This is a genomic window from Streptomyces daghestanicus (genome assembly GCF_020521275.1).
GTDB classification, from domain to species: Bacteria; Actinomycetota; Actinomycetes; order Streptomycetales; family Streptomycetaceae; genus Streptomyces; species Streptomyces griseoviridis.
In genome coordinates this window covers 1712501-1769150 of record NZ_BNDX01000008.1, presented here as the reverse complement: position 1 = coordinate 1769150, position 56650 = coordinate 1712501, and the positions used below count along the sequence as shown (strand labels likewise).

Genomic DNA, 56650 nt, shown 5'->3' with positions numbered 1-56650 from the left:
GAGAAAGCCCTCGGCAAGGGCGTCGTCGAGGCGCTGGCCCGCACCGCCCAGCTCTCCCGCGACGACGCCGACGCCCTCGACGGCTGGGCCCGGCAGGCCGAGGCCGGCGTCCGGGACGCGACGGGACTGCTGGACTGCAGCAAGCTCTTCGCCCTGCCGCCCGCCGTCCGCCGCCGCATCCTGCGCAGGGCCGCCATCGAGGCGGGCGCCCCGGCCGGTTCGCTCTTCGCCCGGCACATCGAGGAGATGGACAAGCTGATCACCGGCTGGCGCGGCCAGGGAGCCATCAACCTGCCCGGCAAGGTGGTCGCCCAGCGGCAGGGTGGCAGACTGGTCATCCGGCGGGGCTGAACCCCGACCGCCCCGAGCCCGGCTCGGGCGGCCGAACGGCTGTCAGCCGGACGCCGTAACTGCGGGACGACCGAAAGTGATGCGGGTGGACGCGAACGACATGGGTGCCGATCTCCAGCGGGTGCTCATCACCAAGGAAGAGATCGACGCGAAGCTGGCCGAGCTGGCCGCGAAGATCGACGCTGAGTACGCGGGCAAGGACCTGCTCATCGTCGGAGTCCTCAAGGGCGCGGTGATGGTCATGGCCGACCTCGCCAGGGCACTGTCCACCCCGGTCACCATGGACTGGATGGCCGTGTCCTCCTACGGCGCGGGCACCCAGTCCTCCGGGGTCGTGCGCATCCTCAAGGACCTCGACACCGACATCAAGGGCAAGCACGTCCTGATCGTCGAGGACATCATCGACTCCGGCCTCACCCTCTCCTGGCTGCTGTCCAACCTCGGCTCGCGCGAGCCCGCCTCCCTGAAGGTGTGCACGCTGCTGCGCAAGCCCGACGCCGCCAAGGTCGCCATCGACGTGCAGTGGGTCGGCTTCGACATCCCCAACGAGTTCGTCGTCGGGTACGGCCTGGACTACGCCGAGAAGTACCGGAACCTGCCGTTCGTGGGTACGCTCGCGCCCCACGTCTACGGCGGCTGACACGCCTGTACGGGACGGACGGGAACCCCGGCGGCCCTCGCACCGTTGGAGCATGCAGACGGTGGAGCCGGACATCCCGTGCGGCTGCGGGCCACCAAGCTGGGGTACCGTCAGAAGAACTGTCTTATCAAACTCACTATGGCAGGAGGGACGGGGCGGCACCGCTCCGTGTGGATGGACGTGAAGCGATACTTCCGTGGGCCGGTCATGTGGATCGTGCTGGCCGTCCTTGCCGTGGTCGTGTTGATGCAGGTCGTCGGCTCGTCCGGCGGCTACAAGACGGTGGACACGGGCCAGGTCGTCCAGGCGATCAATCAGAACAAGGTCGAATCGGCCAAGCTCACCACCGGTGACGAGCAGACCGTCAAGGTCCAGCTCAAGGATGGCGAAAAGGTCGAAGGCAGCTCGAAGATCCAGGCGAGCTACATCGGCGATCAGGGCGTGGACATCGCCAACACGCTGCAGAACAAGTACCAGGACAAGCAGATCCCGGACGGCTACACCGTCTCGCCGTCCAAGCAGAACCCGTTCGTCGGCATTCTGCTCTCCCTGCTGCCCTTCGTCCTCATCGTGGTCGTCTTCCTGTTCCTGATGAACCAGATGCAGGGCGGCGGCTCCCGGGTGATGAACTTCGGGAAGTCCAAGGCGAAACTGATCACCAAGGACACCCCCAAGACGACGTTCTCCGACGTCGCCGGGTCGGACGAGGCCGTCGAGGAACTCCACGAGATCAAGGAGTTCCTCCAGGAACCGGCCAAGTTCCAGGCCGTCGGCGCCAAGATTCCCAAGGGCGTCCTGCTCTACGGGCCTCCCGGCACCGGCAAGACGCTGCTCGCGCGAGCCGTCGCGGGCGAGGCGGGCGTCCCGTTCTACTCGATCTCCGGTTCCGACTTCGTCGAGATGTTCGTCGGCGTCGGCGCCTCCCGGGTCCGCGACCTGTTCGAGCAGGCCAAGGCGAACGCCCCGGCGATCGTCTTCGTCGACGAGATCGACGCGGTCGGCCGCCATCGCGGCGCCGGCCTCGGCGGCGGTCACGACGAGCGCGAGCAGACCCTCAACCAGCTCCTCGTCGAGATGGACGGCTTCGACGTCAAGGGCGGCGTGATCCTCATCGCCGCGACGAACCGGCCCGACATCCTCGACCCGGCACTGCTGCGCCCCGGCCGCTTCGACCGGCAGATCGCCGTCGACCGGCCCGACATGCAGGGCCGTCTGGAGATCCTCAAGGTCCACCAGAAGGGCAAGCCGGTCGCCCCGGACGTCGACCTGTCGGCCGTCGCCCGGCGCACCCCCGGCATGACCGGTGCCGATCTGGCCAACGTGCTCAACGAGGCCGCGCTCCTGACCGCCCGCAGCGACCAGAAGCTGATCGACAACCACATGCTGGACGAGGCGATCGACCGCGTCGTGGCGGGCCCGCAGAAGCGGACCCGGATCATGTCCGACAAGGAGAAGAAGATCACCGCGTACCACGAGGGCGGACACGCCCTGGTCGCGGCGGCCTCACCCAACTCCGACCCGGTCCACAAGATCACCATCCTGTCCCGGGGCCGCGCCCTGGGCTACACGATGGTCCTCCCGGACGAGGACAAGTACTCGACCACGCGCAACGAGATGCTCGACCAGCTCGCCTACATGCTGGGCGGCCGGGCGGCCGAGGAACTGGTCTTCCACGACCCGACCACGGGCGCCGCGAACGACATCGAGAAGGCCACCGGCCTGGCCCGCGCGATGGTCACCCAGTACGGCATGACCGAACGGCTCGGCGCGATCAAGTTCGGTGGCGACAACACCGAACCGTTCCTCGGGCGGGAGATGTCCCACCAGCGCGACTACTCGGAAGAGGTCGCCGCGCTGGTCGACGAAGAGGTCAAGAAGCTCATCGAGACCGCGCACAACGAGGCGTGGGAGATCCTGGTCGAGAACCGCGACGTCCTCGACAACCTGGTCCTGGCCCTCCTGGAGAAGGAGACCCTGGGCAAGGAGGAGATCGCCGAGATCTTCGCGCCGATCGTCAAGCGCCCGCCGCGTCCCGCGTGGACCGGCTCCTCGCGGCGTACGCCGTCCACCCGTCCGCCGGTGCTCTCCCCCAAGGAGCTGGCCCTGACGAACGGAGCCAACGGCGCCACGGCGGCGATCAGCACCGCCAAGAGCACGGCGGCGGACCCCGCCCCGGCTCCGGAGCGCGCCCCGGAGGACCGCCCCGAGAGCTGACGGCCCCGCGAGGCCCGGAATGACTGCCGCGCCCCCCAGGTTCTAGCCTGGGGGGCGCGGCAGTCCCATATGCCGACAAGCAGGACAGTGACAGGAACGAGGCACCACATGACCGACCCCGTGACGCTGGACGGCGAGGGCTTCGTCGGCGAGTTCGACGAGAAGCGGGCCGAGAACGCCGTACGCGAACTGCTGATCGCGGTCGGCGAGGACCCGGACCGCGAGGGTTTGAAGGAGACGCCGGCGCGGGTGGCGCGGGCGTACAGGGAACTCCTGGCGGGGTTGCGCCAGGAGCCGGAGGATGTCCTGACGACCACGTTCGATCTGGGGCACGACGAGATGGTCTTGGTCAAGGACATCGAAATCGTTAGCCTCTGTGAACATCATTTGCTGCCATTTCATGGCGTAGCTCACATTGGGTATATTCCGGCTGAAACGGGCAAGATAACGGGGCTCTCCAAGCTGGCGCGGCTGGTGGAGGTGTTCGCCCGGCGTCCACAGGTGCAGGAGCGGCTGACCACGCAGGTCGCCGACTCGCTGATGAAGATCCTCGAAGCCCGTGGCGCGATCGTCGTCATCGAGGCCGAGCACATGTGCATGTCGGTGCGGGGGGTGCGCAAGCCCGGCGCCAAGACCACCACGTCCGCGGTGCGGGGCCAGCTCAGGGACTCGACGACCCGGGCCGAGGCGATGAGCCTCATATTGGCGCGCTGACCTGATTGTCAGAGGTGCCCGGTACCTTCCTCGATCGGTGAGTTGTTCACTGATCAAGGGGGACACCGATGAGTCACGGGGTGCCGAGCAAGCAACTGGTGAGCGTGGTCGGAGGTACCCGGCAGGCCAGGAACGTGGAGGTGGGGGACAAGCTCTGGAGTCTGGACGGGACGCGCACGGTGCCCACGACCGTCGTCGAGGTGACGGCGGCTAAGGCCCGTGAGGTCGTGGACGTGGTGACCGACCGGATCACCTTCACGGTGGCCCCGGGACAGGAACTGGCGACACCTGATGGCCGGGTGCTCGCCTCTCGTGTGGCGGACGCCCCGGTGGTCTGGACCCCGGCTCGTAAGCTGTGCCGGGAGCGTCTGGTGATCAAGCCGGGATATGAACTCGGGTATGTCGTCGGAGCCACGTGCGCGGACGCCACCGTCGGACGGAACTGCGTGTCGCTCGTGGTCGACGACGAGGCGTTCGCCGGCCGTCACGCGACCTGTTTGACGGGTGCCACGGGACTGGGCGCCCGCCTTGAGCCGGTGACCCGTCCCTCGGACTTTCCGGCGGGACGTCCCCGGGTTTCGGGTGAGGGTGGTTTCGTCCTACTTGGCGGATCTCATGCGGCAGTATGTCGGGGGAGACGCGCACCATCTGAGGCAGCGGTTCCCGCGCGTGGTGCTCCGGGACATCGACACGTTCTGCGGTTTCCTGGACGGTTATGTCGATGGAGACGGGTTCCGGCACAAGCGATGGGCTGGTCGCACGGTCGTCAGTGCCAATGTTCCCTTCCTCGCGGAGCTGGCCACGGTCATCGGCGCGAGGTTCACGCCGTCTCGACCCCTACCCGGGTTTCCTGGTCAACGGGTATCTGACGAGACAGCCGTAGAGAGGGAGGGTCAGGCCGTCGAAGGGGTGCCCGGGGTGTTGTCGTCCTCGTCGTCGGGGAGGCGGCAGACGCGCTCCAGGAAGAGGGCGGACGCTATGACGGCGATGGCGGCGAGGACCGAGAAGCCGGCGTAGACGGCCTGGTCGCGGCGGGCGGGGATGTCGAGCTGCTCCAGCAGGAAAACGCCCGTGCCGCCGTACATCCCGGCGACCAGGGCGGCGACCAGGGCGCTGGCCTGGCCGAAGACGACCGCGCGGGCCGCCATCAGCGGGTCGACGCCCTTGGCGCCGGGGACGCGATCGCGCTGGGCCTTCAGACGGGCGCGCAGGGAGAGGGCCGTGGCCAGCAGGACCACGGCGATCAAGGCCAGCACGATGGGGGCGGCGAGGGGGACGCTGGGGAGGGTCCCCACCGAGTTCCACAGGCGGGCGCCCGCCCAGGACAGGATGCCGGCCACGGCGAAGACGCCGGCCAGCACCCTGATGCGCAGCTGTTTCACGGTGTCCCTTCGGTTCCCCGCACGATGGTCGTGTCGACCTTAACGACTATTCCGGCAGCCGGAGTTCCAGGTCGGCGCGGGGAGCGACGCCTTCGCGGCCGACAGCGCCCAGCAGGTCGGCGACCGGGCCGCGGCCGGGCAGTGCCGCCTCGGGGTCCACGTCGTGCCAGGGGGCGAGGACGAAGGCCCGCTCGTGGGCGCGCGGGTGGGGCAGGGTGAGGTGCGGGTCGTCGGAGACGACGTCGGCGTACGCGATGATGTCGACGTCCAGGGTGCGCGGGCCCCAGCGCTCCTCGCGGACCCGGTGGAAGGCTTCCTCCACGGCGTGCGCCCGCTCCAGCAGGGAGGTCGGGGGGAGGGTGGTCTTGAGGATCACGACCGCGTTGAAGTACGACGGCTGGGTGCCCGGGTCGACGCCCCAGGGCTCGGTCTCGTAGACCGGGGAGACGCCCTTGACGCGGATGCCGGGGGTGTCCTCCAGGGCGTCGATGGCGCCCTGGAGCGTCTCCAGCCGGTTGCCGAGGTTGGCGCCGAGGGCGATGACGGCGCGTTTGGGGTTGGACAGTGTGGTGTCCGCGGCGTCGACCTGGTCGACCACGGCGGCGGGCACGGGCTGGACGGTGGGGTCGGTGGGGCCTTTGAGGAAGGGGGCGCTCATACACGGCTCCGGGTGATGGTGACGGTGACGTCGTCGAAGGGCACCGTGATCGGGGCGTCCGGCTTGTGGACGCAGACCTCGACCTCCTGGACCGCCTCGTGCTTGAGGCACACCTGGGCGATGCGCTCGGCGAGCGTCTCGACGAGGTTGACGGGCTCGCCCTCGACGACGGCGACGACCTCCTCGGCGACGATGCCGTAGTGCACGGTCCTGGTCAGGTCGTCCTCGGCCGCGGCGGGCCGGGTGTCCAGGCCGAGGACGAGGTCCACGAGGAAGGTCTGGCCCTCCTCGCGCTCCTTGGGGAAGACACCGTGGTGCCCGCGGGCCTTCAGGCCGCGCAGCGCGACACGATCCACGCGATCACTCCTGCAGTCGTCGGTTCCGGCCGGTCCGCCCGCGGGGTGCGGACGGCACCCGGGCCGCTTTCGAATCTACCCGCGCGCACTGACGGTGCCGGGCCGCGGGGGGCTTCCGGCCGCTCGGCCGGCGGGAGGCGTCCCCGTGCGCCGTGGCGGGCGGGCCCGGTGGCTCACCGGGTGGTAGCCGTCCATACCCGCCGGTCGGTGATTCCAACCACTTTTCCGCGAGGACGCCGGAAGGGGTGTCCCGGGAGGTGTCAGGAAGGTGTCTCCTCGTCGTCGTCCTCGTCGGTCTCCGCGAGGACCGGGGAGCCGTGGTGGGACCAGAGTTTCCAGCCGGCGTCGGTGCGCCGGAAGACGTTGGTGGCGACCACGAGCTGGCCGACCAGGGGGCCGAGTTCGTCACCCTCCTCGGGGGCGGGGCCGCCGCTGAGGATGTTCTCCGTGCAGGTGACGACGGCCGTGTCGCCGGTGACGGAGACGTGGGTGTCGGTGAGGAAGAACTGGATGTAGTCGGTGTTCGCCATGATCAGGGCGTACGACCGCAGGACCTCCCCGCGGCCGGTGAGGACCGGCCAGCCGGGGTGGACGCAGGAGACCACGCCGGTGTCCGCCGGGTCGTGGTAGGTCTCGTCGACGCCGAGGTCGGACGGCGAGAGCCACATCTCGCTCAGCCGTTCGAAGGCGCCTTGTTCCAGTGCCTCGTAGTAGGCGGTGTTGGCCGCCTCGACCTGCTCGACGTCGAGGTGCGAGGCGCTCACCGGGCTCCTTCCGTGCCGCGGGCGGCGGCTCGTTCGACGGCGCGGACGACGCGTACGGCGTCGGCGGTCGCGCGGACCTCGTGCACCCGTACCGCCCAGGCACCGGCCCGGGCGGCGAGCGCGGAGACGGCGGCGGTGGCGGCGTCGCGCTCCCGCGCGGGCGGCACGGCGCCGTCCGGGCCGGCCAGGACCCGGCCGAGGAACCGTTTGCGGGAGGCGGCGACGAGGAGGGGGTGGCCCAGGCCCAGCAGGCGCTCCAGGTGGGCCAGCAGGACCAGGTCGTGCTCGGCGTCCTTGGAGAAGCCGAGGCCGGGGTCGACGACGACGCGGTCCGGGGCGATGCCGCCCTCCAGGACGGCCGTCACGCGCGCGTGCAGCTCGTCGGCGACCTCGGTGACGACGTCGTGGTAGCTGCCGCGCACGTTGCCGCCCGCCAGCAGGCCGCGCCAGTGCATGACGACGAAGGGGGCGCCGGCGTCCGCGACCACCGGGATCATCCGCGGGTCGGCGAGGCCCCCGGAGACGTCGTTGACCAGGGCGGCGCCTGCCCGGAGGGCCTGCTCGGCCACCGAGGCGCGCATGGTGTCGACGGAGATGGTGACGCCCTCGGAGGCGAGGCCGCGGACGACGGGGACGACCCGTTTCAGCTCCTCGGCCTCGTCGACGCGGGTGGCGCCGGGCCGGGTGGACTCGCCGCCGACGTCGATCAGGTCCGCGCCCTGGGCGACCAGGTCGAGGCCGTGTTTGATGGCGGCCGTCGTGTCGAACCAGCGACCACCGTCGGAGAAGGAGTCGGGGGTCACATTGACGACTCCCATGACCGCACAGCGGTCCCATGCGGTGAGTCCCGCCACGTGGCGGCGGCCGGTCTGCGTGCTCATGTGTTCAGCCTAGGCCCCCGGGGTGCCGGCCCTCTTCCCGGCGGTGATCTCCCCGTTCCGGGGAAAGCGGTGGTCGGGAGGGCAATGCCGGCGGGGCCGGTATTACCCGTCCGGATAAATGATCTTGGTCAATTGAGGCATCGATTCCTGATGCCTCGTGAACACTTACGGGACAGCGCTCTTTTTACGGGGTCGAGGCGTCAAGAAACGCCTACGCGCGGTAAGTTTCTGGCCATGCCACGTGGACGTCACCGCCATTCCCCGCCCTTGCACAGGCTGCTGCCGCCCTCGGCGCTCGCCGGCGTCTCCGTCGTCTGTGCCGCGGGTCCCTGGGTGTTCAGCGAAACGACGGTGCTCCGCGCGCTGGCCGGGGCCGCGGCGGTGACCGCGGTGCTCGGCGCGGTCGTCATGCGGCACTGGGACACCCAGGCGGGCAAACAGGTCGCCGACCTCACGCGCGCGCGGGCGGGCGACGAGTGGCGTTTCGAGGAACGCGTCGCGGAACTGGAGTCCGACCTGGAGGAGTCGCGCGAACTGCGCGCCAGACTGGAGCAGCGGCTGCGGGCCAAGCGCGCGGAACTGACGGGCCTGCGCGGCGAGCACGCCGCCCTGCTGCGCCGGTACGCCACGGCGGAGACCGAGCGCGCCAGCGCGCTGGAGGGCCGCCGGCGTCTGGAGCTGGAGGCGGTGGTGCCGACGCCCGCGCTGCCCGCGGCGCGCACGGCACCGGGCGCCGTACCGGAGACGGCGGCCCCGGATGCCGGGACCGAGGCGGTCCCCGGCCCGCCCGGGGTGTTCTCCCCGGAGGGCTCCCGGCTGTTCCTGCGGGCCCGGACGGCGCTCGCGCGGCTGGCCGCCGGCGGTGACGCCGAGGCCGGCCGGGCCGGGGACGGCGACGGCGACGGTGACAACGGCGGCGGTGGCGGCGTCCGGGCGACCGCAGCGCCGGCCGTGCCCGACCAGCGCGGCGAGCAGCGCGGCGCGCGCCACGCGGACCGGCGGGAGAGCGCCGCTCCGGAGCGCCCCGGCCCGCCCGCCCGCCCGGGTACGCCGGAGCGCCCCGGCGCGGCCGACGGGCACGGGCACGCGGCCGGTCCCGACCGGCTCGCCCAGCCCTCCGCGCCCACCCGGCGGACCACCGGGCACTTCACCGTGCCGACCGCGGTGGCCGTCGCCCCGCCCGCTCCGTCCGCGCGGCGCCCGATGGCCGAGGGCGGTTTCGACTTCTTCGGCAACAAGAAGGCGCAGCCCTCCGGCGCGGACGCCGGCGCCGCCGCCCCGGCCCTGGAGGCCGTGCAGAACGCCGTGCAGAACGAGGACCTCGCCGACGTCGTGGGCCAGGAGGCGCTCGCCCTGCACAAGGCCGAGGCGGAGGCCGGGTTCAAGCCGGCCGGCGAGGAGTCGCGCGGGGTCGGCCAGGTGATCGACCTGACGGCGCACGACGAGACCGAGCAGATCGACGTGGAGACCCTGCGCAGCGCGGTCTCCTGACCGCGGTCTCCTGACGACGCCGGCGGGCCGGATCACCCGCCCGCCAGCCACCGGTCCGGCTCCGCGTCGCGGCGCCCCGTGCGGGATCGTTCCGCCTGGTCCCGCAGGAGCCGGGCCGCCTCACCGGCGTCGCGCTGCCGCGCCGTCACCGTCCTGTTCGCGCCCGTGTCCACCCGTACGTCCGCCAGGCCCAGCGCCCGCTGCCACGGCCCCCGGGTCAGCCGGACGCTCTGCACCTTGGCGTGCGGGACCAGGGCGAGGCTGCGCCGCAGCAGGCCGTGCCGGGCGGCGAAGACCTCGGGGGTGACGGCGAGGCCGTAGCCGCGCCACCACAGCGGGACGCGGCGGCCGGCCCGGCGCGGCGGGCGGGACAGCGCCGCGTGCGGGGGCACCGCCGCCCCGGGCAGCACCCGGGCGACGACCGACTCGGCGATCGCCCGCGGCGCGACCGGCAGCAGCACGGAGTTGGCGGAGCCGGCCACGTCGAGTTCGACCCGCACCCAGCCCCGGCGCCGCCACAGCAGCGGCTCCACGATCCGTACGGTCTGCACCCGGCCCGGCGGCACGGTCTCGTGTGTGCGGTCCAGCAGTCCGCGGTCGATGCGCAGCCCGTCCGGGGACTCGGCCAGCGTCCAGTCGTACTCGCCGACGAACCGCCCCACGCTGCGCGCGCCCGCGGCGCCCGCCACGGGCACGGCCGTCGCCAGCACCGTCCACAGGCTGTGGGTGGCCGGCCACAGCAGCGCCGGTACGGCCACGGCGGCCAGCAGGGTGCCCCAGGTCGCCCCGGTCAGCAGCAGGGAGACGGCGAGGACGCCGGGCGGCACGCGCAGCAGGTGCCGGGCGGGGGCCTCGCCGACCCCGGCGGCGGCCTCGGGCGCGATCCCGGCCGCCCGCGCGAGCAGTTCGGCGCGCAGGGAGCGGGCCTCGCCGGCGCCGAGGAAGGCCAGCTCGTCCTTCTTGTCGGTGCCCACGACGTCCAGCCGGAGCTTGGCGACGCCCGCGACCCGGGCGAGCAGCGGCTGGGTGACGTCGACGGCCTGGATGCGTTCGAGGCGGAGGTGCGCGGTGCGCCGGAAGAACAGGCCGGTACGGATGCGCAGTTCCGTGTCGGTCACCGAATAGTGGGTGAACCACCAGGTCAGGAAGCCGTAGAGGGCGGCGGCGGGGATGAGTACGGCGAGACCGAGCAACAGGGTGGTGGTGGTCAGTCGGGCCAGTTGGCGCTGGGCCTGGTCGAGGTCGTGCACCGCCCAGCCGGCCAGCACCGCGACCGGCGCCCAGGCGCGGCGGAACGGCGTGACCGGGTGCAGCCGCCGCTCGGTCACTGCCTTCGGTGCCTCCGGCGGCGCCGTCACAGCCCCGCCGATCGGGCCTCGCCCAGCTCGGTGAGCCGGTCGCGGAGCCGTTCCGCCTCGGCCGGGTCCAGGCCGGGGATGGTGGCGTCGGTCGCGGCGGCGGCCGTGTGCAGCTGGACCCCGGCCAGCCCGAAGTACCGCTCGACGGGTCCGGAGGTCACCTCGACCAGTTGCATCCGTCCGTACGGGACGACCGTCTCCTCCCGCCACAGCACGCCCCGGGTGAGCAGCAGGTCGTCGGCGCGCTCGGCGTACCGCCAGGACCGCCAGTTGCGCTCCAGCATCACCCAGCCCCAGGCCAGCCCGGCCGGCGGCAGCAGGGCGAACGCGGCCCAGGCGGGGCCGGCGAACAGGCCGGGCAGGACGCCGGCCGCGATCGTCGCGAGCCCCGTCCACACCACCAGCAGCATCCGTCGCATCCGCAGCAGCCCCCGCGGCAGCCCGGTCCACACCGGCTCCGCCCCGCCCGCCGGTGTTCCCGTCGTCCCCGTGTCGTGCGGGCTCCCCGTCTCCATGGGGCCAGCGTACGTAGGGGAGACTGGGTTCATGACTCCTACGACGGAGACCATGGTCGGGATCGGCGGCGCGGCCGAGAGCACCGACATGGTGCTGAACATCGGTCCGCAGCACCCTTCGACCCACGGCGTGCTGCGGTTGAGGCTGGTGCTGGACGGTGAGCGGATCACCAGTGCGGAGCCGGTGATCGGGTACATGCACCGCGGCGCGGAGAAGCTGTTCGAGGCGCGGGACTACCGGCAGATCATCATGCTGGCCAACCGCCACGACTGGCTCTCGGCGTTCTCCAACGAGCTGGGCGTGGTCCTCGCCGTGGAGCGGATGCTCGGCATGGAGGTGCCGGAGCGGGCGGTGTGGCTGCGCACGCTGCTGGCGGAGCTGAACCGGGTCCTCAACCACCTGATGTTCCTCGGCTCCTATCCGCTGGAGCTGGGCGGCATCACGCCCATGTTCTACGCGTTCCGGGAGCGCGAGGCGCTGCAGAACGTGATGGAGGAGGTCTCCGGCGGGCGCATGCACTACATGTTCAACCGCGTCGGCGGCCTCAAGGAGGACCTGCCGGCCGGCTGGACGGCACGCGCGCGCGGCGCCGTGTCCGCGGTGCGTTCGCGGATGGACGTGTACGACGACCTGGTCCTCGGCAACGAGATCTTCCGGGGGCGCACGCGCGGGGTGGGCGTGCTGAGCGCCGAGGCGGTGCACGCGTACGGCGTGAGCGGGCCGATCGCGCGGGCCTCGGGCGTCGACTTCGACCTGCGCCGCGACGAGCCCTACCTGGCCTACGGCGACCTCGGGGACACCCTGCGGGTGGTCACCCGGACCGAGGGCGACTGCCTCGCCCGGTTCGAGTGCCTGCTGGAGCAGACGCACAACGCCCTCGCCCTCGCCGACGCCTGTCTGGACCGGCTCGCCGGGCTGCCGCCCGGCCCGGTCAACCAGCGGCTCCCCAAGGTCCTGAAGGCGCCCGAGGGGCACACCTACGCCTGGACCGAGAACCCGCTCGGCATCAACGGCTACTACCTGGTGAGCAAGGGCGAGAAGACGCCGTACCGGCTGAAGCTGCGCTCGGCGTCGTACAACAACATCCAGGCGCTGGCCGAGCTGCTGCCCGGGACGCTGGTCGCGGACATGGTGGCGATCCTGGGGTCACTGTTCTTCGTGGTCGGGGACATCGACAAGTAGGGCGTCCACGGCGTCCTCCGGGAGGCCGGCCGGCTGGAGCAGCCAGCCGAAGCCGCCGAGGCCGTCCGGCGCGGTGAGTTCGGCGGCCTCCCCGGCGCGCGCCAGGGCGCGGACGTATCCGGCGGGATCGGTGGAGGCGAGCGCGAGCGGGGGGCGCGCGCCGGTCAGGCCCAGGGCGCGCAGGGCGGCGCGCTGGGTCAGCAGGCGGGCGCCGGGCCGCGCGCACGCGTCCAGCGCGACATGGGCGGTCAGGTCGCGGGTCCCGTCGGGCACGGGCCGGACCTCGCGGCCGTCCCGGAAGCCCGTCAGCGTCCCGTGGGGCGGGCGGGCGTCCGCCGTGTGCGCGTAGTCGACGGCGACGGCGAGGCCCTGCTCCAGGGTCGACACGGCCGCCGCCCAGGCGGTGTCCCGGGGGAGCCCGATCTCGGCCCGCCGCCCCTCCTCGGGCGGCAGCGGCCACCAGCGCGCCAGCCAAGCCCGCTCGGCCCCGGCCCCGAGCCGCTCCCCGAGCCGCTCCGTGCCGTCGTCCCGCACCAGGACCCGGCGGGGCACGCCCTCGGCGTCCACCTCCACGACGTCCACGGGTACGTTGTCCAGCCACTCGTTGGCGAACAGCAGCCCCGTGCTCCCGTGCGGGGGCGTGTCCCGCCAGGCGATCCGGTCGTCGAGGCCCGGCGGCCGGTCCGCGATCTCGACGGCGGTGATCCGCGTCCGGGCGGCCAGCCCGGCGGGGAGCGCGGCGAGGACCCCGGCGGCGAGTTCGCCCCGCCCGGCCGCCATGTCCGTGAAGTCCAGCCGGGCGGGCCGGCCCAGCGCCGCGTCGACCCGGCCCAGCAGCCGTACGACGGCGGCGGCGAACAGCGGCGAGGCGTGCACGGACGTACGGAAGTGGGCGGCCGGGCCCTCGGGGCGGCGGTAGAAGCCGCCCGGCCCGTACAGCGCGTCGCGCGCGGCGTCCCGCCAGCTCCGCCAGGCGCCCGGCGCCTCCCCCGTCCCTGCCGTCCCTGCTGTCCCCTCGGTCACGGCCCCAGGCTACGGACCGGGGCGTGCGGGCGCGTACGGCCTCCACCTTGCGGAGTACACGCGCCCGCCGGGGATCGGCCCTCCGGTTGACCCATGCACCTATCGCGCTTCCCTACGCTGGGTCGTGTGCAGCGCCTCTACGACTTCCTCCGCAGGCACCCGACCGGTGTGGACCTCTTCTGGGCCCTCGTCCTGCTCGGGATGTCCCTGGTGTCCGCGGCGGCGGGCCAGGTGGAGCACGGCACGGACGCCCCGGCGCTGATCGTCCCGTTCGCCGTGCTGCTCTGCCTGGTGCTGGCGCTGCGCCGGCGGATGCCGGAGAAGATGCTGCTGCTCTCCCTCGTCCTGGGTGTCGGGCAGCTCGCGCTGGACGTCACCACGATGATCGCCGACTTCGCCATGCTGGTGATCGTCTACACGGTGGCCGCGACCGGTGCCCGCTGGGCGTCCCGGCTGGCGCTGGCGACCGGCCTGTGCGCGGCGCCGGTGGCGCAACTGCGCTGGCCCAGCGACCAGGCGGGGGTGGCGGGCAACATCGCGCTGACGGTCTTCATGACGGTGCCGTTCGCGCTCGCCTGGGTGCTCGGCGACTCCATCCGCACCCGCCGCGCGTACTTCGCCCAGCTGGAGGAGCGGGCCGCCCGGCTGGAGAAGGAGCGCGAGGCGCAGGCCAAGGTCGCGGTCGCCGCCGAGCGGGCCCGGATCGCCCGCGAGCTGCACGACGTGGTCGCGCACAACGTCTCCGTGATGGTGGTGCAGGCCGACGGCGCCGCCTACGTCCTGGACGCGGCGCCCGACCAGGCGAAGAAGGCGCTGGAGACCATCTCCTCCACCGGCCGCCAGGCCCTCGCCGAGATGCGCCGCCTGCTGGGCGTGCTGCGCACCGGCGAGCACCAGGAGGCCGGGGAGTACGTGCCGCAGCCCGACGTCCGGCAGATCGAGGACCTGGTCGAGCAGTGCCGCGGCTCCGGGCTGCCCGTGGACTTCGAGGTCGAGGGCACCCCGCGCCCGCTGCCCAGCGGCGTGGAGCTGACCGCGTACCGGATCGTGCAGGAGGCGCTCACCAACACCCGCAAGCACGGTGGTGAGGGCGCGGGGGCGAGCGTACGGCTGGTCTACTTCGACGACGGGCTCGGCCTGCTCGTCGAGGACGACGGCAAGGGCGCCCCGCGCGAGAAGTACGAGGACGGCGGCGTGGACGGACAGGGCCACGGCCTGATCGGCATGCGGGAACGGGTCGGCATGGTCGGCGGCACACTGGACGCCGGCCCGCGCCCCGGCGGAGGCTTCCGCATCAGCGCCCTGCTCCCCCTCAAACCCGCCCACTGACACACCCCCGACCCGCCCCGAGGCAAGGAAAGAGACCCGATGGCCATCCGCGTCATGCTCGTCGACGACCAGGCGCTGCTGCGCACGGGGTTCCGGATGGTGCTCGCCGCCCAGCCGGACATGGAGGTCGTGGCGGAGGCGGGCGACGGCGTCGAGGCCCTCCAGGTGCTGCGCGCCACCGCCGTGGACGTCGTCCTGATGGACGTCCGCATGCCCAAGCTCGACGGCGTGGAGGCCACCCGGCGGATCTGCGGGGAGCCCGGCGCCCCCAAGGTGCTCATCCTGACCACCTTCGACCTCGACGAGTACGCCTTCTCGGCGCTGAAGGCGGGCGCCTCCGGCTTCCTGCTCAAGGACGTGCCGCCGGCCGAACTCCTCGCCGCGATCCGGTCCGTGCACAGCGGTGACGCGGTGGTCGCCCCCTCCACCACCCGGCGCCTGCTGGACCGGTTCGCGCCGATGCTGCCGAGCGGTGCCGCGGAGCCGTCGCACGCGGGGCTCCAGCGGCTCACCGACCGCGAGCGCGAGGTGATGGTGCTGGTGGCGCAGGGCCTGTCCAACGGGGAGATCGCGGCCCGGCTGGTGCTGTCGGAGGCGACGGTGAAGACACACGTGGGCCGCATCCTGACCAAGCTCGGCCTCCGGGACCGGGTACAGGTGGTGGTCCTGGCCTACGAGACCGGCCTGGTACGGGCCGGCGGCCGTGGCTGAGGGCCCGCCGCCGGGCAGGGTGTTGTGGGTCAACGGCCCCTTCGGCGGCGGCAAGACGCAGACGGCGTACGAGCTGCGGCGCCGGCTGCCCGGCAGCGTCGTCTGCGACCCCGAGCACCCCGGCTTCGGGCTGCACCGCATGCTGCCGCCCGAACTGCGCGGCGACTTCCGGGACCTGGCCGCCTGGCGGCAGGGTGTGGTCGAGGTCCTCGACCTGGTCCTCACCCGGCGCGGCGGGGTGGTCATCGCGCCGATGACGGTCACCGATCCCGGCCACTTCGCGCAGACGGTCGGCCGGCTGCGCGAACGGGGCCACGACGTACGCCACTTCGCGCTCCTCGCCGATCGCGCGACCGTCCTGCGCCGGCTGCGCGAGCGCGGCGTGCCCGAGGCGCTGCGGAACATCACCGCACGGCGTCCCGGGCCGCGCCGGGAGAGCTGGGCCGTCGGCCGGCTCGACCACTGCCTGGAGCGGCTGCGCGAGCCGGAGTTCGCCGAGCACCTGTGGACGGACCGCCTGACCGTCCCGGAGACCGCCGACCGCATCGCCGCGGCCGCCGGCCTCCGCCTCCGCCCGAACACCGACGGCCCGCTGCGCACGCGGCTGCGGCAGGCGGGGGTGGGGCTGCGGCACCTCCGGTTCGACTGAACGGCGCGGGCGTCAGGAGGGGGGGCGGTGCGGGCCCCACGGCCGTCCGCCGGCCGCTACGAGCCCACCGCAGCCGCCCCCAGCCTCGCCGTGAACTCCGCCGCCGCCGCCCGTACGTCGTCGGCCGACCACTCCAGGCCCGCCGCCCCGACCTGGACCTCGGTCAGCGCCAGACCCGGGCCGGGGGAGTCCCAGGGGCGGGTGAAGAGGAGGGTGCCCGTCTCCTCGCCCTGGCGGATCGCCGCCTCCGTGACGGTGTCGGCGTCGTACGGCAGCCAGACCTGGAACTCATGGGTGTGCGGCACCTCCGGGTGGACCCGTGCCCAGGGCACGCCCGCCGCCGCGAGGCCCTCCCGGAGTGCTTCGGCCACCACGCGCGCGTGGGCCACGTACGACGGCAGCCGGGGCAGCTCCCGCTCCAGGCCGGCCAGCGCCGCCAGCGCGGCCGGGAACTGCTGGAAGACCATGCCGCCGTACCGGTGCCGCCAGCTCCGCGCCTCCTCCACCAGCGCCCGGGGTCCGGCCAGCGCGGCGCCGCCGAAGCCGTCCAGCGACTTGTAGAAGGACACGTAGACGCTGTCGGCCAGCTCCGCGATCTCGTCGAGCGGCCTGCCGAAGTGCGTCGTCGTCTCCCACAGGCGGGCCCCGTCGAAGTGGACCACCGCGTCCCGTTCCCGCGCGGCGGCGACGACCCCGGTCAGCTCCTCCCAGGCGGGCAGCAGGTACCCGGCGTCGCGCAGCGGCAGCTCCAGCATCAGCGTCCCGAACGGCTCCTCCAGGTCGCGCACCTCCTCGGCCGTGGGCTGCCGGGGCGCGCTCGTCACCCGCACCGGACGCAATCCGCTGACCTGGCTGAAGGCGTCCCGCTCGTGCACCTCGGGGTGGGCGAGGCCGTGCAGCGCGACCACGGGGCTGCCGGTGCGGCCCGCCCAGCAGCGCAGGGCCACCTGCTGGGCCATCGTGCCGGTGGGGAAGAACGCGGCGGCCTCCTTGCCGAGCAGCGCCGCGACCCGCTCCTCCAGCGCCGCGACGACGCCGTTGCCGTACATGTCGGCCGGCTCGTCCAGGTCGTACAGCTCCCCGGCGCCGTCCAGCACGGCCAGCCGCTCGCGGAGGGAGGCGACGAAGGCGGGGCGGGCCAGCACCCGCCGGGCGCCCCGGTGGGCGGCCGTCCGCCGCGCCCGGAGCCGTCGGCGCCGTTCCTCCTCGGTCACCCGTCCGGTCCCGCCGCCGTCGTTCCGTCCGGTCTCGTCATCGCTCATGGAACCGATCATGCAGGGTGGCGCCCGGCGTACGACAGTGAAACAGGGGCGTACGTCGATCGGCGCGAGCCCGGTCACCGGCTCCGGGGCACCGGCCCCCGGTCACCGGCTGCCGGCCGCCGTCCCGGCCGCCGTCCCGGTCGTCGGAACACCCACAGCCTGTGGACGGACGGCCGCTCCGGGAACCGATCGCGTTAACATGACGAAAAATCGTCCGGTACCCAGCGCGGACTGGAACGGGAAGGCCACCCTCGCGTGAACACAACCCCACACCCCGATCCCCGGGACCGCCCCGCGCGGCTCACCGTCGGCGTCGTCGGCGCCGGCCGGGTGGGCCCCGCGCTGGCCGCATCCCTCCAGCTCGCCGGGCACCGCCCGGTCGCCGCCTCGGGGGTCTCCGACGCCTCCCGCCGCCGTGCCGCCGCCCTGCTGCCCGACGTGCCCCTGGTGGAGCCCGCCGAGGTCCTGCGGCGGGCCGAGCTGGTGCTGCTCACCGTCCCCGACGACGCCCTGCCCGGCCTGGTCGCCGGGCTCGCCGAGACCGGCGCGGTCCGGCCGGGGCAACTGCTCGTGCACACCTCGGGACGGTTCGGCGCACGGGTCCTCGATCCCGCCCTGCGGGCCGGCGCCCTGCCGCTCGCCCTGCACCCGGCGATGACCTTCACCGGCACCCCCGTCGACGTCCAGCGGCTGGCCGGCTGCTCGTTCGGGGTGACCGCCCCCGAGGAGCTGCGGCTCGCCGCCGAGGCGCTGGTCATCGAGATGGGCGGCGAACCGGAGTGGATCGACGAGGACAAGCGGCCCCTGTACCACGCGGCGCTCGCCCTGGGCGCCAACCACCTGGTCACCCTGGTCGCCCAGTCCCTGGAGCTGCTGCGCACGGCCGGCGTCGGCGCCCCCGACCGGATGCTCGGCCCGCTGCTGGGCGCCGCCCTCGACAACGCCCTGCGCTCCGGCGACGCCGCCCTCACCGGCCCCGTCGCGCGCGGCGACGCGGGCACGGTCGCCGCGCACATCGAGGAGCTGCGCGCGCACGCCCCGGCGACCGTCGCCGGGTACCTGGCGATGGCCCGCGCGACCGCCGACCGGGCGCTCGCCCACGGACTGCTCCAGCCGCGCCTCGCCGAGGACCTCCTCGGCGTCCTCGCCGCGACCGCCGGGGGCGGCGAGGGAACCGGCCCGCACGAGGGCCCGCACGAGTGCCCGCACGAGGGCCCGCACGAAGGCCCCGGCGGAACCGGTGGCCATGACGGAACCGACGGCCCCGAGGGCCCCGAGGGCACGGAAGGGACCGCCCGATGACCGCCGCCTTGCTGAGCACCGCCACCGAACTCCACGCGCGCGAGCGCCGAGGCCGCCGGGCCGTCGTGATGACCATGGGCGCCCTGCACGAGGGCCACGCCACCCTGATCCGGGCCGCCCGCGAGATCGCCGGGCCGCACGGCGAGGTCGTCGTCACCGTCTTCGTCAACCCCCTCCAGTTCGGCGCCGGCGAGGACCTCGACCGCTACCCGCGCACCCTGGACGCCGACGTCCGGCTGGCCGGCCGCGCCGGCGCCGACGCCGTCTTCGCGCCGTCCGTCGACGAGGTCTACCCCGGCGGCGACCCCCAGGTCCGGATCAGCGCCGGGCCCATGGGCGAACGCCTGGAGGGCGCCTCCCGCCCCGGCCACTTCGACGGCGTGCTCACGGTCGTCGCCAAGCTCCTGCACCTGACCCGCCCCGACGCCGCGCTGTTCGGCCAGAAGGACGCCCAGCAGCTCGCACTGGTCCGCCGTATGGTCCGCGACCTGAACTTCGGCATCGAGATCGTCGCCGTGCCCACCGCCCGCGAGGCGGACGGCCTCGCGCTGTCCAGCCGCAACCGCTACCTCTCCGCGGCGGAACGCCGTACGGCCCTCGCGCTCTCCGGCGCGCTCTTCGCCGGGCGCGACCGGCACGCCGCCCAGCAGGCGCTGGCCGCCCGCGCCCGCGAGGTGCCCGCCACGCACGCGCGGGCCGAGGCGCTGGACCGGCTCGGCGAGTCCCGCGCGGCGGCCGACGCGCACGCCGTCGCGCAGGCCCCGGACCCCCGGGGCGGCGGCCCGGCGGCCGTCCGCGCCGCCGCCCGCCTGGTCCTGGACGACGCGGCCCGCGCCGTCCCGCCCCTGGAGCTGGACTACCTGGCGCTGGTCGACCCGTCCGACTTCACCGAGATCGGTGAGGACTTCACCGGTGAGGCGGTCCTCGCCGTCGCCGCCCGCGTCGGCACCACCCGCCTCATCGACAACCTCCCCCTCACCTTCGGACCCCTCGGAGCCGCCTCGTGACCGGCACAGGCATACGACTGCACGCTCCCGCCCCCGGCTGGGCCATCGACGCGGACGTGGTCGTCGTCGGCTCCGGCGTGGCCGGTCTCACCGCCGCCCTGCGCTGCGAGGCGGCCGGACTGCGGACCGTCGTCGTCACCAAGGCCCGGCTCGACGCCGGCTCCACCCGCTGGGCCCAGGGCGGCGTCGCCGCGGCCCTCGGCGAGGGCGACACCCCCGAGCAGCACCTCGCCGACACCCTGGTCGCCGGCGCCGGGCTCTGCGACGAGGAGGCGGTGCGCATCCTCGTCACCGAGGGCCCCGACGCCGTACGCCGCCTCATCGCCACCGGCGCGCACTTCGACGAGGCGGCCGACGGCGCCCTCCAGCTGACCCGCGAGGGCGGCCACCACCGGCGCCGCATCGCCCACGCGGGAGGGGACGCGACCGGCGCGGAGATCTCCCGCGCGCTGGTCGAGGCGGTCCGCGCGCGTGCCCTGCGCACCATCGAGAACGCCCTCGTCCTCGACCTCCTCACCGACGCCGAGGGCCGCGCCGCCGGCGTCACCCTGCACGTCATGGGCGAGGGCCAGCACGACGGCGTCGGCGCGGTGCACGCCCCGGCGGTCGTCCTCGCCACCGGCGGCATGGGCCAGGTCTTCTCGGCGACCACCAACCCGTCCGTCTCCACCGGGGACGGCGTGGCGCTGGCGCTGCGCGCGGGCGCCGAGGTGAGCGACCTGGAGTTCGTCCAGTTCCACCCCACCGTGCTCTTCCTCGGCCCGGACGCCGAGGGCCAGCAGCCGCTGGTCTCGGAGGCGGTCCGCGGCGAGGGCGCCCACCTGGTCGACGCCGACGGCGTCCGCTTCATGCTCGGACAGCACGAACTGGCGGAACTGGCCCCCCGGGACATCGTCGCCAAGGCGATCACGCGCCGGATGCTGGAACAGGGCGCCGAGCACATGTACCTGGACGCCCGGCACTTCGGCGCGGAGATGTGGCGGACGCGCTTCCCGACCATCCTCGCCGCCTGCCGCGCCCACGGCATCGACCCGGTCACCGAGCCGATCCCGGTCGCCCCGGCCGCCCACTACGCCTCCGGCGGCGTGCGCACCGACCCCCGCGGCCGCACCACGGTCCCCGGTCTCTACGCGTGCGGCGAGGTCGCCTGCACCGGCGTGCACGGCGCGAACCGCCTCGCCTCCAACAGCCTCCTCGAAGGGCTGGTCTACGCCGAGCGCATCGCCGCCGACCTCACGGCCGCGCCCCTGCCCGCGCGCGTCCCGCACCTGCCCCCGCACCCGGAACGCCCGGCGCACCCCCTGCTCCCCCCGGAGTCCCGCCTCGCCCTCCAGCGGACCATGACCGAGGGTGCCGGCGTGCTGCGCTCCGCCGACTCCCTGCGTCGCGCGGGCGACCGCCTCCAGGCCCTCCACGACGAGGCCCGCGAGACCCTCCACGAACACGGCAAGACCGCCGAGCCCGGCGTCGACACCTGGGAGGCCACCAACCTCCTGTGCGTGGCCCGCGTCCTGCTCGCCGCCGCCGCGCTGCGCGAGGAGACCCGGGGCTGCCACTGGCGCGAGGACCGCCCCGACCGCGACGACGGCGCGTGGCGGCGGCACATCGTCGTCACGCTGAACCCGGACCGTACCCTCGCGGTGCGCACCACCGAGGCAGCAGACTTTCCCCCTACCTCAGCCCAGCCCCAGGAGCAGTGACCCAGTGACACATCCCGACCTCCCCCTCGCCTCCGCCGGAGGCTGCGGCGACGGCTGCGCCTGCGGAGCCGGTCACCCCGAAGACGAGGAGTACCTGGAGTGCGGGCTCGACCCCGCGCTCGCCCAGCTGCTGACCGACGCCGGTCTCGACCCGGTCGAGGTCGAGGACATCGCCAACGTCGCCATCCAGGAGGACCTGGCCCACGGCGTCGACGTGACGACGGTCGCCACGATCCCCGAGGACGCGGTGGCCACCGGCGACTTCACGGCCCGCGAGGCGGGCGTCGCGGCGGGCCTGCGGGTCGCCGAGGCGGTCCTCTCCGTCGTCTGCGCCGACGAGTTCGAGGTCGAACGGCACGTGGAGGACGGCGACCGGGTCGAACCCGGCCAGAAGCTCCTCTCCGTCACCTCCCGCACCCGCGACCTGCTCACCGCCGAGCGCAGCGCGCTGAACATCCTCTGCCGCCTCTCCGGCATCGCGACGGCCACGCGCGCGTGGGCGGACGCCCTGGACGGCACGCGGACCAAGGTCCGCGACACCCGCAAGACCACCCCCGGCCTGCGCAGCCTGGAGAAGTACGCCGTGCGCTGCGGCGGCGGCGTCAACCACCGCATGTCCCTCTCCGACGCGGCCCTGGTCAAGGACAACCACGTGGTCGCCGCCGGCGGGGTCGCCGAGGCGTTCCAGGCGGTCCGCGAGCGCTTCCCCGAGCTGCCCATCGAGGTCGAGGTGGACACCCTGCACCAGCTCCGCGAGGTCCTGGACGCGGGTGCCGACCTGATCCTGCTGGACAACTTCACCCCCGGCGAGTGCGAGGAGGCCGTCGCCCTCACCGCCGGCCGCGCCGCCCTGGAGGCCTCCGGCCGGCTCACCCTGGGCAACGCCAAGGCGTACGCCGCGACCGGCGTCGACTACCTCGCCGTAGGGGCCCTCACCCATTCCTCCCCGATCCTCGACATCGGCCTGGACCTGCGAGCGGCGGAGTAGGGGAGCGGACGCATGCTGCTGACGATCGACGTAGGCAACACCCACACCGTCCTCGGCCTCTTCGACGGCGACGAGATCGTCGAACACTGGCGCATCTCCACCGACGCCCGCCGCACCGCCGACGAGCTGGCGGTCCTCCTCCAGGGCCTGATGGGCACGCACCCGCTGCTCGGCGACGAACTGGGCGACGGCATCGACGGCATCGCCATCTGCGCGACCGTTCCCTCCGTCCTCCACGAACTGCGCGAGGTCACCCGCCGCTACTACGGCGACGTCCCGGCCGTGCTGGTCGAACCGGGCGTGAAGACCGGCGTGCCGATCCTCATGGACAACCCCAAGGAGGTCGGCGCCGACCGCATCATCAACGCGGTCGCCGCGGTCGAGCTGTACGGCGGCCCGGCGGTCGTCGTCGACTTCGGCACGGCGACGACGTTCGACGCGGTCAGCGCGCGCGGGGAGTACGTCGGCGGGGTCATCGCCCCCGGCATCGAGATCTCGGTCGAGGCGCTCGGCGTCAAGGGCGCCCAGCTGCGCAAGATCGAGCTGGCCCGCCCGCGGAGCGTGATCGGCAAGAACACGGTCGAGGCCATGCAGGCGGGCATCGTGTACGGCTTCGCCGGCCAGGTCGACGGCGTGGTCGGCCGCATGGCCCGCGAGCTGGCCGACGACCCGGACGACGTGACGGTCATCGCGACCGGCGGACTCGCCCCCATGGTCCTCGGCGAGTCCTCGGCCATCGACGAACACGAACCCTGGCTGACCCTGATCGGCCTCCGCCTGGTCTACGAACGGAACGTGTCCCGCCTCTGACCGCCACCCCGTACGACAGCCCGGCCGCCGCGCGCATCCGAGTGGGACCGGTACGCCACACCTGACAAGCTCTGCCGGGTTTGTCTGATTAGCGCGTATCGTCGCCGCATGCCCACGCCCTACGGAATCCGCGGCGGCCTGGCGTTCGGTGTGGAGGAGCTGTGTGTGCTCCGCCGCGCCCTCGCCCTCGCCCTCACCCCCCGTCCCGCCCCGGCCGAGGACGTCCGGGACTGCCTCCGCCTGGCCGAGTCGCTCGACGAGGCGGCACGGGAGAGCGCCCGGCAGCGCGCCTTCCTCCTGGCCGACCTCGCCCGGTACCGCGCCGCCCTCCCCGGCACCGCCACGGGCTATCTGAGGCTCCTGGGCGAGGCGCTGGACGCCGGGCACCGGCCCACCGGCGACGACCTCGCCGCGCTCGGGGCCCTGCGCGGCACCCCCGCCGCCGCCGTCCTCCGGGAGCGCTGCCGGGCCCTCACGGCGGCCACGGTCCCCGCCGCCCGGAGCCGCACCCGCCTGCGCGTCCTGCCGGCCCCGCCCGAGGCCGCGGACCGGCCCGGCGGGAAGCCCGCCCCGGCCCCCCGGCCCGCCCCGGCCACCCCCAAGCGCCCCGTGCCCACCCCCGGCGAGGTCTTCCCCCGGCGCAAGCCCGCCCCGGAGCCCGCCCCGCGGCCGGCCCCGCCCCCCGGCGCACCCGGACAGCACCTCGCGGTGGGCTGAGCGGGGCCGGTGGCTACTCTGGGGGTCATGGACTACGTCTCCGCGCTCCTGCCCCCGGTCGTCATGGCCGTGCTCTTCATCGCCGTGATCCGGGTGATCGTGAAGACCCAGGGCGGTGCCAACAAGGCCAAGGAGGACGCGGCCGTGGACGCCGCCCTCGCCCGGGTGGAGGCGGACCGGCGCGCCGACTCCTGAGCGGCCGGACCCCGCCCCACGTTCCGGCCCCCGTCCGCCGGCGAACCGCACGTCCAGCACGCCATGGGTGAAATCTCCCACTAGTGTGCTGAATGTGCCTCGCCCATTGGGAGAACTCGAAGACGCGGTCATGACGCGGGTGTGGAAGTGGAACCGCCCGGTGACCGTTCGGGAAGTCCTGGAAGATCTCCAGCGGGAACGGTCGATCGCCTACACCACGGTGATGACCGTTCTGGACAATCTCCATCAGAAGGGCTGGGTCCGCCGCGAGGCCGAAGGCCGCGCCTATCGATATGAGGCGGTCTCCACCCGCGCCGCCTACGCCGCCGCCCTCATGAACGACGCGTGGTCCCAGAGCGACAACCCCACCGCCGCCCTCATCGCCTTCTTCGGCATGATGAGCGAGGAACAACGGCAGGCCCTCGGAGACGCCATCCGCATCGTCCGGGGCCCCGAAACGACCGAGCCCCAGAACCCCGGCTCCGCGTCCCCGGCCGATGAGCGATAGCGTCCGCTCATGTCAGCAGTGAGCCCCGAAGTCACCGCGAAAGCCATCACCGTACGCCGGGCCCGTACCAGCGATGTCCCCTCCGTCCGCAGACTCCTCGACGCGTACGTGCGCGGCCGCATCCTGCTCGACAAAGCGACGGTCACGCTTTACGAGGACATCCAGGAGTTCTGGGTCGCGGAGCGCGACGACAACGCCGAGGTCGTCGGCTGCGGAGCCCTGCACGTGATGTGGGAAGACCTCGCGGAAGTGCGGACTCTCGCGGTGAAGCCGGGCCTGAAGGGCGCCGGTGTCGGCCATCAGTTGCTGGAGAAGTTGCTGGAGACCGCGCGCTGGCTGGGCGTCCGCCGGGTTTTCTGTCTGACCTTCGAAGTCGACTTCTTCGGCAAGCACGGCTTCGTGGAGATCGGCGAGACGCCGGTCGACACCGATGTCTACGCCGAGCTGCTCCGTTCCTATGACGAGGGCGTCGCGGAGTTCCTCGGGCTCGAACGAGTGAAACCGAACACCTTGGGCAACAGCCGGATGCTTCTGCATCTGTGATCGTCACCGCCCGCCGGACCTGAACCGGCCCCGGCCGCCCCCCGCGAATCCGCGCTCCTTCCGCCGGGTTTATTCCACCCGCACCCCCCCGCGCGGGTGCCCCTTTGTCCGAAACGCGCATCTTCCGGTCCGGGGCGGGGCTACCGGCCTCCCCCGGGGGTTTGTGTTTTTCCGGCAAAAGCGGTTTGCTTTCCGACGTACTGCAGTACTGCATATAACAAGGGGCGGCGATACGGCGGGGACGCCGGCGGACCCCGACCCTCACGTTATCGATGAAAGGAAATCCGGTGGCACAGAAGGTTCAGGTCCTTCTTGTCGATGACCTCGACGGCGGCGAGGCGGACGAGACCGTGACGTTCGCGCTGGACGGCAAGACGTACGAGATCGATCTCACCACCGCCAATGCGGACAAGCTCCGTGGCCTTCTCGAGCCTTACGTGAAGGGCGGCCGGCGCACCGGTGGCCGTGCTTCCGGCGGACGCGGAAAGGCCCGCGCGGCGTCCGGCGGCAACCAGGACACCGCGGCCATCCGCGCCTGGGCCAAGGAGAACGGCTACGAGGTCAACGACCGCGGCCGCGTTCCGGCCACCATCCGCGAGGCCTACGAGAAGGCCAACGGCTGACCCCCGGGTCCGCCGCCCGGCCCCGCACCGGACCCTCCGCGACCCGACGGGCGGCGCGCTCACGGTCACCGCTGCGAGCGCGGCACGGCCGCGCCCCGCAGCCGGAGGCGATGGCAGTGCGTCGCCACCGTGTCGACCAGTCGCGCGAGATCGGGTGCGCGACCGGGGGTGCTCCCGGCGCCCCCCGGGGCCGCGACGGCCGACAGCGCCGGCAGCGAGTCCTCGACCTCGCGTCCCGGCTCGGGGGGCCGCAGCCACACGGCGGCCCCCTGCTGATCGCCCCGCACCCCTCCGGCCGCGGCCCCCGGCGGCTCCCGCTCGCCGGACGCCTCGCCCTCCGGGCCGAGCCCGTACGGCAGCGGCGCCTCCACGAGGCCGCCCGCGCCGATCGCCGACAGATCCAGCGGCAGTGACCCCCACTCCAGCCACTCCAGCAGCCCCGGCAGCTCCTCCGCGCTGCCCGCGGCCACGAGCAGCAGCATCCGGTCACCCCGCAGCGCCACCGGGCCACCGGTCCCGGCGCCCGCGTCGAGCCGCCGCAGGGCCGCGCGTCCTGCCTCCGCCGGGACGTCCAGGACGTCGAAGCGGACCCCGGTCCGCAGCCGTACCGGAATGCCCGGCGCCGTCTCCCAGCCCAGCCGGTCCTCGTACCACCACCGCGTCCTCCGGACCCCCGCCATGTCCGGAGCAACCGCCGGGCCGGGCCGGGAGTTACGCTGAGTGGCACGGCGGGTGCGCAGGGTGCCGGATGCGGGGGCGTGCGGGGGTGCGGCGGGGCACAAGGTTGTTCGCCCGTAGCGGAGGGAAAGGGGCCGCGCGGCATGGACTGTCCGTCCGGGCGGGTAAGACATCCCTAGTGGGAGGGGGCGACACGCAGAAAAGGCGGTCTCACGTTCGCCATCGGCGTACTGGCGACTGGGGTAAGTGCCTGGCCTGCGGGAACATCGTCTCGCACCATCGGGTTGAGGCAGATGTCGGCGTTGCGGGTCAGGAGGCCATCGACGGTGTCGGCAGTTGGAATGAGCGGTCCCCGCTTGCGGGACTAAGCTGCGGAAGGACAGGGAGGGGAAGTTCCCCTTACTGCCTGACCGCTCTGAGGAGCGATTAACGATGTTCGAGAGGTTCACCGACCGCGCGCGGCGGGTTGTCGTCCTGGCTCAGGAAGAAGCCCGGATGCTCAACCACAACTACATCGGCACCGAGCACATCCTCCTGGGCCTGATCCACGAGGGTGAGGGTGTCGCCGCCAAGGCCCTTGAGAGCCTCGGGATTTCGCTCGAGGCGGTCCGCCAGCAGGTGGAGGAGATCATCGGCCAGGGCCAGCAGGCCCCGTCGGGTCACATCCCCTTCACCCCCCGTGCCAAGAAGGTCCTGGAGCTGTCGCTCCGCGAGGCCCTTCAGCTGGGTCACAACTACATCGGCACGGAGCACATCCTGCTCGGCCTGATCCGTGAGGGCGAGGGCGTCGCCGCCCAGGTCCTGGTCAAGCTGGGCGCAGACCTCAACCGGGTGCGGCAGCAGGTGATCCAGCTGCTCTCCGGTTACCAGGGCAAGGAGACCGCCACCGCCGGCGGCCCTGCCGAGGGCACCCCCTCGACGTCCCTGGTCCTCGACCAGTTCGGCCGGAACCTCACCCAGGCCGCCCGTGAGTCCAAGCTCGACCCGGTCATCGGGCGCGAGAAGGAGATCGAGCGGGTCATGCAGGTGCTGTCCCGCCGTACCAAGAACAACCCGGTCCTGATCGGTGAGCCCGGCGTCGGCAAGACCGCCGTCGTCGAGGGCCTCGCCCAGGCCATCGTCAAGGGCGAGGTGCCCGAGACCCTCAAGGACAAGCACCTCTACACCCTGGACCTCGGCGCGCTGGTCGCCGGCTCCCGCTACCGCGGTGACTTCGAGGAGCGCCTGAAGAAGGTGCTCAAGGAGATCCGCACCCGCGGCGACATCATCCTGTTCATCGACGAGCTGCACACGCTGGTCGGTGCGGGTGCCGCCGAGGGCGCCATCGACGCCGCTTCGATCCTGAAGCCGATGCTGGCCCGCGGCGAGCTGCAGACCATCGGCGCCACCACGCTGGACGAGTACCGCAAGCACCTGGAGAAGGACGCGGCCCTGGAGCGCCGCTTCCAGCCCATCCAGGTCGCCGAGCCCTCGCTCCCGCACACCATCGAGATCCTCAAGGGTCTCCGTGACCGCTACGAGGCCCACCACCGTGTCTCGATCACGGACGAGGCCCTGGTCCAGGCTGCCACCCTGGCCGACCGGTACATCTCGGACCGCTTCCTGCCGGACAAGGCGATCGACCTGATCGACGAGGCCGGTTCCCGGATGCGCATCCGCCGGATGACCGCGCCGCCGGACCTCCGCGAGTTCGACGAGAAGATCGCCGGTGTCCGCCGGGACAAGGAGTCCGCGATCGACTCGCAGGACTTCGAGAAGGCCGCCTCCCTCCGCGACAAGGAGAAGCAGCTCCTCGCCGCGAAGGCCAAGCGGGAGAAGGAGTGGAAGGCCGGCGACATGGACGTCGTCGCCGAGGTCGACGGCGAGCTGATCGCCGAGGTCCTCGCGACCGCCACCGGCATCCCGGTCTTTAAGCTCACCGAGGAGGAGTCCTCGCGGCTCCTGCGCATGGAGGACGAGCTGCACAAGCGGGTCATCGGCCAGAAGGACGCCGTCAAGGCGCTCTCGAAGGCGATCCGCCGCACCCGGGCCGGTCTGAAGGACCCGAAGCGCCCCGGTGGCTCGTTCATCTTCGCGGGCCCCTCCGGTGTCGGTAAGACCGAGCTGTCCAAGGCGCTCGCCGAGTTCCTCTTCGGTGACGAGGACGCGCTGATCTCCCTCGACATGTCGGAGTTCAGCGAGAAGCACACGGTGTCGCGGCTCTTCGGTTCGCCCCCCGGTTACGTGGGCTACGAAGAGGGCGGCCAGCTCACCGAGAAGGTGCGCCGCAAGCCGTTCTCCGTCGTCCTCTTCGACGAGGTCGAGAAGGCCCACCCGGACATCTTCAACTCGCTGCTGCAGATCCTGGAGGACGGTCGCCTGACCGACTCCCAGGGCCGGGTCGTGGACTTCAAGAACACGGTCATCATCATGACGACCAACCTCGGCACCCGGGACATCTCCAAGGGCTTCAACCTCGGCTTCGCCGCCGCGGGCGACACGAAGACCAACTACGAGCGCATGAAGAACAAGGTCTCGGACGAGCTGAAGCAGCACTTCCGGCCCGAGTTCCTCAACCGCGTCGACGACGTGGTGGTCTTCCCGCAGCTGACCCAGGAGGACATCCTCGCGATCGTCGACCTGATGATCGGCAAGGTGGACGAGCGCCTCAAGGACCGGGACATGGGCATCGAGCTCTCCCAGTCCGCCAAGGAGCTGCTGTCCAGGAAGGGCTACGACCCGGTGCTGGGCGCGCGTCCGCTGCGTCGCACGATCCAGCGCGAGATCGAGGACACGCTGTCGGAGAAGATCCTCTTCGGCGAGCTGCGCCCCGGTCACATCGTGGTCGTGGACACCGAGGGCGAGGGCGAGACCCAGACCTTCACCTTCCGCGGCGAGGAGAAGGCGGCCCTGCCCGACGCCCCGCCGATCGAGCAGGCGGCCGGCGGCGCCGGTCCGAACCTGAGCAAGGAGGCGTAAGCCTCGACGGAAGGGGCCGGTACTCAGTCGAGTACCGGCCCCTTCCGCTGTCCCGGCACGGTCACTCCTCGGGGAGCGGGGTGTGTGGGGGTTCAGCTCGACGGCCGGGGGCAGCGCGCCGGCAGGGGGGACACGGCAGCCGGGCGGGGTGGTGACCTGTCGCAACCGGGCACGGGCCGCCGGCGGGGCCAGGCCGACCTCGTCCGCCGCGGCTGTGCGGCTCGGCGGCGTTCAGCTCAGGACCGGAGTGGTTCCAGGCCGGCGAGGGCCCGCCAGTCGTCCGGTGCGGGCGGTTCGTCGAGGTCCGGGCCGGGCTGGTAACAGCGCGGGGGAACCGGTGAGCGCGCGCAGTCCCGGCGCGTGCCGCGGCGTGAAAGAGGCACTCCAGCGGTGCCCTGCCGCGGCAACGCGTCCGCTCCCGGCCACGGTGTGGCACCACGCATGCTGAGCGAGGTCAGGCCGGTGAACGCGTCCAGGGCCGGATCGGTCATGCCCGGGAGGTCGGAACCCCAGCAGGCCCAGCTTCTCCAGGGCAGGCCGGTCAGCGGCTCCAGGGACCGGACGCCCTGGGCAGTCGTCGAGGAACACGGAGCACAGGGTTCCGGCACCCGGCGAGCGGGGACAGGTCGCGGAGAGGGTTCCGGCGCGGGGACAGGCTCTCCAACCGGTCCCCGCCCAGGGCCGCCAGGGTCCGTTCGGGAGCGAAGTCTCCGTCGAGGCCGACCCGCGGATGCCCGCCCAGCCTGCCCAGGGCGGCCAGTTCCTCCGGGGACCGGACCACGAGGGTGGTCTCGGGGGTGTCCAGCAAGGGGCGGGCGATCTCTTCCGCGTAGCTCTCCGTGTCGAAGTCGCTCCAGTGGCCCCGAGCTGACTGCGGACCCCGGGGCTGCGGAGACGGCGGAAACGCGTGCGGAACGCAAGCGCCGCGTCCCCGCCCAGCAGACCGGCCGTGTGGACCACCGCGCCGGCCGCCTGTCCGTGCTGGACCGCCTCCGGGCCCAGCAGAGGGGATCAGAGGGGCGAGCGCACCGGTCAGCCGTTCCTGACGGGCGGTGGTGACCGGAGCGCCACTGGACGAGCGTGGTCTTCCCGGAACCGGCGTCCCCGCGCAGCGGGACCCGGTCGTGCCCGGCCAGGGCACGGTCGACGGGCCGCGGGGCGCGGGCGGCGCCGGAGTGCCGCCGGGGAGGCCGGACGCGGACGGCGACGCGTGTTCACCGCGGTGGGTCCCGGCCAGGCCGGGACAGGCGGTGCCGAGGGGCCGGTCGCCGCCGTGGTGCAGGTCGATGCCGTGGACGGTCAGCCGGCCGTGCTTCGCCTCCAGGTAATCGGCGTAGCGCTGCTCGAACGCCGCGTCCTCGGCCGCGCGGGAGGCCGGGCGGGCGGCCAGGAGGTCGGTGCGCCTGATCAGCTCGTCGAACTGACGCTGCTGCTCGAAGAAGGCGCGGGCGACGAAGGACGAACGCCGGGTGAAGAAGTCCGGGACGTGCAGGCAGGCGCTGTCCAGCAGGTGTACAGCGCCTCGGCCTCCGTGCTGGGGAACCGTGCCTCCCGCGCGTCGCCGGCCCGGTGCGCAGGGCCGCGGCCGGCTCCTGTGGCCCCGGCCGGGCGGCCTGGACATCGTCCAGGTGCAGGTCGCCCAGGGAGCGGAGGCTGCGGGCCAGGGCGACGACGACGGCGCCCGGCTCCGCCTCGGCCGGCCGGATGCCTCCCGCCTCCCGGGCGGCCCGCCGCACCAGTTCCTCGACCAGGCTCCGCAGCTCGCCCAGGGTCCGTATCCCGCCCCGGAAGGACACCAGGGCCGACAGGCACACGGGGCGGTCGACCAGCTCCGCCCCCGGCCCGTCCCGTACGAACAGCCCCCTCACCAGCGGCCCGGCCGGGCTCGACGCGAACGTGGCGCCCGGCGCCGTCGGTTCCACGTCCAGCCACCCCCGTGCGCCGCCGAGAGCCCACGCCCGAGTAGCCCCCGTCACATTCGGGAGTCTCCGCGCCGAGCCCCGTGGTGACATGCCGCACAGGCGATCCGAGGGGTACTACAGGGAATAGGAGACCGGACGAGAGCCGGCAAAACGGGCACGTCCCCGCACGGGGATTGGGTGTACGCGGGGCTCTGACCTGCTTTGTCCTGAATGAGACTTCTGTCGGTTGAAGGGAAGTTTCAGGGTCAATTACTAGATAAGGTCGTAGGTCACACCTTTGTGCGGGTACGGCCGGGTGGGTTACCAAGGTGGAGCCCGCCCGGTGAGCGTCCGTCTCCCGGAGGGCGTTCCCTTGATCCCGTCCCCATGAGGTTCGTATGTCCCCGCGTGTCACGTCCCGTTCTTCCCGTACGACCGCCCTCCGCACCCGCGCCGCAGTCCTGGCCGCCGGCCTGGGAGCCTCGGTCGCGCTGGGAGCCGGGGTCGCGGCCGCCGCCGACACCACGGCGGCCTCCACGACCGCCGGCGCCGTCCACGCGCAGGCCGAGGCTCAGGCCAAGGCCGCGCAGACCGCCACCGCCAAGAAGACCGAGGCGAAGCAGGCCGCCGCCAAGAAGGCCGCCTCCTGGGTCGACCCGGTGAAGAAGTACACCCTGAGCGCCAAGTTCAACCAGGCCGGCGGCATGTGGTCGCACAAGCACAGCGGCCAGGACTTCGCCGTCCCGACCGGCACCGACGTGCTGGCCGCCCACGGCGGCACCGTCGTCAAGGCCGGCGGCAACGGCGCCGGCGACGGCCCCGCCTACGGCAACGCCATCGTCATCAAGCACGGCAACGGCACGTACTCCCAGTACGCCCACCTGTCGCGGATCGACGTGAAGATCGGCCAGGTCGTCAAGACCGGCCAGCACATCGCCCTGTCCGGTTCCACCGGCAACTCCAGCGGCCCGCACCTGCACTTCGAGATCCGTACGACCCCGAACTACGGCTCGGCCGTCGACCCGGTCGCCTTCCTGCGGGCGCAGGGCGTGTCCGTCTGACGGGCGTGCCCCGACAAGAGCCTCAGCCGCCCTGATGGGCCTGGGTGATCAGATCGATGGCGACCTCGAGAATGGCCTTGCGCTTGGTCTCGGGGTCGCCTTCGAGGTCCTGGAGGACGATCATCCCGGCGTGCAGCGTGAAGAGCGCGCTGACGCAGCGCACCTGGTCGGTCATCTCCGCCTCGGGGTCGACCAGGATGTCCTTCAGGCTCAGCGTGCGGTTCTTGAGCATCTCGCCGATGCGCAGCTCCCGTACCGTCGCCTGGTTCTCCTGCATGAAGCGGAACAGCGGGGCGGCGCCCGACAGGGCCGCGCTGTACCGGCGCACTATCTCCTGCTTCGTCTCCAGGGACCGGGGCTGTTCCAGCCCCCACTCGATCAGCTCCCCCATGGGCTGCGTGAGGTCCTCGAAGAGGCTGACCAGGATCTCTTCCTTGGTCTTGAAGTGGTAGTAGAGGGCCGCCTTCGTGACCTCCAGGCGCTCGGCGATCTCGCGCAGGGAGGTCTTCTCGTAACCCTGCTCGGCGAAGAGTTCGAGGGCCACGTCCTGGATGCGCTGGCGGGTGTCCCCGCGGCGTCGGTGCTGCTTGGTGCCGTCCATCGTGTCGCCCATCCTCCTACGTCACCTCCGTTCCGCGCACGTTCCGAGAAACTTACTTGACGCCCGGCTAGTTACGCGGCTACCTTCCGAGTGTAGTCACTAGCCGGGCGGCAAGTAAGTCCCGGATGCCTGGGGGAGACGGAGCGATGGCGGAGACAGCGACGGCCGGGACGACCGGCGAGAAACAACCGAGGAGCGTGCGGGTCGTCCTGCTGGCGCTCATGATCGCGATGATGCTCGCGATGCTGGACAACATGATCATCGGCACCGCGATGCCGACGATCGTCGGTGAGCTGGGCGGGCTGGAGCACCTTTCCTGGGTGGTCACCGCGTACACCCTCGCCACCGCCGCCGCCACCCCGCTGTGGGGCAAGCTCGGCGACATGTACGGCCGCAAGGGCACGTTCATGACGTCGATCGTGCTCTTCCTGATCGGTTCGGCGCTCAGCGGCATGGCCCAGGACATGGGCCAGCTCATCGCCTTCCGCGCCGTCCAGGGCCTGGGCGCCGGCGGTCTGATGGTCGGCGTCATGGCGATCATCGGCGATCTGATACCGCCGCGCGAGCGCGGCAAGTACCAGGGCATGATGGCCGCCGTGATGGCGCTCGCGATGATAGGCGGGCCGCTGGTCGGCGGCACCATCACCGATCACTGGGGCTGGCGCTGGTCCTTCTACATCAACCTGCCGCTCGGCGTCGTCGCGCTGGCCCTGATCAGCGTCGTACTGCACCTGCCCAGGAAGCGGGCGCAGGCGAGCATCGACTATCTCGGGGCCGCGCTGCTGACCATCGGCATCACCGCGATCGTCCTCGTCACCACCTGGGGCGGCACGGAGTACGCCTGGACCTCCGCGCGGATCATGGAGCTGATCGGCATCGGGGTCGCCGCACTGGTCGGCTTCGTGTTCTGGCAGACCAGGGCCGCCGAGCCGGTCGTGCCGCTGCACATCTTCCGCAGCCGCAACTTCACGCTGATGTCCCTGATCGGTTTCATCACCGGCTTCGTGATGTTCGGCGCGACGCTCTTCCTGCCGCTGTACCAGCAGTCGGTGCAGGGCGCGTCCGCGACCAACTCCGGGCTGCTGCTCCTGCCGATGCTGGGCGCCATGCTGGTGACGTCGATGGTGGCGGGCCGGGTGACCACCAACACCGGCCGGTACAAGATCTTCCCCATCGCCGGCGGCGCGCTGATGACGGTCGGTCTCTATCTGCTGTCGCTGATGGACACCGACACCTCGCGGCTCACCTCGGGGCTGTACATGGCCGTGGTCGGCCTCGGCATGGGCTGCCTGATGCAGATCACCATGCTGGTCGCGCAGAACAGCGTGGAGATGAAGGACATGGGCGTGGCCTCCTCGTCCACCACCCTGTTCCGTACGCTCGGCTCCTCCTTCGGGGTGGCGATCATGGGTGCCCTGTTCAACCACCGCGTCCAGGACGTGATGGCCGAGCGGGCCGGCGCGCTGGGTTCCAAGGTGACCGAGCAGTCCGCACAGCTCGACGCGGCGAGCCTCGCCAAGCTGCCGGCGGCGGCCCGGGAGGCGTACCAGCACGCGGTCTCGGCCGGCACTCACGGGGCGTTCCTGCTCGGCGCCGGGGTCGCGGTGCTGGCCCTGGTGGCGGCGGTGTTCGTCAAGGAGGTCCCGCTCAAGGGGACGGGCCCGAAGCCGGCGGACGCGGCGGACGGACCCGACGAGGGCACGGCGGTGAAGGCGCCGGCGGCCGAGGCGGTCTGACGCGGGTCCCGGCCCCGGATTCCCGACCCGGGCTCCGGCCCCGGGCCCCGGCGTCCGGCCCCGGGCTCCTGACCCGGGCGGTCTCGGGGCCCGGCCCTGGGCTCCCGACCCGCGCGCGGGAAGCTCGCCGGTCCCCGGGGACTCCGCGCAACCAAGAAGCCCCTGGGCACCTGCCCAGGGGCTTCCGGCTTCCGGCTTCCGGCCACCCGGGAAACCGGGACATGACCGGCACCTCACGGCATGTCCAGTGCCCCAGGGCATGACCGGCGCCGCAGGACATGACCGGAACCTCACGGCATGTGCCAGCGTCCCACGGCGGGTCCAGCGTCCCAAGGCATGACCGGCGCTCAGGGCATGACCGGAGCCTCAGCCCCGCTTCCCGCCTGCCCCCGACCCACGCGTCGACCCGCCGGTGGACCCACGCGTGGACCCGCCCGTCGACCCGCCCCCGGTCCCCTCCGGCAGCATCGGATAGCTGCCGGTGTTGGTCGGGGCGTGCTCCGGCAGCCACAGCACGGCGACGGCGCCCTCGGCCGGCGCGTCCTCGGGGGCGCCCGGCGACCGCACGTTGCGGAAGGTCAGCCGGGCACCCAGGACCCGTGCCTGGCCGGCCGCGATGGTCAGCCCCAGCCCGTGACCCCGGCCCGCCCGGTCCGCGCTGCCGGTGCGGAAGCGGCTCGGCCCCTCGGCGAGCAGCCCCGCCGGGAACCCGGGCCCGTGGTCGCGGACCCGCACCACCCGTCCCTCGACGGTGACCTCGACGGGTGGCCGGCCGTGCCGGGCGGCGTTGGTGAGCAGGTTGAACAGCACCCGCTCCAGGCGGCGCGGGTCCGTGGTGACCGCCGACTCGTGCAGCACCCGCACCTGGACGTCCCCGCCCCTGGCCGCCACCCGGCGGGTCACGAACTGGCCCAGCATGAGGTCCTGCAGCTCGGCCCGCTCCGAGGCGCTGTCCAGCCGGGCCACCTCCAGCACGTCCTCGACCAGGGTGCGCATCGCCTTCGCCCGGTCCAGCACCAGCTCGGTCGGCCGGCCCGGCGGCAGCAGCTCGGCCGCGGTCAGCAGGCCCGTCACCGGGGTGCGCAGCTCGTGCGCGATGTCGGCGGTGACCCGGCGCTCCGCCTCCAGCCGCTGCTGCAGGGTCTCCGTCATCGCGTCCACGGCCCGCGCGAGGTCGTCGGTCTCGTCCCGCACCACCCCGCCGATGGCGTCCCGCACCCGGACGTCGGTCGCGCCGGCGGCGACCTGGTTGGCGGCGGCGGCGGCCTTGCGCAGCCGCCGCGAGAGCTGCCCGCCGATCAGCACCCCGAGCGCGCTGCCGCCGAGCACGACCGCGATCGAGCCGATGACCAGGGCCTGGTCGAGATCCTGGAGGATGTCGGAGCTGCGGTCGGTGAATCCGGTGTGCAGCGACATCACATGCCCGTCCTTGAGCGGCACGGCGGCCCAGATGTCGGTGGCGCCGCCCGGCCGGTCGGAGACGTACGTCGCCCGGCGGCCCCGCTCGACCCGCTCGCGCAGCTCGGCGGGGAGCGCCGCGTCGTCGATCTGGGCGTTGGGGAAGTTCAGCCGCCCCGACAGCTCGTAGTTGCGCTGGGCGACCAGGATGCGTTCGTCCGCGAGGTCACGCGCGTTGTCCAGCATCGACACCCGGGCCGCGTTGTGCACGACCAGGCTCAGCACCACCGCGACCAGCGCGCCGACCAGCGCGATCGCCGCGCTCAGCTTCCACCGCAGACCGGTGCGGATGCGTGTGTGCCGTACGACGGCGGTGGTCAGCCGCCGGAGGAAGCCCCGCATACCCGCTCAGGCCTTCAGCTTGTAACCGAAGCCGCGGACCGTCTCGATGCGGTCCTGGCCGATCTTCGTCCGCAGCCGCTGCACATGGACGTCGACGACCCGGGTGTCCCCGCCCCAGCCGTAGTCCCAGACGCGTTCCAGCAGCCGGTCGCGGGAGAGGACCGTGCCCGGCGCGGTGGAGAACTCCAGCAGCAGCCGCATCTCGGTCGGCGTCAGCGCCACCGGCTCGCCCGCCCGGCGCACCTCCATCCCCTCGGTGTCGATCTCCAGCGCGCCGAAGGTGAGCGTCCCGCCGGAGGCCGCGGCAACCCGGTCGTCGTGACGGCCGCCGCCCGCGTGGCCGAAGCGGCGCAGCACCGCGCGGATACGGGCCACCAGGACCGCCGCGTCGAACGGCTTGGTCACGTAGTCGTCGGCGCCCGCCTCCAGGCCGAGCACCACGTCGATGGAGTCGGCCCGCGCCGACAGCATGATCACCGGCACGGTCGACTCGTCCCGGATGCGGCGGCACAGGCTGACGCCGTCGAGGCCGGGGACCATGACGTCCAGCAGGGCGATGTCGGGCCGTCTCGCCCGGAACGCCTCCAGGCCCGACAGGCCGTCGGGCATGGCGGTGACCGCGAAGCCGTCCCGCTCCAGGGTGAGCTGGGTGGCCTCGCGGATGACGTCGTCGTCCTCGACGAAGAGGACGTGGGTCTGCTCTGTCATCCGGCTGCTCTCAGTCGTCGAAGGTGGTCGGCGCGCGCCGTGCGCCGGGCACCGCTTCATCGGTCCGGACGGGCCGAACGGTTCGCTCGGGGATCACGGGCGGACGGGCCGGCTCAACTGTCCGGGACCGGCGAGGCACCGGTCCCCGCCACGTTGCTGTAGTCGTTGTGCGTGCGGTACTTCTCGGCGAACCGGCCCGCGGACCAGCGGTACGTGATCACGTTCTCGACGGACGGGTTCGACACCGGGTCGTCCTTCTCGTACACCTGCTTGGTCACCACGAGGTCGCCGCGGTCGATCTCCGCGTACACCGGCGGCTCCTCCGCCTGGAAGACGTGCCGGTAGCGGCCGTCCTCCTCCCGGTACACGTACACCCCCACGCCCACCGCGTCGCCGCAGGTCAGGACGTTGACGAGGAGGTCCTCGGCGGGGCCCCCGGTCAGCTCGCCGTAACTGACGTCGATCGGGTACTCGTCGGCGACGCACGGCTTCAGCTCGCGCTTGACCTCCGCCGAGACCTGCGGGTCGCTCTTGATCAGGCGGACCGCGTCCACCCGGCCGGGTGCCCTGGCCGGGGAGGTGACGGCCGACGGCGAGGGGGAGGGCGAGGCGGTCCGGCCGGCCGCCGCGTCCGACCTGGCCGGCCCCTCGTCACGGGTGCCGGTCCCGCCCGCCGCGCAGCCGGCGAGCAGCACGGCGGCGACGACGGCCCCGGCCACCGCCGGCACCGCCGCCCTGACGTTCAGGAACCCGCTCAGGCCGCGCACCGCTCCCGCTCCTCGTGCTCCAGCGCGCGTGCCTCCGACTCGCGGGCGACCAGCTCCTCGCGGAGCCGGGCGAGCGCCCGGTGCAGCGTGCTCTTGACCGTGCCGGCCGACATGCCGAGGGCGGCGGCCGTCTCCTCCGTGGACATCTGCTCCCAGTGTCGCAGCACGACCACACTGCGCTGCTTGGGGGCGAGCACCTTCAGTACGTCCATCAGCAGCGCCCGGTCGGCGTGCTGCTCGGCGGCGTCGTCCACGGCCGGCTCGGGGAGCTGCTCGGTCGGCACCTCCTCCAGCTTGCGCGCCCGCCACCACTCGGTCCGCGTGTTGATCATCACCCGGCGCAGATAGGCGTCCGCGAGCCGCTTGTCCTCGATCGTCTCCCAGCGGCGGTACGTCCGTGCCAGCGCGGTCTGGAGCAGGTCCTGGGCGTCGACGGGGTCCGGGACCAGCCGGCGGGCGCTGCGCAGGAGCGCGTCCTGCCGGGTACGGACGTACTCCTCGAACCCCAGCACCTCGCCGTGCGTCTGCGTCTGCGCCATGGCCGACCGCCTCCCGTTCCCCGTGTGTGTTCCGTGGTCCCGCCGTGCCTGTGGGGCACGGGAACGAAGGTAGGGAAGCGTTGTCACGGCGCTGTGCGGGCAAGGCCGCGACCGGCACTCGGCTGTCCGTCGGTTGTGTAACAGACGTGAGCCCGAGATGAAGGAAAGGGTTGATCGGTACGTATGTGGGCGCTTATGTCGACGTGTCGGACGGGGACGGAGGCGCGTACGGCGGTCGCCCGGACGCCGACCGCCGGACGCCGACCGCCGGGCCCCGGCCGCTGTGCCCCGGCCGTGGGTCAGCTCAGCGGCAGCCGGTAGCGGCCGCCGGCCAGCGGCTCCACCAGGCCGTCGGCGACCAGGCCGTCCAGCGCGCGGGCCCGCTGCACCGGCTCGTGCCACACCCGGTCGAGCGCCGCCTGCGGCACCGGCCCGTGGGCCTCCCGCAGCACCGCGAGCAGCCGCCCGCGTACCTGCCGGTCGGTGCCCGCGTACGTCTGGCCGCGGCGCGGCGGACCGTCGTGGGCCGGCTTGCCCGCCAGCCGCCACGCGCACTGCGCGGCGATCGGGCAGCGGTGGCACGCCTCGTTCTTCGCGGTGCAGACCAGCGCGCCCAGCTCCATGGAGGCGGCGGCCCAGCGCGCCGCGGTGGTCTCGTCCTCGGGCAGCAGCGCGCGGGCGAGCCGGCGCTCGGCGGCGGTGGTGGCGTTCGGCGGGTACTGCACGCCGGTGACGGCCCGCGCGAAGACCCGGCGCACATTGGTGTCCAGCACGGCGTGGCGCCGGCCGTAGGCGAAGGAGGCGACGGCGGCGGCCGTGTACTCGCCGATGCCGGGCAGGGCGAGCAGGGCCGCGTGGTCGGACGGTACGTCACCGCCGTGCCGTTCCGTTATGGCGGCGGCGGCGCCGTGCAGGCGCAGCGCGCGGCGCGGGTAGCCGAGCCGGCCCCAGGCGCGGACGGCCTCCCCGGGGGCCTCCGCGGCGAGGTCGGCGGGGCGCGGCCAGCGCGCGAGCCACCGCTCGTAGACGGGCAGGACGCGGCTGACCGGCGTCTGCTGGAGCATGAACTCGCTGACCATGACCCCCCAGGCGCCGGCTTCGGGGCGCCGCCACGGCAGATCGCGGGCGTGTTCGTCGAACCAGTCGATGACGGGGGCGTGCAGCGGTGAGCCGGCCGGGGCGGACTCGGCGGCCGGGTCGGGATCGGCGGGACCGGTGTGCGGGGGCTTCGTGGGCGCAGTCATGACCCGTCGATCCTGCCACGGAAGGACGGCCGCACGGGCGCACCGCCACCCGGTGACGTCGGTCACCTGAAGTGATCAAGGGGTGACGGTGCGGTGGCTGACGGCCTGTCAGGGACGGCTGCGAAATGATGATCCGCAAAAGTTGATGCCCCGAACGGCGGGTGGCGCAAGGAAGCGCACCGATCTCTCGTACAGTTTCCGCCGTGGGATCTCTGCGCAATCCGGTCGGGCCGCTTCCCTCCTCCATCTACTGGCGTCGGAGGGCCGTACTGCTGTCCGTCGTCGTCCTGTTGGCGCTTCTCGTCACCTGGATCGTGACCATGGGCGGCGGGGGTGGCGGAGGCGGTCATGACGACGGGGCCGACGGCAAGAATCCCGCGCCCTCGATCACTCCGGGACCGTCGGGTTCGGGTCCCGCGATCAGCCAGGCGCCCGGCGGGCGCGACGAGTCGGGGGACGAGGAGTCCGGCGGGAGCGGTTCGGGCTCGGGGTCCGGCTCCGGGGACGGCGGTACGGGGGAGTCCGGCGGCGGTTCCGGTGCCGCCGGCGGCGCGGGCGCCGGGGGCGGCACGGGCTCGGGTGCGGCGGCCGGGGTCGGTGCGGGCGACGCCCTGTCCGGCGGCACCTCGCTGCCCGACTGCACCGCCGGAGCGGTCGAGTTGAGCCTGCGCAGCGTCCGCAACACCTACGAGCCCGGCCAGACCCCGGCCTTCGAACTCACCGCGCGCAACAGCTCCGCCGGCGACTGCAAGGTCGACCTCGGCCCCAAGCACGCGGTGCTGACGATCACGCGGGCCGACGGCGACGACGCGTTCTGGTCCTCCGACGACTGCCCGAAGGACGCGGCGAGCCTGCTGTACCGGGTGCCGGCCGGCAGCGGCATCACCTACACCGTGAAGTGGGACCGCAAGCCCAGCGCCCCCGAGTGCGCCACCCCGAAGCCGGGCTCGGCCAAGCCCGGCACCTACCTGGTGGAAGCAGAGGCCCCCGGCTTCCCGAAGGAACAAACGTCCTTCGTCCTGAAGCCCGCCTGAGGGGGCGCGGGGAACCGCGCACAGCACTTGAAGCACCCCGCACCAGAAGACGCCCGCCCCCGAAGGCCCTCAAGGGGCGCGAGGAACCGCGCACGGTTCCCCAGGCGACCAGCACGAAGAAACGCCCCGTTCCCCAAGAGCCCCCGCCTCGGCAACCGCCGGAGGCTACACGTACCGCTCGAGGATCGAACTCTCCGCCAACCGGGACAACCCCTCCCGCACACTCCGCGCCCGCGCCTCCCCGACGCCGTCCACGGTCTGCAGGTCGTCCACACTCGCCGCCAGCAGCTTCTGCAGTCCCCCGAAGTGCTCCACCAGCCGGTCGATGATCGCGCCGGGCAGCCGCGGCACCTTCGCCAGCAGCCGGAAGCCCCGCGGTGACACCGCCGAGTCGAGCGTCTCGGGCGAGCCGGGATACCCCAGCGCCCGCGCCACCGTCGGCAGTTCGAGCAGCTCGGCGTGGCTGAGCTTGTCCAGCTCGGCCAGCGCCTCGTCGACCGTACGGGACCGCTTCGCCGTCGGCTCGGGCACGTAGTCCCGCACCACCAGCTCGCGCTCCGGCTCGACGCCCGCGATCAGCTCCTCCAGCTGGAGCGCCAGCAGCCGGCCGTCGGTGCCCAGCTCCACCACGTACTCGGCGATCTCGTTGGCGATCAGGCGCACCATCTCCAGGCGCTGCGAGACCGCGGAGACGTCCCGGACGGTGACCAGGTCCTCGATCTCCAGCGCGGAGAGCGTGCCCGCGACCTCGTCCAGCCGGAGTTTGTACCGCTCCAGGGTGGCCAGCGCCTGGTTGGCGCGGGACAGGATCGCCGCCGAGTCCTCCAGGACCCGGCGCTGCCCGTCGACGTAGAGCGCGATCAGCCGCATGGACTGGGAGACGGAGACGACGGGGAAACCGACCTGCTTGCTGACCCGGTCCGCCGTGCGGTGCCGGGTGCCGGTCTCCTCGGTCGGGATCGTCGCGTCGGGCACGAACTGCACGCCGGCCCGCAGGATCTTCGACAGGTCCGAGGAGAGCACGATGCCGCCGTCGAGCTTGCACAGCTCGCGCAGCCGGGTCGCGGTGAACTCGACGTCCAGCACGAACCCGCCCGTGCACATCGTCTCCACGGTCCGGTCGGAGCCGAGCACGATCAGTCCGCCGGTGTTGCCGCGGAGCACCCGCTCCAGGCCGTCACGCAGCGCCGTTCCCGGTGCCACGGCGCTCAGCGAGGCGCGCATCAGGCCATCGGAACCGGCGCTCCCACCGGATTTCCCGGGAGCCGCCGCCCGGTCGTTGGCTGCCACTGCACTCCTCCGGTCGCAGGTTCTGGGACGCCCCCGTTTCGCGCACTCGGTTCGTACGGACGGGCGAGACCAGGGCAAAGTCTACCGGCGGTCCTCCTGCTCCCGTGGGGCCTCTCGCCGACGCGAGCGGGGAAGGACCCGCAGGGCGTCCCCTATGTCCGCGACTTCCAGGACCTTCATACCGGCCGGGACCTTCCCCGGATCGCCCGGTACCAGCGCGTGTGTGAAGCCCAGGCGGTGGGCCTCGGAGAGCCGGCGCTGCACGCCCGTGACCCGTCTCACCTCGCCGGCGAGCCCCACCTCACCGATCGCGACCAGGTTCTTCGGCAGCGGGGTGTCGCTGGCCGCGCTCGCCAGCGCCAGCGCGACGGCCAGGTCGGCGGCGGGCTCCGAGAGCCGCACCCCGCCGACCGTCGCGGAGTAGATGTCCCGCTTGCCCAGGGCGCTGATCCGGCCGCGCTGCTCCAGGACGGCCAGCATCATCGACACCCGGGACGTCTCCAGACCGGACGTGGTCCGGCGCGGGGAGGGGATCTGGGAGTCGACGGTGAGCGCCTGCACCTCGGCGACCAGCGGGCGGCGGCCCTCCAGGGTGACGGTCAGACAGGTGCCCGGCACCGGCTCGGCACGCCGGGTCAGGAACAGGCCGCTGGGGTCGGCGAGACCCACGATGCCCTCGTCGGACAGCTCGAAGCAGCCGACCTCGTCGGTGGCGCCGTAGCGGTTCTTGACGCCGCGGACGAGGCGGAGCCGGGCGTGCCGGTCGCCCTCGAAGGACAGGACGACGTCCACCAGGTGCTCCAGCAGGCGCGGGCCCGCGATCGCGCCGTCCTTGGTGACGTGACCGACCAGCAGCGTGGACATGCCGCGCTCCTTGGAGGCGCGGATCAGCGCGCCCGCCACCTCCCGCACCTGCGCCATGCCGCCCGGGGCGCCGTCGATCTCCGGGGAGGCCACGGTCTGCACCGAGTCCAGGATCAGCAGGGACGGCTTCACCGCGTCCAGATGGCCGAGGACCGCGGCGAGGTCGGTCTCCGCGGCCAGATAGAGATGGTCGTCGAGGGCGCCGATGCGGTCGGCGCGCAGCCGGACCTGGCTCGCCGACTCCTCGCCCGTGACATAGAGCGTCCGGTGCTCCTCGTCGGCCGCCTTGGCCGCCACGTCGAGCAGCAGTGTGGACTTGCCGACGCCCGGCTCGCCCGCCAGCAGCACCACCGCGCCCGGTACCAGCCCGCCGCCCAGCACCCGGTCCAGCTCCGGCACGCCGGTGGAGCGGGCGGTGGCCTGGCGGCCGTCGACCTGGCCGATGGGCAGCGCGGAGGTGGTGACGCGTCCCGGCGCCGTCGTACGGACCGCGGGCGCGCCGTACTCCTCGATCGTGCCCCACGCCTGGCACTCGGGGCAGCGGCCGAGCCACTTGGCCGTCTGCCAGCCGCACTCGGTGCAGCGGTAGGACGGACGGTCCTTGGTGGTCTTCGTACGGGCAGCCATGCGGGAAACCGTAACCGCCCCCACTGACAGTCCGTCCCGTTCCGCTCCCGGCAGGGCGCGGAACGGCCATCCGCCGTAAAACGCCAAGGGCGGAACAAACAGTTCCTGTCCTCTATTGAGGGATCGTTTCACCCGTACGGGTTAAAAGTGGTCCATGCGCCAGCCCGCGCCACCCATGTCCCCCTACGGTCACCGGATGAGCAGCAGTCCGCAGACCACGACCCGCACGACCGGCGCACACCGGGCGCACCGGGAAGAGCGTGACCGCGGCGCGGCGCGCACGGTGGCGCAGCGACCGCCCACGCCCCACGAGCCCTATCTGGACGGCCTGTTCACCTACTGCCTGTCCGTGCTGTGCGACCACGACGCCGCGACCGCCGCCCTCGGTGACGTCCTCGCCCTCGCCGAGCGCCGCCGGCACCGCTGCCCCCAAGGCGCCGGCGAGCGCCGCGCCTGGCTGTACGCGCTGGCCCGCTGGGCCTGTCTGCGCAGGCTGGCCGAGGACCGGGACAAGCGCCGGGCCGGCCACGCGGCCGGCCGCGCCGACTCCGGCCGCGCCCCCGCCGCCCCCGCGCTCCCCGAGGACGTCCAGGAGCACCGCCACCGCGAACTGGCCCTGCTCGCCTGGCCCGAGGCCGCCGGCACCTCCCCGGAGCAGCGCGAGGCGCTCGAACTCGCCGTGCGCCACCACCTGGCCGCCCACGAGGTCGCCGCCGTCCTCGGCCTGACCCCGGCCGCCGCGCGCGAACTGCTCGCCTCCGCCGCCTGCGAGGTCGAGCGCACCCGGGCCGCCCTCGCCGTCGTGGAGACCGGTACCTGTCCGGGCGTCGCCCGGTTCGCCGGCGACGACCGGCTGGTGCTCGGCGCGGCGCTCCGCCGCGAACTGGTCCGGCACGTGGACGACTGTCCGCGCTGCCGCCGCACCGCAGAGCGCGCCATCCCCGGCCGCTGGCCCGGCACCAGCGTCACGCCCGCCGCGCTGCCCCTCGTACCGGCCCCCCGCGCGGCGTTGCACCGGGCGGCGGCGCACCTCCCGCGCGCGCGGAGCGCCGCCCCGCGCTTCGACCGGCGCGGATTCCCGATGGACCCCGGTGACCGGGCCGCCCGCCGGGAGCGCCTGCGGGCGCGTGCCGTCACCACCACCGTCGTCGCCACCGTCGTGGCGGCCCCCGTGCTCGCCCTCTGGGCGGCCTACCGGGGCGCCCCGGTCGACGAGGCCGAGGACGGCCGCACGGCCAGCGCCAGCGGCACGCACGACTCCGGCGGTCCGGCGGCGGGCGGCTACGAGAACACGGGCAGCACCGGAGACGCCCCCGGCACCGACGACTCCGACCTCTCCGTCGAGGTGCTCGGCGGGGCCGGCCGCGCGGACACCGACCGGATGCGGGTGACCGCCGCCCGCAGCGGCTCGGCCACCGTCGTCACCCTCACCGCGACCGGCGACTCCCCGGTGCGCTGGTCCCTGTCGGTGGGCGCCCCCTGGCTCTACCTCAGCCGCTCCTCCGGCACCCTCGCCCCCGGTGCCACCACCACGGTCACGGTCCACGTCGACCAGTTGCGCGAGCCCGCCGGCCACTGGAGCGCCCGGGTCGCCGTCTCCCCCGTGGGCGCCGTCGTCTCCATCGAGGGCTACGGCACCGCCCCCAGCCCCGCCGGACCGGGCCCCCGCCCCGGCGCCCCCGGCACACCGCACACCCCGGCCCCGTCCGACCCCGGCCCCGCCCCCACGGCCACGGCACCCGCCGAGCCCACTCCCACCCCGACGCCCACACCCCCGCCCGCCGAGCCCACGCCGGGCGAGCCGTCCCCCACCGGCACGGGCGGCGCGACACCTCCGGCGGAGGGCGGCGGCGAACCCAGCCCGCCGACGCCGTAACCCGCTGCCCGCCCGGCCCCTCAGACCACCCGGTCCACCGGGTCGGCCGGGTGCGGCGCCAGCAGCGGCAGCCGCGAGGCCAGCCGCTCCTCGCACAGCTCGACCAGCCGGTCGTACCCGGCCTTGCCCATCAGCTCGATCAGCTCCGGCCGGTACGAGACGTACACCGGCTCGCCCGCGCCGTGCGCCGAGGTGGCCGACGTGCACCACCAGTGCAGGTCATGGCCGCCCGGACCCCAGCCGCGCCGGTCGTACTCACCGATCGACACCTGGAGGACCCGCGTGTCGTCGGGCCGGTCGATCCACTCGTACGTCCGCCGCACCGGAAGCTGCCAGCACACGTCCGGCTTGGTCTCCAGCGGCTCGCGGCCCTCCCGGAGCGCCAGGATGTGCAGCGAGCAGCCCGCGCCCCCGGCGAAACCGGGCCGGTTCTGGAAGATGCAGGACCCCTGGAACGGGCGGGTCTGCCGGGAACCCTCCTCGTCCTCGGACACCCAGCCGTTCGCCGTGCCCTCGGCGTGGTGCTGCCAGATGTCCGGCGTGAGCCTGGCCACATGCCCGGCGACCCGGGCCTCGTCGTCCTCGTCGGAGAAGTGGGCGCCCAGCGAGCAGCAGCCGTCGTCCGCGCGGCCCGCCTGGATTCCCTGGCAGCCGCTGCCGAAGACGCAGTTCCAGCGCGAGGTCAGCCAGGTCAGGTCGCAGCGGAAGACCTGTTCGTCGTCCGCCGGGTCCGGGAACTCCACCCACGCGCGCGCGAAGTCGAGGCCCTTCTCGTCGTCCCTGGGAGCGCCCCCCGAGACGTCCACGACCTTCTCGTACTTCTTGTTCCGCTTGTCCTTCTTGGAGGCTTTCGCGTCCTTCGCCTGCTTCGTCTTTGGCACCCGTCCAGGGTAAGACGCCCGGCCCCGGTGCCCCCACCACCGCCGGCCTTCCTGGCAGTAGCGTTCCGCCCATGAGACTCGGTGTCCTCGACGTGGGTTCGAACACGGTTCACCTCCTCGTGGTGGACGCGCACCCGGGCGCCCGCCCGCTGCCCGCGCACTCGCACAAGGCGGAACTGCGCCTCGCCCAACTCCTCGACGCGGACGGCGCGATAGGCGCCGAGGGCGTGGACCGGCTGACAGCCGTCGTCCGACGGGCGCTCCAGGCCGCCGAGGACAAGGGCGTCGAGGACCTGCTGCCGTTCGCCACCTCCGCGGTGCGCGAGGCGGGCAACGCCGACGAGGTGCTCGCCCGGGTCCGCGCCGAGACCGGCGTCGAGCTGGCCGTCCTGAGCGGCGCGGAGGAGGCCCGGCTGACCTTCCTCGCGGCCCGCCGCTGGTTCGGCTGGTCCGCGGGCAAGCTGCTCGTCCTCGACATCGGCGGCGGCTCCCTGGAGATCGCGTACGGCATCGACGAGGAACCCGACGCCGCCGTCTCCCTGCCGCTCGGCGCGGGCCGGCTGACCGCCGCGCGGCTGCCCGGCGACCCGCCCGGCCCGGAGGCCGTGCGCGCCCTGCGCCGCCACGTCCGTACCGAGATAGCCCGTACGGTCGGCGAGTTCAGCCGCTTCGGCGCTCCCGACCGCGTCGTCGCCACGTCCAAGACCTTCAAGCAGCTGGCCCGCCTGACCGGCGCCGCCCGCTCCGCCGAGGGCCTGTACGTCCAGCGGGAACTGAAACGCTCCTCCCTGGAGAGCTGGGTCCCGCGTCTGGCCGCCATGACCACCGCCGAACGCGCCGACCTCCCCGGAGTCTCCGAGGGCAGGGCCAACCAACTGGTCGCCGGCGCCCTGGTCGCCGAGGCGGCGATGGACCTCTTCGCCGTGGAAACCGTGGAAATCTGCCCCTGGGCCCTACGGGAGGGAGTGATCCTCCGCCGCCTGGACCACATGCACCACGCGTAACACCCCCGTCGGGGGCGCGGGGAACTGCGCGATCAACCACGACGAACCGGCACCCGTCCACGGCCCGTCCCGCGACGGCGCTGTCGGGGGCGCGGGGAACTGCGCGATCAACCACGTCGAACCGGCACCCGTCCGCGACCCGTCCCGCGACGGCGCTGTCGGGGGCGCGGGGAACTGCGCGATCAACCACGTCGAACCGGCACCCGTCCGCGACCCGTCCCGCGACGGCGCTGTCGGGGGCGCGGGGAACTGCGCGATCAACCACGTCGAACCGGCACCCGTCCGCGACCCGTCCCGCGACGGCGCTGTCGGGGGCGCGGGGAACTGCGCGATCAACCACGTCGAACCGGCACCCGTCCACGGCCCGTCCCGCGACGGCGCTCTCGGGGGCGCGGGGAACTGCGCGATCAACCACGACGAACCGGCACCCGTCCGCGACCCGTCCCCCCACGGCGCTCTCAGGGGCGCGGGGAACCCCGCAGACCCCGCATCCTCCCTATGGCACTCACCACAACGACGAACACCCGGCCAAGCCCACCCGCCCGCACCCCGTAACCTGAACGGCATGGCGGAGCCCCTACGCATCCCGGATGCGAAGGTCGCCCTGTCGACGGCCTCCGTCTACCCGGAGTCGACGGCGACGGCCTTCGAGATCGCCGCGCGCCTCGGATACGACGGCGTCGAGGTCATGGTGTGGACCGACCCGGTCAGCCAGGACATCGAGGCGCTGCGCAGACTCAGCGACTACCACCAGGTGCCGATCCTGGCCATCCACGCCCCCTGCCTGCTCATCACCCAGCGGGTGTGGTCAACCGACCCCTGGGTCAAGCTCCAGCGCGCCCGCGCCGCCGCCGAGAAGCTCGGCGCGAGCACCGTCGTCGTCCACCCGCCCTTCCGCTGGCAGCGGCAGTACGCCCGCGCCTTCGTCGAGGGCGTGTGGCGCATGGCGAACGAGACGGACGTACGGTTCGCCGTCGAGAACATGTACCCCTGGCGCTACCGCGACCGCGAGATGCTCGCCTACGCCCCCGACTGGGACGTCACCAAGGACGACTACCGGCACTTCACGATCGACCTCAGCCACACCGCCACCGCCCGCACCGACGCCCTCGGCATGGTCTCCCGCATGGGCGACCGGCTCGGCCACGTCCACCTCGCCGACGGCCGCGGCTCCGCGAAGGACGAGCACCTCGTCCCCGGCCGCGGCACCCAGCCCTGCGCCGAGCTGCTGGAGGGCCTCGCCCTGACCGGCTTCGACGGGCACGTCGTCATCGAGGTCAACACCCGCAGGGCGATGTCCAGCGCCGAACGGGAGGCCGACCTCGCGGAGGCCCTGGCCTTCACCCGCCTCCATCTGGCCGCCGCGACGAAGGCCCACTGAACCCCGTACGCATCTGAACCCCCGTACGCATCTGAACCCCGTACACACCCGAACCCCGTACGCACCACCGGCGGCCCCGCCCCGGGCACCCCGGCCGCGCGAGATCCGTATCCCGCATTACGGACACCTTGTCCCGAACCCTGGATGACCGGCGTACGCTCGACAGCAGCCACATCCGTCTGAAGGAGCGAGCGACGATGCCCGAGCTGAGGTCCCGCACAGTCACCCACGGCCGCAACATGGCGGGCGCCCGCGCCCTTATGCGTGCCTCCGGTGTACCCGGTGCGGACATCGGCCGGAAGCCGATCATCGCGATCGCCAACAGCTTCACGGAGTTCGTGCCCGGCCACACCCACCTCGCCCCCGTCGGCCGGATCGTCAGCGAGGCGGTCACGGCGGCCGGCGGCATCCCGCGCGAGTTCAACACGATCGCCGTCGACGACGGCATCGCCATGGGCCACGGCGGCATGCTCTACTCCCTGCCCTCCCGCGACCTGATCGCGGACAGCGTGGAGTACATGGTCGAGGCGCACTGCGCGGACGCCCTGGTCTGCATCTCCAACTGCGACAAGATCACCCCGGGCATGCTGATGGCCGCCCTGCGCCTCGACATCCCGACGGTCTTCGTCTCCGGCGGCCCGATGGAGTCCGGCCGCGCGACCCTGGTCGACGGCACGGTCCGCACGCTCGACCTGGTCGACGCGATCTCCGACGCGGTCAACGACAAGATCTCCGACGAGGACATGCTCCGCATCGAGGAGAGCGCCTGTCCGACCTGCGGCTCCTGCTCCGGCATGTTCACCGCCAACTCGATGAACTGCCTGACCGAGGCCATCGGCCTCTCCCTCCCCGGCAACGGCTCGGTGCTGGCCACCCACACCGCCCGCCGCGCGCTCTACGAGAACGCGGCGCGCACGGTGATGGACATCACCCACCGGTACTACTACGAGGACGACGACACGGTCCTGCCGCGCAACGTCGCCTCACTCGCCGCGTTCGAGAACGCGATGGCACTGGACATCGCCATGGGCGGTTCCACCAACACGATCCTGCACCTGCTGGCCGCCGCCCAGGAGGCGGGCGTGCCCTTCGGCCTGGAGGAGATCGACGCCGTCTCGCGCCGCGTGCCCTGCCTCGCCAAGGTCGCGCCGAACGTCACCAAGAACGGCACGTACTACATGGAGGACGTGCACCGCGCCGGCGGCATCCCCGCCCTCCTCGGCGAACTGCACCGGGCGGGCCTGCTCAACGAGGACGTGCACAGCGTCCACAGCCCCTCCCTCGCCGACTGGCTGAAGACCTGGGACGTGCGCGGCGGCTCCCCGTCCCCCGAGGCGGTCGAGCTGTGGCACGCGGCCCCCGGCTGCGTCCGCTCCTCCGAGGCGTTCTCCCAGTCCGAGCGCTGGGACACCCTGGACACGGACGCCGAGCACGGCTGCATCCACTCCGCCGAGCACGCCTACTCCAAGGACGGCGGCCTCGCGGTGCTGCGCGGCAACCTCGCCGTCGACGGCGCGGTCGTGAAGACGGCCGGCGTCGACGAGTCGATCTGGACCTTCGAGGGCCCGGCGGTGGTCTGCGAGTCGCAGGAGGAGGCCGTCGAGAAGATCCTCAACAAGAAGATCACCCACGGTGACGTGGTCGTCATCCGCTACGAGGGCCCCAAGGGCGGCCCCGGCATGCAGGAGATGCTCCACCCGACGTCCTTCCTCAAGGGCCGGGGCCTCGGCAAGACCTGCGCGCTGGTGACGGACGGCCGTTTCTCCGGCGGCACCTCCGGCCTGTCCATCGGCCACGCCAGTCCCGAGGCGGCCTCCGGCGGCACCATCGCGCTGGTCGAGGACGGCGACCGCATCCGCATCGACATCCCGAACCGCTCGATCGAGCTGCTGGTCGACGACGCCGAGCTGGCCCGCCGCGCGCAGGCGCTGAACGGCGCGTACGTCCCGAAGAACCGCGACCGCAAGGTCTCGGTCGCGCTGCGCGCCTACGCCGCGATGGCGACCAGCGCGGACAAGGGCGCCGTCCGCGACGTCACCAAGCTCGGCTGACCACCCGCGTCACCACGGGCCGGGCCCGGCGACCTCAGCCGACCCGGCCCGTCACCACCAGGACGCCCCCAGAGCCGGTCGCCCGGCCCGTCACCCCAGGCCGTTCCGGTGCGTCACCGTTGGGCCGGTGTTCTCGTGGCACCACGGGCCGTTCCGGTGCGTCACCGTTGGGCCGGTGTTCTCGTGGCACCACGGGCCGTTCCGGTGCGTCACCGTTGGGCCGGTGTTCTCGTGGCACTACGGGCCGTTCCGGTGCGTCACCGTTGGGCCGGTGTTCTCGTGGCACCACGGGCCGTTCCGGTGCGTCACCACGGGGCCGGTGTCCTCGTGGCACCACGGGCCGTTCCGGCGCGTCACCACGGGGCCGGTGTCCCCGTCGCACCACAGGCTGTTCCGGTGCGTCACCGCTGGGCCGGTGTCCCCGCCGCTCCCGGCCGGGTCCCGCCCCTCACCACCCGGCCGGTTCCCGCCCGTCCACCGCGAAGACCGTCCCGTCGGGCGCCCCGGCGTACACCCGCCCCCCGGCGAGGACCGGCGCCGGCAGCGCGGCCGTCACCCGGTCCGCGTCGGCCGCCGGCCGCGGGGCCGTCTGCCCCAGCAGCCGCCCGGTCCGGGCGTCCACCCCCAGCAGGCGCCCGTCCGGCGCGGCGACGTACACCCGCCGCCCGTCGGTGACGGGCGCCGACCCGCGGCTGACCCCGGTCTCCAGGCTCCACCGCCGTTTCCCCGCCGCCAGGTCGACGGCGAGCAGGGTGCCGCCCGCCCCCGTCACGTACACGGTGTCCTCGTGCACGGCAGCCTGCGCGCGGGCCACCGGCACGGACAGCGCCACCCGGCGCACCGCCTCGGTCGCCGGCGTGTAGCGGACGACGGCCCGGGTCTCGCCGTAGACCGCGTCGGTGTCGAGGAAGAGGACGGAACCGTCCACCGCCCCCAGCGGCTCCAGCGACCCCGCCAGCTCCGCGTCCCACCGCACCTCGCCCGTCCCCGGGTCCACCGCGGTGACCCGGGTGCCCGTCCCGTCCGCCGAGACGCTGCTCGCGTACGCCGTCACCTCGCCGCCGGACGCGGTGAAGGAGGCGAAGTACGGCATCGGCTGCCCGGGGACCCGCCGTGACCACAGGAGGTCGCCGGAGGCGCTGTCCACGCCGGTGACCTCGCCGTCCGTGCCGGTGAGCAGCAGCGTGCCGCCGGCCCGGTGCAGGGCGTGGTGCTCGGGCACCGTCCGCCGCCAGGCCGGCTCCCCGGAGGCCGGGTCGTACGCGGTCAGCGCCTCGCCCTCGTTCAGGGCGGGCTGCACCAGGCCGCCCGCGAGGACCGGCGGCCCGCTGCGGGAGCCCGCCGCGACCGGGAGCCGCCACAGCCGTCCGCCGGTGTCCGGGTCGAGGGCGAACACCTCCCCGCCCCGCCCGCACAGCAGCCGTCCCGCCCCGAACGAACAAGCGGTGCTCCCGGCCCCGGACGCCGGGGCCGTCGCCCACCCGGCGAAGGACACCGACGCGGCCCGCGGGGCGCCAGGCTCCTCCCCGCCGACCGCCCGTACGACCCCGAACACGCCGACGGCCACCAGACAGAGCGCCCCGGCGACCACGGCCGCGCGCCGGCGGACCCGGCGGGCACCGCCGCCCGCCGCCCCGGGCGCCCCCTCCCGCTCCGCGCCGGCCCCCGTGCCGTCCGGCTCCCCGGCCTCCCGCTGCGCCGGTACGAACGCCTGCGTGTCGTACGACGCCGACACCGACCGCAGCCGCCGCATCAGCTCGTCCGGCGTCGGCCGGTCCGCCGGCTCCTTCGCCAGGCACCGCTCCACCAGCCCGGCCAGCGACGAGGGCACCCCGGTCAGATCCGGCTCGTCGTGCACCACCTGGTACGCCACGACGTACGGGCTGTCCGAGTCGAACGGCCCGCGTCCGGTCGCCGCGTGCACCATCACCGAGCCCAGCGCGAACACATCGGCCGCCGGCCCCACCTCCCGGGGACGCCGGAACTGCTCGGGCGCCATGAACGGCGGTGTCCCGATCAACTTCCCCGTCTCCGTGCGCAGTTCGCTGTCGGACGGCCGCGAGATCCCGAAGTCGATGACCTTCGGCCCGTCCTCGCCCAGCAGGACATTGCCCGGCTTGAGATCCCGGTGCACGACCCCGACCCGGTGGATGTCCCGCAACGCCTCCGCCAGCCCGGCCATCAGCCGCCGCAGCCGGTCGGCGTCCAGCGGACCGTTCCGCTTCACCTCCTCGGCCAGGGTCGGCGCGTCGATGAAGAGCGTGGCCATCCACGGCCGTTCGGCGTCCGGATCGGCGTCCACGACCGGCGCGGTGAACGCCCCGCTCACCCGCCGCGCCGCCGCCACCTCCTGCCGGAACCGCCCCCTGAACTCAGGGTCCCGGGCGAACTCGGCGTGCACGACCTTCACCGCCAGCCGCATCCCCGAGGTACTGGTGGCCAGGTGCACCACCCCCATGCCGCCCGAACCCAGACAGGACTCCAGCCGATGGTGACCGGCATACTCCGGAAGCTCCGCTTCCGCATCCACCCCGTGACCGGCTCGGACGTTCCGCTGCGGCGCCATGGGACCCCCCGTACTGTTCGTCCGCGCGCGCGACGCACGGAGCCTAGTCGATGACTCGTTCGCGACAGAGGAGGCTTGCTAGCCTCCGCGTGCGAGGGGCGAACTCCTGTGCCAGCCGGGGCACGCCCCGTCCACTCGACAACTCAACGGGGGAATTCACATGTCGGTCGAACAGACCACGGAAGCCGTCAGCGCCGAGAGCACGGCGGCGGCCGACCTCACCTATTTCGCCGTGGCCCCGGGCGTCCGCCTCAACGTCCGCAGCGGTCCGGGCACCCAGTACGCGCTCGTCAAGGTCCTGCCCGTGGGCGCCAAGGTCCCGATCTTCTGCCAGTCCCCGGGCACCCGCGTCACCGGCACCTACGGCACCACGAACATCTGGGACAACATCGACAACGGCGAGTACGTCTCGGACGCCTACGTCCACACCGGCAGCGACGGCTACGTCCGCCCGCGCTGCTCCTGACCCCCGCGGAGCCCGCGGCGGGGGCGACGGGCACGGCGGCCATAATCGAGACGTGAGCGCGAAGAACGGCACGGACCGTACGAACGGCACGAGCGACCCGGAGGGCACCGGCACCCCGGTGACCACCGGCCCCCGCCCGGAACCCCTCCGGTTCTTCGGCACGACCTGGGTGCACCACGACGGCGGCTACACCGCCCGCCGCCTCGGCCTCGCCGCGGGCGCGCTGCTCCTGACGGCCGCCGGCTGCCTCGTGCTGCGCGTCGCCTACCAGGGCCTCCAGCTCGCGGACGTCGGCGGTTTCGTCACCGCCCTGGTGGTCGTGATGTTCGCGGTGTGCGGCGCCCTGGCGTTCGGCCACACCTGGGGCGCCTTCACCACCCGCCCCGACCCCGCCCGCCAGGCGTCCCTGCGCGGCCTCCTCGCGATCGGCTTCCTCGGTTCCCTCCTCGCCTACGCCCTGCGCTGTCTGACCGAGGCCCCCGGCGAGAAACTGCACCGCGAGGAGTACGAGGCGGCCCGCGCCCGCCACGAGAAGCGCGCCACCCGCCGCTCGGGCAACCCCGGGAACCGCCGCCGCTGAGGACGTTCAGGTTCCGCTGCCCCTCCGGGCCACCCCGGCGGTATGACCGCCCCCGGCGTCACCCCGCGCCGACGCCTGCGCCGGCCCGCTCGCCCGCGCCCGGTCCCGCCCACTGGACGCCCCGCCCCCGCCCGCCCCCGGGATGCGAGGATGAGGCCGGACGACGCACCCTCGGAGGCACCCGCAGCCATGACCCAGAAAGTCGCAGTCCTCGGCACCGGCAAGATCGGCGAAGCCCTGCTCAGCGGAATGATCCGGGCCGGCTGGAACTCCGCCGACCTCCTGGTCACCACCCGCCGCCGGGAACGGGCGGACGAGCTCCACGCCCGGCACGGCGTCACCCCGGTCACCAACACCGAGGCCGCCAAGACCGCCGACACCCTGATCCTCACGGTCAAGCCGCAGGACATGGGCACCCTCCTCGACGAGCTGGCCCCCCACCTCCCCGCCGACCGCCTGGTCATCAGCGGCGCGGCGGGCATCCCGACCGCGTACTTCGAGGAGCGCCTCGCGGCCGCCACCCCGGTGGTCCGCGTCATGACGAACACCCCCGCCCTCGTGGACGAGGCCATGTCCGTCATCTCCGCCGGCACCCACGCCACCGCCGCCCACCTCGCGCACGCCGAGGAGATCTTCGGCGCGGTCGGCAAGACCCTCCGCGTCCCCGAGTCCCAGCAGGACGCCTGCACGGCCCTCTCCGGCTCCGGCCCGGCGTACTTCTTCTACCTGGTCGAAGCCATGACCGACGCCGGCATCCTGCTCGGCCTGCCCCGCGACAAGGCCCACGAGCTGATCGTCCAGTCCGCGATCGGCGCCGCGACCATGCTCCGCGACAGCGGCGAACACCCGGTCAAGCTCCGCGAGAACGTCACCTCTCCCGCCGGTACGACGATCAGCGCCATCCGCGAACTGGAGAGCCACGGCGTCCGCGCGGCCCTGATCGCCGCCCTGGAGGCAGCCCGCGACCGCAGCCGCGAGCTGGCCTCCGGCACCACCGGCTGACCTACGGGGCGAGCAATCCGATCGCCCGGTAGGCGGCGTCCACGGTGGGCCGCGCGATGCCCCGGGCCCGCGCGGCCCCCTCCCGCAGCACCCCCTCCACATGGCCCGGATCGGCGCACAGCTCCCGGTGCCGCTCCCGCACCGGCCGCAACACCTCCACGACCGCCTCCGCGACGTCCTTCTTCAGCGCCCCGTACGAGTCGTAGCCCGCCGCCAGCTCCTCGGGCTCCCCGCCCGCGCAGGCGGCGAGGATCTCCAGCAGGTTCGCCACGCCGGGCCGCTCGACCCGGTCGTACACGACACCGCCCTCACCGCTGTCGGTGACGGCCCGCATGACCTTCCTCCGCACGACCTCCGGCTCGTCGAGCAGATAGACGATCCCCGGCCCGGTGTCGTCGCTCTTCCCCATCTTCGACGCCGGGTCCTGGAGGTTCATCACCCGCGCCGCCACCGCCGGCGGGGTCGCCCGCGGCACCGTGAACGTGTGCCCGTACCGCTGGTTGAACCGCACCGCCAGATCCCGCGCCAGCTCCACGTGCTGCGCCTGGTCGTCCCCCACCGGCACCTCGTCCGCGTTGTACGCCAGGATGTCCGCCGCCATCAGCGCGGGATACGTCAGCAGCGACAGCCGCACACTCCCGCCCCGCACCCGCTCCCGCGCGGCCTTCTCCTTGTACTGGATCATCCGCCGCATCTCCCCGTCGGTCGCGACGCACTCCATCACGTACGACAGCCGCGCGTGCTCGTCCACATGGCTCTGCACGAACACGGTGCACAGCTCCGGATCGAGCCCCGAGGCCAGCAGCAGCGACGCCGCCTGCCGGCTCAGCCTGCGCACCCGCGCCGGATCGTGCTCCACGGTCAGCGCGTGGAGGTCGACGACGCAGAACAGCGCCTCGCCCCGGTGCTGACCGACGGCGGCCCACTGCCGCAGCGCGCCCAGATAGTTCCCCAGCGTCAGATGCCCGGTCGGCTTGACCCCACTGAAGACTCGCGTCATCCCTCTGCTCTCCTCCTGGTCAGGACTTCCGCGACCCGCCGGCCGCCCCTCCTGGAGGGAGATACGAGAAACGGCCGCCGAGGCGGCGGCCGTCGCATGCGTACGTGAACGCGGGCCGCCGTCAGGCGGCCCACCAGCACTGGCTGTTCGTACGCGTCATC

The 56650-nt window shown here is 73.2% G+C and carries 52 protein-coding genes and 1 pseudogene (1 of these 53 only partly in view); 30 read left to right on the top strand and 23 right to left on the bottom strand.

Going from position 1 to position 56650, the window contains the following annotated elements:
* The 4 genes from tilS to folE form a co-directional block, all read left to right on the top strand.
* On the top strand, positions 1-351 hold the end of the coding sequence (gene tilS, locus Sdagh_RS17520) for a tRNA lysidine(34) synthetase TilS (RefSeq protein ID WP_189421951.1). The gene continues 744 nt to the left of window position 1, outside the view; 351 of the gene's 1095 nt are visible here — the last part of the coding sequence; the start codon falls outside the window, past its left edge; the stop codon is at positions 349-351.
* Between the two features lie 79 nt (positions 352-430).
* A complete protein-coding gene (hpt, locus tag Sdagh_RS17515) occupies positions 431-991 on the top strand; it encodes a hypoxanthine phosphoribosyltransferase (RefSeq protein WP_189421952.1) in 561 nt (186 codons plus the stop codon).
* Positions 992-1165: 174 nt separating this feature from the next.
* Positions 1166-3205 (top strand): ATP-dependent zinc metalloprotease FtsH, encoded by a 2040-nt coding sequence (ftsH, locus tag Sdagh_RS17510; protein ID WP_189421953.1) that lies wholly within the window; start codon positions 1166-1168, stop codon positions 3203-3205.
* Between the two features lie 108 nt (positions 3206-3313).
* Positions 3314-3919 (top strand): GTP cyclohydrolase I FolE, encoded by a 606-nt coding sequence (folE, locus tag Sdagh_RS17505; RefSeq protein WP_189421954.1) that lies wholly within the window; start codon positions 3314-3316, stop codon positions 3917-3919.
* An 893-nt stretch (positions 3920-4812) separates the two neighbouring features.
* Here folE and Sdagh_RS17500 read toward each other — a convergent pair.
* The 5 genes from Sdagh_RS17500 to folP form a co-directional block, all read right to left on the bottom strand.
* Positions 4813-5301, bottom strand: coding sequence for a DUF3180 domain-containing protein (locus Sdagh_RS17500; protein WP_189421955.1), 489 nt, complete (start codon positions 5299-5301; stop codon positions 4813-4815).
* A gap of 46 nt (positions 5302-5347) precedes the next feature.
* Complete coding sequence (gene folK, locus Sdagh_RS17495; RefSeq protein WP_190076955.1) at positions 5348-5959, bottom strand: 2-amino-4-hydroxy-6-hydroxymethyldihydropteridine diphosphokinase; 612 nt, start codon at positions 5957-5959, stop codon at positions 5348-5350.
* The gene (gene folB, locus Sdagh_RS17490; protein WP_189421957.1) at positions 5956-6315 is read right to left on the bottom strand and encodes a dihydroneopterin aldolase; all 360 of its coding nucleotides are present in this window, start codon (positions 6313-6315) and stop codon (positions 5956-5958) included. The genes folK and folB overlap by 4 nt, the downstream gene beginning before the upstream one ends.
* A gap of 260 nt (positions 6316-6575) precedes the next feature.
* Entirely contained in the window at positions 6576-7079 is a 504-nt protein-coding gene (locus Sdagh_RS17485; RefSeq protein WP_190012075.1) for a nuclear transport factor 2 family protein, read from the bottom strand.
* A complete protein-coding gene (gene folP / locus Sdagh_RS17480) occupies positions 7076-7960 on the bottom strand; it encodes a dihydropteroate synthase (protein WP_190076954.1) in 885 nt (294 codons plus the stop codon). The genes Sdagh_RS17485 and folP overlap by 4 nt, the downstream gene beginning before the upstream one ends.
* Positions 7961-8194: 234 nt before the next feature.
* On the opposite strand from folP, the gene Sdagh_RS17475 reads away from it, so the two are divergent.
* Positions 8195-9451 (top strand): hypothetical protein, encoded by a 1257-nt coding sequence (locus Sdagh_RS17475; protein ID WP_190076953.1) that lies wholly within the window; start codon positions 8195-8197, stop codon positions 9449-9451.
* Between the two features lie 32 nt (positions 9452-9483).
* Here Sdagh_RS17475 and Sdagh_RS17470 read toward each other — a convergent pair whose 3' ends face one another.
* Together Sdagh_RS17470 and Sdagh_RS17465 are read right to left on the bottom strand one after the other, a co-directional pair.
* Complete coding sequence (locus tag Sdagh_RS17470) at positions 9484-10821, bottom strand: PH domain-containing protein (RefSeq protein ID WP_190077030.1); 1338 nt, start codon at positions 10819-10821, stop codon at positions 9484-9486.
* The gene (locus Sdagh_RS17465) at positions 10806-11324 is read right to left on the bottom strand and encodes a PH domain-containing protein (protein WP_190076952.1); all 519 of its coding nucleotides are present in this window, start codon (positions 11322-11324) and stop codon (positions 10806-10808) included. The genes Sdagh_RS17470 and Sdagh_RS17465 overlap by 16 nt, the downstream gene beginning before the upstream one ends.
* Before the next feature lie 31 nt (positions 11325-11355).
* Between Sdagh_RS17465 and Sdagh_RS17460 the strand changes: the two genes are divergently transcribed.
* Positions 11356-12507 (top strand): NADH-quinone oxidoreductase subunit D, encoded by a 1152-nt coding sequence (locus Sdagh_RS17460; RefSeq protein ID WP_189421962.1) that lies wholly within the window; start codon positions 11356-11358, stop codon positions 12505-12507.
* Here Sdagh_RS17460 and Sdagh_RS17455 read toward each other — a convergent pair.
* Positions 12472-13530, bottom strand: coding sequence for an SAM-dependent methyltransferase (locus tag Sdagh_RS17455; RefSeq protein WP_190012077.1), 1059 nt, complete (start codon positions 13528-13530; stop codon positions 12472-12474). The genes Sdagh_RS17460 and Sdagh_RS17455 overlap by 36 nt on opposite strands.
* A gap of 126 nt (positions 13531-13656) precedes the next feature.
* Between Sdagh_RS17455 and Sdagh_RS17450 the strand changes: the two genes are divergently transcribed.
* The 3 genes from Sdagh_RS17450 to Sdagh_RS17440 are packed head-to-tail and all read left to right on the top strand — an operon-like array spanning position 13657 to position 16219.
* Entirely contained in the window at positions 13657-14859 is a 1203-nt protein-coding gene (locus tag Sdagh_RS17450; protein ID WP_189421964.1) for a sensor histidine kinase, read from the top strand.
* Between the two features lie 39 nt (positions 14860-14898).
* A complete protein-coding gene (locus Sdagh_RS17445) occupies positions 14899-15570 on the top strand; it encodes a response regulator transcription factor (RefSeq protein WP_189421965.1) in 672 nt (223 codons plus the stop codon).
* Positions 15563-16219, top strand: a complete 657-nt coding sequence (locus tag Sdagh_RS17440; protein WP_226535261.1) for an AAA family ATPase — start codon at positions 15563-15565, stop codon at positions 16217-16219. The genes Sdagh_RS17445 and Sdagh_RS17440 overlap by 8 nt, the downstream gene beginning before the upstream one ends.
* Before the next feature lie 56 nt (positions 16220-16275).
* On the opposite strand, the gene Sdagh_RS17435 is transcribed toward Sdagh_RS17440, so the two are convergent.
* A complete protein-coding gene (locus Sdagh_RS17435; protein WP_226535258.1) occupies positions 16276-17481 on the bottom strand; it encodes a threonine aldolase family protein in 1206 nt (401 codons plus the stop codon).
* A 255-nt stretch (positions 17482-17736) separates the two neighbouring features.
* On the opposite strand from Sdagh_RS17435, the gene Sdagh_RS17430 reads away from it, so the two are divergent.
* The 10 genes from Sdagh_RS17430 (at position 17737) to Sdagh_RS17385 (ending at position 25874) form a co-directional block, all read left to right on the top strand.
* Entirely contained in the window at positions 17737-18783 is a 1047-nt protein-coding gene (locus Sdagh_RS17430; RefSeq protein ID WP_190076951.1) for a Rossmann-like and DUF2520 domain-containing protein, read from the top strand.
* Positions 18780-19790 (top strand): pantoate--beta-alanine ligase, encoded by a 1011-nt coding sequence (panC, locus tag Sdagh_RS17425; protein WP_189421968.1) that lies wholly within the window; start codon positions 18780-18782, stop codon positions 19788-19790. Before Sdagh_RS17430 ends, panC begins: the two co-directional genes overlap by 4 nt.
* Positions 19787-21490 carry an L-aspartate oxidase gene (locus Sdagh_RS17420; protein WP_189421969.1) on the top strand — a complete coding sequence of 568 codons (1704 nt, stop codon included), beginning with the start codon at positions 19787-19789 and terminating at the stop codon, positions 21488-21490. Before panC ends, Sdagh_RS17420 begins: the two co-directional genes overlap by 4 nt.
* 4 nt (positions 21491-21494) lie before the next feature.
* Positions 21495-22478, top strand: a complete 984-nt coding sequence (nadC, locus tag Sdagh_RS17415) for a carboxylating nicotinate-nucleotide diphosphorylase (RefSeq protein WP_189421970.1) — start codon at positions 21495-21497, stop codon at positions 22476-22478.
* A gap of 12 nt (positions 22479-22490) precedes the next feature.
* Entirely contained in the window at positions 22491-23288 is a 798-nt protein-coding gene (locus Sdagh_RS17410) for a type III pantothenate kinase (protein ID WP_189421971.1), read from the top strand.
* A 108-nt stretch (positions 23289-23396) separates the two neighbouring features.
* Entirely contained in the window at positions 23397-24005 is a 609-nt protein-coding gene (locus tag Sdagh_RS17405; RefSeq protein WP_190076950.1) for a hypothetical protein, read from the top strand.
* A gap of 27 nt (positions 24006-24032) precedes the next feature.
* Positions 24033-24200, top strand: a complete 168-nt coding sequence (locus Sdagh_RS17400; RefSeq protein ID WP_189421973.1) for a hypothetical protein — start codon at positions 24033-24035, stop codon at positions 24198-24200.
* A 67-nt stretch (positions 24201-24267) separates the two neighbouring features.
* Positions 24268-24708 carry a BlaI/MecI/CopY family transcriptional regulator gene (locus Sdagh_RS17395; RefSeq protein ID WP_372478453.1) on the top strand — a complete coding sequence of 147 codons (441 nt, stop codon included), beginning with the start codon at positions 24268-24270 and terminating at the stop codon, positions 24706-24708.
* Between the two features lie 9 nt (positions 24709-24717).
* Complete coding sequence (locus Sdagh_RS17390) at positions 24718-25251, top strand: amino-acid N-acetyltransferase (protein WP_189421975.1); 534 nt, start codon at positions 24718-24720, stop codon at positions 25249-25251.
* Between the two features lie 287 nt (positions 25252-25538).
* Positions 25539-25874 carry a histone-like nucleoid-structuring protein Lsr2 gene (locus Sdagh_RS17385; RefSeq protein WP_189421976.1) on the top strand — a complete coding sequence of 112 codons (336 nt, stop codon included), beginning with the start codon at positions 25539-25541 and terminating at the stop codon, positions 25872-25874.
* A gap of 65 nt (positions 25875-25939) precedes the next feature.
* Here Sdagh_RS17385 and Sdagh_RS17380 read toward each other — a convergent pair whose 3' ends face one another.
* Complete coding sequence (locus Sdagh_RS17380; protein ID WP_226535254.1) at positions 25940-26554, bottom strand: SCO3374 family protein; 615 nt, start codon at positions 26552-26554, stop codon at positions 25940-25942.
* A gap of 430 nt (positions 26555-26984) precedes the next feature.
* Between Sdagh_RS17380 and Sdagh_RS17375 the strand changes: the two genes are divergently transcribed.
* Positions 26985-29510, top strand: coding sequence for an ATP-dependent Clp protease ATP-binding subunit (locus Sdagh_RS17375; protein ID WP_189421978.1), 2526 nt, complete (start codon positions 26985-26987; stop codon positions 29508-29510).
* A 541-nt stretch (positions 29511-30051) separates the two neighbouring features.
* On the opposite strand, the gene Sdagh_RS37215 is transcribed toward Sdagh_RS17375, so the two are convergent.
* Both Sdagh_RS37215 and Sdagh_RS37000 read right to left on the bottom strand, forming a co-directional pair.
* The gene (locus Sdagh_RS37215) at positions 30052-31131 is read right to left on the bottom strand and encodes an NACHT N-terminal Helical domain 1-containing protein (protein WP_373301896.1); all 1080 of its coding nucleotides are present in this window, start codon (positions 31129-31131) and stop codon (positions 30052-30054) included.
* Positions 31067-31522: pseudogene (locus Sdagh_RS37000) on the bottom strand (NACHT N-terminal Helical domain 1-containing protein); the annotation flags it as partial. The gene Sdagh_RS37215 and the pseudogene Sdagh_RS37000, both read right to left, overlap by 65 nt.
* A gap of 287 nt (positions 31523-31809) precedes the next feature.
* On the opposite strand from Sdagh_RS37000, the gene Sdagh_RS17365 reads away from it, so the two are divergent.
* Positions 31810-32472, top strand: a complete 663-nt coding sequence (locus Sdagh_RS17365) for a M23 family metallopeptidase (protein WP_190012082.1) — start codon at positions 31810-31812, stop codon at positions 32470-32472.
* 22 nt (positions 32473-32494) lie between these two features.
* On the opposite strand, the gene Sdagh_RS17360 is transcribed toward Sdagh_RS17365, so the two are convergent.
* On the bottom strand, positions 32495-33085 hold the full coding sequence (locus tag Sdagh_RS17360; RefSeq protein WP_190076948.1) for a TetR/AcrR family transcriptional regulator: 591 nt from the start codon (positions 33083-33085) through the stop codon (positions 32495-32497).
* 134 nt (positions 33086-33219) lie between these two features.
* Here Sdagh_RS17360 and Sdagh_RS17355 point away from each other — a divergent pair, with 134 nt between their 5' ends.
* Positions 33220-34809 (top strand): MDR family MFS transporter, encoded by a 1590-nt coding sequence (locus Sdagh_RS17355; RefSeq protein ID WP_189421983.1) that lies wholly within the window; start codon positions 33220-33222, stop codon positions 34807-34809.
* Between the two features lie 366 nt (positions 34810-35175).
* Here the strand turns inward: Sdagh_RS17355 and cseC are convergent, their stop codons facing one another.
* The 5 genes from cseC to Sdagh_RS17330 all read right to left on the bottom strand — a co-directional run bounded on the left by cseC (position 35176) and on the right by Sdagh_RS17330 (position 39867).
* On the bottom strand, positions 35176-36609 hold the full coding sequence (gene cseC, locus Sdagh_RS17350) for a two-component system sensor histidine kinase CseC (protein WP_190076947.1): 1434 nt from the start codon (positions 36607-36609) through the stop codon (positions 35176-35178).
* 6 nt (positions 36610-36615) lie between these two features.
* Positions 36616-37317 carry a two-component system response regulator CseB gene (gene cseB, locus Sdagh_RS17345; protein ID WP_189421985.1) on the bottom strand — a complete coding sequence of 234 codons (702 nt, stop codon included), beginning with the start codon at positions 37315-37317 and terminating at the stop codon, positions 36616-36618.
* A gap of 113 nt (positions 37318-37430) precedes the next feature.
* Positions 37431-38084, bottom strand: a complete 654-nt coding sequence (locus Sdagh_RS17340) for a hypothetical protein (RefSeq protein WP_370594909.1) — start codon at positions 38082-38084, stop codon at positions 37431-37433.
* Positions 38072-38623: a SigE family RNA polymerase sigma factor gene (locus Sdagh_RS17335; RefSeq protein ID WP_189421986.1), complete on the bottom strand. Its 552-nt coding sequence runs from the start codon at positions 38621-38623 to the stop codon at positions 38072-38074. Before Sdagh_RS17335 ends, Sdagh_RS17340 begins: the two co-directional genes overlap by 13 nt.
* 299 nt (positions 38624-38922) lie before the next feature.
* A complete protein-coding gene (locus Sdagh_RS17330; RefSeq protein WP_189421987.1) occupies positions 38923-39867 on the bottom strand; it encodes an iron-sulfur binding domain-containing protein in 945 nt (314 codons plus the stop codon).
* A gap of 203 nt (positions 39868-40070) precedes the next feature.
* On the opposite strand from Sdagh_RS17330, the gene Sdagh_RS17325 reads away from it, so the two are divergent.
* Entirely contained in the window at positions 40071-40901 is an 831-nt protein-coding gene (locus tag Sdagh_RS17325) for a hypothetical protein (RefSeq protein ID WP_190076946.1), read from the top strand.
* Positions 40902-41066: 165 nt separating this feature from the next.
* On the opposite strand, the gene disA is transcribed toward Sdagh_RS17325, so the two are convergent.
* Both disA and radA read right to left on the bottom strand, forming a co-directional pair.
* Entirely contained in the window at positions 41067-42191 is a 1125-nt protein-coding gene (gene disA, locus Sdagh_RS17320) for a DNA integrity scanning diadenylate cyclase DisA (protein ID WP_189421989.1), read from the bottom strand.
* 81 nt (positions 42192-42272) lie between these two features.
* The gene (radA, locus tag Sdagh_RS17315) at positions 42273-43682 is read right to left on the bottom strand and encodes a DNA repair protein RadA (protein ID WP_190012085.1); all 1410 of its coding nucleotides are present in this window, start codon (positions 43680-43682) and stop codon (positions 42273-42275) included.
* Between the two features lie 196 nt (positions 43683-43878).
* On the opposite strand from radA, the gene Sdagh_RS17310 reads away from it, so the two are divergent.
* Positions 43879-45558: a hypothetical protein gene (locus Sdagh_RS17310; protein ID WP_190076945.1), complete on the top strand. Its 1680-nt coding sequence runs from the start codon at positions 43879-43881 to the stop codon at positions 45556-45558.
* Positions 45559-45578: 20 nt separating this feature from the next.
* Here Sdagh_RS17310 and Sdagh_RS17305 read toward each other — a convergent pair whose 3' ends face one another.
* Positions 45579-46439: a DUF3109 family protein gene (locus Sdagh_RS17305; protein WP_189421992.1), complete on the bottom strand. Its 861-nt coding sequence runs from the start codon at positions 46437-46439 to the stop codon at positions 45579-45581.
* 71 nt (positions 46440-46510) lie between these two features.
* Here Sdagh_RS17305 and Sdagh_RS17300 point away from each other — a divergent pair, with 71 nt between their 5' ends.
* The 3 genes from Sdagh_RS17300 to ilvD all read left to right on the top strand — a co-directional run bounded on the left by Sdagh_RS17300 (position 46511) and on the right by ilvD (position 50875).
* Positions 46511-47443 carry a Ppx/GppA family phosphatase gene (locus Sdagh_RS17300; protein ID WP_189421993.1) on the top strand — a complete coding sequence of 311 codons (933 nt, stop codon included), beginning with the start codon at positions 46511-46513 and terminating at the stop codon, positions 47441-47443.
* A 565-nt stretch (positions 47444-48008) separates the two neighbouring features.
* Positions 48009-48824 (top strand): sugar phosphate isomerase/epimerase family protein, encoded by an 816-nt coding sequence (locus Sdagh_RS17295; RefSeq protein WP_189421994.1) that lies wholly within the window; start codon positions 48009-48011, stop codon positions 48822-48824.
* 197 nt (positions 48825-49021) lie between these two features.
* A complete protein-coding gene (gene ilvD / locus Sdagh_RS17290) occupies positions 49022-50875 on the top strand; it encodes a dihydroxy-acid dehydratase (RefSeq protein ID WP_189421995.1) in 1854 nt (617 codons plus the stop codon).
* A 448-nt stretch (positions 50876-51323) separates the two neighbouring features.
* On the opposite strand, the gene Sdagh_RS17285 is transcribed toward ilvD, so the two are convergent.
* Positions 51324-53441: a serine/threonine-protein kinase gene (locus Sdagh_RS17285; protein ID WP_190078759.1), complete on the bottom strand. Its 2118-nt coding sequence runs from the start codon at positions 53439-53441 to the stop codon at positions 51324-51326.
* Positions 53442-53601: 160 nt separating this feature from the next.
* Here Sdagh_RS17285 and Sdagh_RS17280 point away from each other — a divergent pair, with 160 nt between their 5' ends.
* The 3 genes from Sdagh_RS17280 (at position 53602) to proC (ending at position 55489) form a co-directional block, all read left to right on the top strand.
* The gene (locus Sdagh_RS17280; RefSeq protein ID WP_189421997.1) at positions 53602-53907 is read left to right on the top strand and encodes an SH3 domain-containing protein; all 306 of its coding nucleotides are present in this window, start codon (positions 53602-53604) and stop codon (positions 53905-53907) included.
* 52 nt (positions 53908-53959) lie between these two features.
* Positions 53960-54487, top strand: coding sequence for an EamA/RhaT family transporter (locus Sdagh_RS17275; RefSeq protein ID WP_370594910.1), 528 nt, complete (start codon positions 53960-53962; stop codon positions 54485-54487).
* Between the two features lie 189 nt (positions 54488-54676).
* A complete protein-coding gene (gene proC, locus Sdagh_RS17270; RefSeq protein WP_190078760.1) occupies positions 54677-55489 on the top strand; it encodes a pyrroline-5-carboxylate reductase in 813 nt (270 codons plus the stop codon).
* Between the two features lies 1 nt (position 55490).
* On the opposite strand, the gene trpS is transcribed toward proC, so the two are convergent.
* A complete protein-coding gene (trpS, locus tag Sdagh_RS17265; RefSeq protein ID WP_189421999.1) occupies positions 55491-56489 on the bottom strand; it encodes a tryptophan--tRNA ligase in 999 nt (332 codons plus the stop codon).
* Between the last annotated feature and the right edge of the window lie 161 nt (positions 56490-56650).

Bases quoted from the DNA above. Each gene is read 5' to 3' on its own strand.
- Sdagh_RS17375 (WP_189421978.1), top strand. From the start codon at position 26,985: ATGTTCGAGAGGTTCACCGACCGCGCGCGGCGGGTTGTCGTCCTGGCT.
- Sdagh_RS17365 (WP_190012082.1), top strand. From the start codon at position 31,810: ATGTCCCCGCGTGTCACGTCCCGTTCTTCCCGTACGACCGCCCTCCGC.
- radA (WP_190012085.1), bottom strand. From the start codon at position 43,682: ATGGCTGCCCGTACGAAGACCACCAAGGACCGTCCGTCCTACCGCTGC.
- hpt (WP_189421952.1), top strand. From the start codon at position 431: ATGCGGGTGGACGCGAACGACATGGGTGCCGATCTCCAGCGGGTGCTC.
- Sdagh_RS17460 (WP_189421962.1), top strand. From the start codon at position 11,356: ATGACTCCTACGACGGAGACCATGGTCGGGATCGGCGGCGCGGCCGAG.
- panC (WP_189421968.1), top strand. From the start codon at position 18,780: ATGACCGCCGCCTTGCTGAGCACCGCCACCGAACTCCACGCGCGCGAG.
- Sdagh_RS17300 (WP_189421993.1), top strand. From the start codon at position 46,511: ATGAGACTCGGTGTCCTCGACGTGGGTTCGAACACGGTTCACCTCCTC.
- Sdagh_RS17310 (WP_190076945.1), top strand. From the start codon at position 43,879: ATGAGCAGCAGTCCGCAGACCACGACCCGCACGACCGGCGCACACCGG.
- ftsH (WP_189421953.1), top strand. From the start codon at position 1,166: ATGGACGTGAAGCGATACTTCCGTGGGCCGGTCATGTGGATCGTGCTG.
- cseC (WP_190076947.1), bottom strand. From the start codon at position 36,609: ATGCGGGGCTTCCTCCGGCGGCTGACCACCGCCGTCGTACGGCACACA.
- Sdagh_RS17330 (WP_189421987.1), bottom strand. From the start codon at position 39,867: ATGACTGCGCCCACGAAGCCCCCGCACACCGGTCCCGCCGATCCCGAC.
- Sdagh_RS17285 (WP_190078759.1), bottom strand. From the start codon at position 53,441: ATGGCGCCGCAGCGGAACGTCCGAGCCGGTCACGGGGTGGATGCGGAA.
- trpS (WP_189421999.1), bottom strand. From the start codon at position 56,489: ATGACGCGAGTCTTCAGTGGGGTCAAGCCGACCGGGCATCTGACGCTG.
- Sdagh_RS37215 (WP_373301896.1), bottom strand. From the start codon at position 31,131: ATGTCCAGGCCGCCCGGCCGGGGCCACAGGAGCCGGCCGCGGCCCTGC.
- folE (WP_189421954.1), top strand. From the start codon at position 3,314: ATGACCGACCCCGTGACGCTGGACGGCGAGGGCTTCGTCGGCGAGTTC.
- Sdagh_RS17390 (WP_189421975.1), top strand. From the start codon at position 24,718: ATGTCAGCAGTGAGCCCCGAAGTCACCGCGAAAGCCATCACCGTACGC.
- Sdagh_RS17355 (WP_189421983.1), top strand. From the start codon at position 33,220: ATGGCGGAGACAGCGACGGCCGGGACGACCGGCGAGAAACAACCGAGG.
- folP (WP_190076954.1), bottom strand. From the start codon at position 7,960: ATGAGCACGCAGACCGGCCGCCGCCACGTGGCGGGACTCACCGCATGG.
- ilvD (WP_189421995.1), top strand. From the start codon at position 49,022: ATGCCCGAGCTGAGGTCCCGCACAGTCACCCACGGCCGCAACATGGCG.
- Sdagh_RS17400 (WP_189421973.1), top strand. From the start codon at position 24,033: ATGGACTACGTCTCCGCGCTCCTGCCCCCGGTCGTCATGGCCGTGCTC.
- Sdagh_RS17465 (WP_190076952.1), bottom strand. From the start codon at position 11,324: ATGGAGACGGGGAGCCCGCACGACACGGGGACGACGGGAACACCGGCG.
- Sdagh_RS17405 (WP_190076950.1), top strand. From the start codon at position 23,397: ATGCCCACGCCCTACGGAATCCGCGGCGGCCTGGCGTTCGGTGTGGAG.
- Sdagh_RS17380 (WP_226535254.1), bottom strand. From the start codon at position 26,554: ATGGCGGGGGTCCGGAGGACGCGGTGGTGGTACGAGGACCGGCTGGGC.
- Sdagh_RS17335 (WP_189421986.1), bottom strand. From the start codon at position 38,623: ATGGCGCAGACGCAGACGCACGGCGAGGTGCTGGGGTTCGAGGAGTAC.
- Sdagh_RS17475 (WP_190076953.1), top strand. From the start codon at position 8,195: ATGCCACGTGGACGTCACCGCCATTCCCCGCCCTTGCACAGGCTGCTG.
- cseB (WP_189421985.1), bottom strand. From the start codon at position 37,317: ATGACAGAGCAGACCCACGTCCTCTTCGTCGAGGACGACGACGTCATC.
- proC (WP_190078760.1), top strand. From the start codon at position 54,677: ATGACCCAGAAAGTCGCAGTCCTCGGCACCGGCAAGATCGGCGAAGCC.
- Sdagh_RS17445 (WP_189421965.1), top strand. From the start codon at position 14,899: ATGGCCATCCGCGTCATGCTCGTCGACGACCAGGCGCTGCTGCGCACG.
- Sdagh_RS17360 (WP_190076948.1), bottom strand. From the start codon at position 33,085: ATGGGCGACACGATGGACGGCACCAAGCAGCACCGACGCCGCGGGGAC.
- Sdagh_RS17435 (WP_226535258.1), bottom strand. From the start codon at position 17,481: ATGAGCGATGACGAGACCGGACGGAACGACGGCGGCGGGACCGGACGG.
- Sdagh_RS17280 (WP_189421997.1), top strand. From the start codon at position 53,602: ATGTCGGTCGAACAGACCACGGAAGCCGTCAGCGCCGAGAGCACGGCG.
- Sdagh_RS17410 (WP_189421971.1), top strand. From the start codon at position 22,491: ATGCTGCTGACGATCGACGTAGGCAACACCCACACCGTCCTCGGCCTC.
- Sdagh_RS17295 (WP_189421994.1), top strand. From the start codon at position 48,009: ATGGCGGAGCCCCTACGCATCCCGGATGCGAAGGTCGCCCTGTCGACG.
- folK (WP_190076955.1), bottom strand. From the start codon at position 5,959: ATGAGCGCCCCCTTCCTCAAAGGCCCCACCGACCCCACCGTCCAGCCC.